The 56,842-nt window shown below is 59.0% G+C and carries 53 protein-coding genes and 4 tRNA genes (1 of these 57 cut by a window edge); 29 read left to right on the forward strand and 28 right to left on the reverse strand.

Annotation, left to right across the window (positions count from 1 at the left end):
• Together BK667_RS27100 and BK667_RS27105 are read right to left on the reverse strand one after the other, a co-directional pair.
• Window positions 1-976, reverse strand: partial view of a patatin-like phospholipase family protein gene (locus BK667_RS27100; protein WP_123599419.1) — the 5' portion only. The gene continues 197 nt to the left of window position 1, outside the view; only the first 976 of its 1,173 coding nucleotides appear in the window; its start codon is at window positions 974-976; its stop codon lies beyond the left edge, outside the window.
• Between the two features lie 35 nt (window positions 977-1,011).
• Window positions 1,012-1,944: a lipid A biosynthesis lauroyl acyltransferase gene (locus BK667_RS27105; RefSeq protein WP_123599420.1), complete on the reverse strand. Its 933-nt coding sequence runs from the start codon at window positions 1,942-1,944 to the stop codon at window positions 1,012-1,014.
• Window positions 1,945-2,062: 118 nt separating this feature from the next.
• Between BK667_RS27105 and minC the strand changes: the two genes are divergently transcribed.
• From minC to BK667_RS27145, 9 genes are all read left to right on the forward strand, one after another.
• On the forward strand, window positions 2,063-2,800 hold the full coding sequence (minC, locus tag BK667_RS27110; RefSeq protein WP_123510760.1) for a septum site-determining protein MinC: 738 nt from the start codon (window positions 2,063-2,065) through the stop codon (window positions 2,798-2,800).
• 201 nt (window positions 2,801-3,001) lie between these two features.
• Complete coding sequence (gene minD / locus BK667_RS27115) at window positions 3,002-3,814, forward strand: septum site-determining protein MinD (RefSeq protein WP_123409029.1); 813 nt, start codon at window positions 3,002-3,004, stop codon at window positions 3,812-3,814.
• Window positions 3,814-4,068: a cell division topological specificity factor MinE gene (gene minE, locus BK667_RS27120; RefSeq protein WP_007898843.1), complete on the forward strand. Its 255-nt coding sequence runs from the start codon at window positions 3,814-3,816 to the stop codon at window positions 4,066-4,068. The genes minD and minE overlap by 1 nt, the downstream gene beginning before the upstream one ends.
• Before the next feature lie 183 nt (window positions 4,069-4,251).
• Entirely contained in the window at window positions 4,252-4,887 is a 636-nt protein-coding gene (locus BK667_RS27125) for an RluA family pseudouridine synthase (protein ID WP_123510702.1), read from the forward strand.
• 47 nt (window positions 4,888-4,934) lie between these two features.
• Complete coding sequence (locus tag BK667_RS27130) at window positions 4,935-6,038, forward strand: hypothetical protein (RefSeq protein ID WP_123510700.1); 1,104 nt, start codon at window positions 4,935-4,937, stop codon at window positions 6,036-6,038.
• A gap of 76 nt (window positions 6,039-6,114) precedes the next feature.
• Window positions 6,115-7,404, forward strand: a complete 1,290-nt coding sequence (locus tag BK667_RS27135) for a M18 family aminopeptidase (protein ID WP_123510698.1) — start codon at window positions 6,115-6,117, stop codon at window positions 7,402-7,404.
• Window positions 7,405-7,551: 147 nt separating this feature from the next.
• On the forward strand, window positions 7,552-7,728 hold the full coding sequence (locus tag BK667_RS33345; RefSeq protein ID WP_185058280.1) for a hypothetical protein: 177 nt from the start codon (window positions 7,552-7,554) through the stop codon (window positions 7,726-7,728).
• A 78-nt stretch (window positions 7,729-7,806) separates the two neighbouring features.
• A complete protein-coding gene (locus tag BK667_RS27140; protein ID WP_123599421.1) occupies window positions 7,807-9,963 on the forward strand; it encodes a mechanosensitive ion channel family protein in 2,157 nt (718 codons plus the stop codon).
• 66 nt (window positions 9,964-10,029) lie between these two features.
• On the forward strand, window positions 10,030-11,358 hold the full coding sequence (locus BK667_RS27145; RefSeq protein WP_123599422.1) for an amidohydrolase: 1,329 nt from the start codon (window positions 10,030-10,032) through the stop codon (window positions 11,356-11,358).
• Between the two features lie 122 nt (window positions 11,359-11,480).
• On the opposite strand, the gene BK667_RS27150 is transcribed toward BK667_RS27145, so the two are convergent.
• Complete coding sequence (locus BK667_RS27150; RefSeq protein WP_123510692.1) at window positions 11,481-12,194, reverse strand: UTRA domain-containing protein; 714 nt, start codon at window positions 12,192-12,194, stop codon at window positions 11,481-11,483.
• A 361-nt stretch (window positions 12,195-12,555) separates the two neighbouring features.
• On the opposite strand from BK667_RS27150, the gene BK667_RS27155 reads away from it, so the two are divergent.
• The 6 genes from BK667_RS27155 (at window position 12,556) to BK667_RS27180 (ending at window position 17,972) form a co-directional block, all read left to right on the forward strand.
• Window positions 12,556-13,623 carry an ABC transporter substrate-binding protein gene (locus BK667_RS27155; RefSeq protein ID WP_123510690.1) on the forward strand — a complete coding sequence of 356 codons (1,068 nt, stop codon included), beginning with the start codon at window positions 12,556-12,558 and terminating at the stop codon, window positions 13,621-13,623.
• Window positions 13,624-13,783: 160 nt separating this feature from the next.
• Window positions 13,784-14,590 carry an alkaline phosphatase family protein gene (locus tag BK667_RS27160; RefSeq protein ID WP_123599423.1) on the forward strand — a complete coding sequence of 269 codons (807 nt, stop codon included), beginning with the start codon at window positions 13,784-13,786 and terminating at the stop codon, window positions 14,588-14,590.
• Entirely contained in the window at window positions 14,587-15,432 is an 846-nt protein-coding gene (locus BK667_RS27165) for an ABC transporter permease (RefSeq protein ID WP_123510684.1), read from the forward strand. The genes BK667_RS27160 and BK667_RS27165 overlap by 4 nt, the downstream gene beginning before the upstream one ends.
• Entirely contained in the window at window positions 15,419-16,219 is an 801-nt protein-coding gene (locus BK667_RS27170) for an ABC transporter permease (protein WP_054049589.1), read from the forward strand. The genes BK667_RS27165 and BK667_RS27170 overlap by 14 nt, the downstream gene beginning before the upstream one ends.
• Window positions 16,216-17,205 (forward strand): ABC transporter ATP-binding protein, encoded by a 990-nt coding sequence (locus BK667_RS27175; protein ID WP_123510680.1) that lies wholly within the window; start codon window positions 16,216-16,218, stop codon window positions 17,203-17,205. Before BK667_RS27170 ends, BK667_RS27175 begins: the two co-directional genes overlap by 4 nt.
• A gap of 113 nt (window positions 17,206-17,318) precedes the next feature.
• The gene (locus tag BK667_RS27180; protein WP_123510678.1) at window positions 17,319-17,972 is read left to right on the forward strand and encodes an HAD family hydrolase; all 654 of its coding nucleotides are present in this window, start codon (window positions 17,319-17,321) and stop codon (window positions 17,970-17,972) included.
• Between the two features lie 133 nt (window positions 17,973-18,105).
• Here BK667_RS27180 and BK667_RS27185 read toward each other — a convergent pair whose 3' ends face one another.
• Window positions 18,106-19,068: a zinc-binding dehydrogenase gene (locus BK667_RS27185; protein WP_123599424.1), complete on the reverse strand. Its 963-nt coding sequence runs from the start codon at window positions 19,066-19,068 to the stop codon at window positions 18,106-18,108.
• A gap of 140 nt (window positions 19,069-19,208) precedes the next feature.
• Here BK667_RS27185 and BK667_RS27190 point away from each other — a divergent pair, with 140 nt between their 5' ends.
• Window positions 19,209-21,290 (forward strand): carboxy terminal-processing peptidase, encoded by a 2,082-nt coding sequence (locus tag BK667_RS27190; RefSeq protein WP_185058281.1) that lies wholly within the window; start codon window positions 19,209-19,211, stop codon window positions 21,288-21,290.
• Window positions 21,291-21,425: 135 nt separating this feature from the next.
• Entirely contained in the window at window positions 21,426-23,216 is a 1,791-nt protein-coding gene (locus BK667_RS27195) for a bifunctional diguanylate cyclase/phosphodiesterase (RefSeq protein WP_123510672.1), read from the forward strand.
• A gap of 253 nt (window positions 23,217-23,469) precedes the next feature.
• Here BK667_RS27195 and BK667_RS27200 read toward each other — a convergent pair whose 3' ends face one another.
• Window positions 23,470-23,793 carry a hypothetical protein gene (locus BK667_RS27200; RefSeq protein ID WP_123599426.1) on the reverse strand — a complete coding sequence of 108 codons (324 nt, stop codon included), beginning with the start codon at window positions 23,791-23,793 and terminating at the stop codon, window positions 23,470-23,472.
• Between the two features lie 668 nt (window positions 23,794-24,461).
• On the opposite strand from BK667_RS27200, the gene BK667_RS27205 reads away from it, so the two are divergent.
• Complete coding sequence (locus tag BK667_RS27205) at window positions 24,462-24,956, forward strand: cupin domain-containing protein (RefSeq protein ID WP_123599427.1); 495 nt, start codon at window positions 24,462-24,464, stop codon at window positions 24,954-24,956.
• Between the two features lie 504 nt (window positions 24,957-25,460).
• On the opposite strand, the gene BK667_RS27210 is transcribed toward BK667_RS27205, so the two are convergent.
• The 9 genes from BK667_RS27210 to bamJ form a co-directional block, all read right to left on the reverse strand.
• Window positions 25,461-25,661 carry a hypothetical protein gene (locus BK667_RS27210; protein WP_123510666.1) on the reverse strand — a complete coding sequence of 67 codons (201 nt, stop codon included), beginning with the start codon at window positions 25,659-25,661 and terminating at the stop codon, window positions 25,461-25,463.
• Between the two features lie 60 nt (window positions 25,662-25,721).
• On the reverse strand, window positions 25,722-26,315 hold the full coding sequence (locus BK667_RS27215) for an Sbal_3080 family lipoprotein (protein ID WP_123599428.1): 594 nt from the start codon (window positions 26,313-26,315) through the stop codon (window positions 25,722-25,724).
• A 35-nt stretch (window positions 26,316-26,350) separates the two neighbouring features.
• Window positions 26,351-27,400 (reverse strand): alpha/beta hydrolase family protein, encoded by a 1,050-nt coding sequence (locus tag BK667_RS27220; RefSeq protein WP_123599429.1) that lies wholly within the window; start codon window positions 27,398-27,400, stop codon window positions 26,351-26,353.
• A 124-nt stretch (window positions 27,401-27,524) separates the two neighbouring features.
• Complete coding sequence (locus BK667_RS27225) at window positions 27,525-28,670, reverse strand: acyltransferase family protein (protein WP_123599430.1); 1,146 nt, start codon at window positions 28,668-28,670, stop codon at window positions 27,525-27,527.
• Window positions 28,671-29,046: 376 nt separating this feature from the next.
• Window positions 29,047-29,454, reverse strand: a complete 408-nt coding sequence (locus BK667_RS27230) for an SEL1-like repeat protein (RefSeq protein ID WP_123510658.1) — start codon at window positions 29,452-29,454, stop codon at window positions 29,047-29,049.
• A complete protein-coding gene (locus BK667_RS27235; RefSeq protein WP_003223109.1) occupies window positions 29,455-29,826 on the reverse strand; it encodes a hypothetical protein in 372 nt (123 codons plus the stop codon).
• Complete coding sequence (locus BK667_RS27240) at window positions 29,823-30,164, reverse strand: helix-turn-helix domain-containing protein (protein WP_123510758.1); 342 nt, start codon at window positions 30,162-30,164, stop codon at window positions 29,823-29,825. The genes BK667_RS27235 and BK667_RS27240 overlap by 4 nt, the downstream gene beginning before the upstream one ends.
• Before the next feature lie 113 nt (window positions 30,165-30,277).
• Window positions 30,278-30,733, reverse strand: a complete 456-nt coding sequence (locus BK667_RS27245; protein WP_123510656.1) for a YkvA family protein — start codon at window positions 30,731-30,733, stop codon at window positions 30,278-30,280.
• 296 nt (window positions 30,734-31,029) lie between these two features.
• Entirely contained in the window at window positions 31,030-31,743 is a 714-nt protein-coding gene (gene bamJ / locus BK667_RS27250) for a BamJ family beta-barrel-assembly machinery protein (protein ID WP_054615693.1), read from the reverse strand.
• A gap of 272 nt (window positions 31,744-32,015) precedes the next feature.
• On the opposite strand from bamJ, the gene BK667_RS27255 reads away from it, so the two are divergent.
• Window positions 32,016-33,824: a di-heme-cytochrome C peroxidase gene (locus BK667_RS27255; RefSeq protein ID WP_123599431.1), complete on the forward strand. Its 1,809-nt coding sequence runs from the start codon at window positions 32,016-32,018 to the stop codon at window positions 33,822-33,824.
• A 28-nt stretch (window positions 33,825-33,852) separates the two neighbouring features.
• On the forward strand, window positions 33,853-34,989 hold the full coding sequence (locus BK667_RS27260; RefSeq protein ID WP_123599432.1) for a catalase family protein: 1,137 nt from the start codon (window positions 33,853-33,855) through the stop codon (window positions 34,987-34,989).
• Window positions 34,990-35,200: 211 nt separating this feature from the next.
• Here the strand turns inward: BK667_RS27260 and BK667_RS27265 are convergent.
• The 4 genes from BK667_RS27265 to BK667_RS27280 all read right to left on the reverse strand — a co-directional run bounded on the left by BK667_RS27265 (window position 35,201) and on the right by BK667_RS27280 (window position 35,742).
• Window positions 35,201-35,277 (reverse strand) — tRNA-Asp (locus tag BK667_RS27265).
• An 18-nt stretch (window positions 35,278-35,295) separates the two neighbouring features.
• A tRNA-Val gene (locus tag BK667_RS27270) sits at window positions 35,296-35,371 on the reverse strand.
• A gap of 199 nt (window positions 35,372-35,570) precedes the next feature.
• Window positions 35,571-35,647, reverse strand: a tRNA-Asp gene (locus BK667_RS27275).
• Between the two features lie 19 nt (window positions 35,648-35,666).
• Window positions 35,667-35,742, reverse strand: a tRNA-Val gene (locus BK667_RS27280).
• 159 nt (window positions 35,743-35,901) lie between these two features.
• Between BK667_RS27280 and rdgC the strand changes: the two genes are divergently transcribed.
• The 3 genes from rdgC to sugE all read left to right on the forward strand — a co-directional run bounded on the left by rdgC (window position 35,902) and on the right by sugE (window position 38,372).
• Complete coding sequence (gene rdgC / locus BK667_RS27285; RefSeq protein ID WP_123510650.1) at window positions 35,902-36,822, forward strand: recombination-associated protein RdgC; 921 nt, start codon at window positions 35,902-35,904, stop codon at window positions 36,820-36,822.
• Between the two features lie 150 nt (window positions 36,823-36,972).
• Window positions 36,973-37,938, forward strand: coding sequence for a bile acid:sodium symporter family protein (locus BK667_RS27295; protein WP_123510646.1), 966 nt, complete (start codon window positions 36,973-36,975; stop codon window positions 37,936-37,938).
• 119 nt (window positions 37,939-38,057) lie between these two features.
• Window positions 38,058-38,372 (forward strand): quaternary ammonium compound efflux SMR transporter SugE, encoded by a 315-nt coding sequence (sugE, locus tag BK667_RS27300; protein ID WP_123599434.1) that lies wholly within the window; start codon window positions 38,058-38,060, stop codon window positions 38,370-38,372.
• A 98-nt stretch (window positions 38,373-38,470) separates the two neighbouring features.
• Here sugE and BK667_RS27305 read toward each other — a convergent pair whose 3' ends face one another.
• From BK667_RS27305 to BK667_RS27320, 4 genes are all read right to left on the reverse strand, one after another.
• On the reverse strand, window positions 38,471-40,345 hold the full coding sequence (locus BK667_RS27305; protein ID WP_123510644.1) for an MFS transporter: 1,875 nt from the start codon (window positions 40,343-40,345) through the stop codon (window positions 38,471-38,473).
• A 112-nt stretch (window positions 40,346-40,457) separates the two neighbouring features.
• Window positions 40,458-41,609, reverse strand: a complete 1,152-nt coding sequence (locus BK667_RS27310) for a TDT family transporter (RefSeq protein WP_123599435.1) — start codon at window positions 41,607-41,609, stop codon at window positions 40,458-40,460.
• Between the two features lie 104 nt (window positions 41,610-41,713).
• On the reverse strand, window positions 41,714-42,025 hold the full coding sequence (locus BK667_RS27315) for a cupin domain-containing protein (protein ID WP_123599436.1): 312 nt from the start codon (window positions 42,023-42,025) through the stop codon (window positions 41,714-41,716).
• Window positions 42,026-42,058: 33 nt separating this feature from the next.
• Window positions 42,059-42,958: a LysR family transcriptional regulator gene (locus BK667_RS27320; protein ID WP_123599437.1), complete on the reverse strand. Its 900-nt coding sequence runs from the start codon at window positions 42,956-42,958 to the stop codon at window positions 42,059-42,061.
• Between the two features lie 161 nt (window positions 42,959-43,119).
• Here BK667_RS27320 and BK667_RS27325 point away from each other — a divergent pair, with 161 nt between their 5' ends.
• Window positions 43,120-43,869, forward strand: coding sequence for an SDR family NAD(P)-dependent oxidoreductase (locus tag BK667_RS27325; protein ID WP_123599438.1), 750 nt, complete (start codon window positions 43,120-43,122; stop codon window positions 43,867-43,869).
• A 45-nt stretch (window positions 43,870-43,914) separates the two neighbouring features.
• On the opposite strand, the gene BK667_RS27330 is transcribed toward BK667_RS27325, so the two are convergent.
• Entirely contained in the window at window positions 43,915-45,099 is a 1,185-nt protein-coding gene (locus tag BK667_RS27330; protein ID WP_123599439.1) for an MFS transporter, read from the reverse strand.
• Window positions 45,100-45,191: 92 nt separating this feature from the next.
• Between BK667_RS27330 and BK667_RS27335 the strand changes: the two genes are divergently transcribed.
• Complete coding sequence (locus BK667_RS27335) at window positions 45,192-45,731, forward strand: TetR/AcrR family transcriptional regulator (protein WP_123599440.1); 540 nt, start codon at window positions 45,192-45,194, stop codon at window positions 45,729-45,731.
• A 249-nt stretch (window positions 45,732-45,980) separates the two neighbouring features.
• Entirely contained in the window at window positions 45,981-49,451 is a 3,471-nt protein-coding gene (locus BK667_RS27340) for a hybrid sensor histidine kinase/response regulator (RefSeq protein WP_123599441.1), read from the forward strand.
• Window positions 49,452-49,570: 119 nt separating this feature from the next.
• On the opposite strand, the gene BK667_RS27350 is transcribed toward BK667_RS27340, so the two are convergent.
• Together BK667_RS27350 and BK667_RS27355 are read right to left on the reverse strand one after the other, a co-directional pair.
• Window positions 49,571-50,935, reverse strand: coding sequence for a DNA recombination protein RmuC (locus BK667_RS27350; protein WP_185058286.1), 1,365 nt, complete (start codon window positions 50,933-50,935; stop codon window positions 49,571-49,573).
• A gap of 175 nt (window positions 50,936-51,110) precedes the next feature.
• Window positions 51,111-51,434 (reverse strand): SEL1-like repeat protein, encoded by a 324-nt coding sequence (locus BK667_RS27355; RefSeq protein ID WP_123599442.1) that lies wholly within the window; start codon window positions 51,432-51,434, stop codon window positions 51,111-51,113.
• Between the two features lie 960 nt (window positions 51,435-52,394).
• On the opposite strand from BK667_RS27355, the gene BK667_RS27365 reads away from it, so the two are divergent.
• The 3 genes from BK667_RS27365 to BK667_RS27375 all read left to right on the forward strand — a co-directional run bounded on the left by BK667_RS27365 (window position 52,395) and on the right by BK667_RS27375 (window position 54,796).
• The gene (locus tag BK667_RS27365; RefSeq protein WP_003214941.1) at window positions 52,395-52,619 is read left to right on the forward strand and encodes a hypothetical protein; all 225 of its coding nucleotides are present in this window, start codon (window positions 52,395-52,397) and stop codon (window positions 52,617-52,619) included.
• Between the two features lie 276 nt (window positions 52,620-52,895).
• Window positions 52,896-53,378 carry a hypothetical protein gene (locus tag BK667_RS27370; RefSeq protein ID WP_054049533.1) on the forward strand — a complete coding sequence of 161 codons (483 nt, stop codon included), beginning with the start codon at window positions 52,896-52,898 and terminating at the stop codon, window positions 53,376-53,378.
• Between the two features lie 146 nt (window positions 53,379-53,524).
• Entirely contained in the window at window positions 53,525-54,796 is a 1,272-nt protein-coding gene (locus BK667_RS27375) for an OmpP1/FadL family transporter (RefSeq protein WP_123599443.1), read from the forward strand.
• Between the two features lie 89 nt (window positions 54,797-54,885).
• Here the strand turns inward: BK667_RS27375 and BK667_RS27380 are convergent, their stop codons facing one another.
• From BK667_RS27380 to BK667_RS27385, 3 genes are read right to left on the reverse strand one after another with little or no spacing between them, the layout of a single operon-like run.
• Window positions 54,886-55,437: a glutathione peroxidase gene (locus BK667_RS27380; protein WP_123599444.1), complete on the reverse strand. Its 552-nt coding sequence runs from the start codon at window positions 55,435-55,437 to the stop codon at window positions 54,886-54,888.
• Window positions 55,438-55,493: 56 nt separating this feature from the next.
• A complete protein-coding gene (locus BK667_RS33740) occupies window positions 55,494-55,616 on the reverse strand; it encodes a hypothetical protein (protein ID WP_259698195.1) in 123 nt (40 codons plus the stop codon).
• A complete protein-coding gene (locus tag BK667_RS27385) occupies window positions 55,613-56,821 on the reverse strand; it encodes an MFS transporter (protein WP_123599445.1) in 1,209 nt (402 codons plus the stop codon). The genes BK667_RS33740 and BK667_RS27385 overlap by 4 nt, the downstream gene beginning before the upstream one ends.
• Between the last annotated feature and the right edge of the window lie 21 nt (window positions 56,822-56,842).

Here is a 56,842-nt window from a genome sequence, read left to right on the forward strand (position 1 = left end):
CCTGGCGATGCCGTGCGGCAATTTCATCGATGGGTTGGCTCGGCGAAATCACCAGCACCTCCACCGGCGCCACGCCCAAGGCACGGGTCGGTGTGCCGTCGGGCATCAAGTGGCTGAACTGGTTCAAGCGCTGCAACAACTCGATATCACTTTCCAGGCTGTCAATGAACGTGCTGTTGAGCATGTGCCCGCCGATCTGCGCCAGGGTCGGCTGCTGGCCGGTGTAGGCCCGTTGCAGCGGCTGTTCCGGGTCAACCCCACGCGGGTTGCCGCTGACGCCCACCACCAGCACCCTGCTCGCGCCCAGGTGCAGGGCCGGGCTGATCGGTGCCGACTGACGCACCGCGCCATCACCGAAAAACTCTTCGCCGATCTTCACCGGCGCGAACAACAGCGGAATCGCCGAACTGGCGAGCAAGTGCTCAACGGTCAATTGGGTCGGCACGCCGATTCGTCGATGGCGCAACCAGGCGTCGATGGTGCCGCCGCCCTGATAGAAGGTGACGGCCTGGCCGGACTCGTAGCCGAACGCGGTGACCGCAACGGCCTGCAACTGCTTTTGCGCGATGGCTTCGGCGATGCCGTTCATCTGCAGTTTGTCGTTGAGCAACCCGCGCAGCGGCGAACTGTTGAGCAACGCCACCGGCACCTGCGCACCGATGCCGAGCAAACTGTGGCTGACGAAACGGCTGGCCTGATGGATCACCCCCGGCCAGTCGCTGCGCAACACCAGATGACTGCGAAAGCCTTGCCAGAACGCAGTCAGACGTTCGATGGCGCCGCGAAAATCCATCGCGCCACTGGCGAGGCTGACTGCGTTGATCGCCCCGGCGGAGGTGCCGACGATCACGGGAAACGGATTGTCTGCGCCGGGCGGCAGCAATTCGGCAATCGCCGCCAGTACGCCCACCTGATACGCCGCCCGAGCCCCGCCGCCGGAAAGAATCAACCCTGTAACCGGTTCAGTTGGGCTCATCGCAACACTCCATGGTGCCTAAAGGGATCGGTGGTTCAACCGCGTTTTGCGTACAACTTGGGCTCGCCCGGTGGACGGCTCTTGAAGCGGCGATGGGCCCAGAGGTATTGCTCCGGGCAGTCGCGCAAGGCGCCTTCAACCCACTGATTGATGCGAATGCAATCCGCCTCGTCGGTCTCGCCGGGGAAATTATCCAGTGGCGCATGAATCACCAGCCGATAGCCGCTGCCGTCCGCCAGACGCTCCTGGGTGAACGGCACCACCAGCGCCTTGCCCAACCGGGCAAATTTGCTGGTAGCGGTCACGGTCGCGGCCTGAATCCCGAACAACGGCACGAAGATGCTTTGCTTGGCGCCGTAGTCCTGATCCGGTGCGTACCAGATCGCCCGGCCGGCGCGCAGCAACTTGAGCATGCCGCGCACGTCGTCGCGCTCCACCGCCAGCGAATCGAGGTTGTGCCGCTCGCGGCCCCGACGCTGGATAAAGTCGAACAACGGGTTTTTATGCTCGCGGTACATGCCGTCAATCGTGTGTTGCTGACCGAGCAGCGCCGCGCCGATTTCCAGGGTGGTGAAATGCAGGGCCATCAGGATCACGCCCTTGCCGTCGCGCTGGGCTTTTTTCAGATGCTCCAGGCCTTCGACATGGGCCAGTTTCGCCAGACGCCTGCGCGACCACCACCAACTCATGGCCATTTCGAAGAAGGCAATGCCGGTGGAGGCGAAGTTTTCCTTGAGCAGGCGTTTGCGCTCGGCGGCGGACTTTTCAGGGAAACACAGCTCAAGATTGCGTTTGGCAATGCGCCGTCGGTCGCCGGCCACTCGGTACATCAAGGCACCTAAGACTCGGCCGACAAACAGCAACGCCGGATACGGCAACTGGACAATCAGCCACAACAGCCCCAGCCCGCACCACAGCGGCCAGAAACGTGGAGAAAGAAAGGCGGTACGAAAACGCGGGCGATCCATTAAAGCTTCCGGAAAGACGATGGCCGCGCATTCTACATCGTTCGACCCGGCTTGCGGCTCGCGGGCGTTCTCGTTATAAGTCTCGGCACTTTTAGTGACAAGCCGTTGTATGCCGACCATGAGCCAAACCGAACCGCTAGACCAAGATCCCGTGTTCCAGTTGAAGGGCAGCATGCTCGCCATTACGGTGCTGGAGCTGGCCCGCAACGACCTCGAGAGCCTCGATCGGCAATTGGCCGCCAAGGTCGCCCAGGCGCCGAATTTCTTCAGCAATGCGCCGCTGGTGCTGGCCCTGGACAAACTCCCGGCCAGTGAAGGCGCCGTCGATTTGCCCGGCCTGATGCGTGTTTGCCGTCAGCACGGCCTACGCACCCTGGCGATCCGTGCCAGCCGCATCGAAGACATCGCCGCCGCCATCGCCGTCGATCTGCCGGTACTGCCGCCGTCCGGTGCCCGTGAGCGTCCACTGGACCCGAACGAAGGCGTCGTGGTGAAAAAACCGGAAAAACCACCGGAGCCGACCATCAAACCGACGAAAATCATCACGTCGCCAGTACGTGGTGGCCAACAGATTTATGCCCAGGGTGGCGATCTGGTGGTGATTTCCTCGGTCAGCCCGGGGGCGGAACTTCTCGCCGATGGGAACATCCATGTATACGGACCGATGCGCGGTCGTGCACTGGCCGGGGTCAAAGGTGACTGGAAAGCCCGGATTTTCTGTCAGCAAATGAGCGCTGAACTGCTCTCCATCGCCGGCCACTACAAGGTTTCCGAGGATCTGCGTCGCGATCCGTTGTGGGGCTCGGGCGTACAAGTCAGCCTGTCGGGCGACGTGTTGAACATCATTCGGCTTTAACGGATACTGCCGCATTTTCCAAGCATCTCTAAAACGTAGCGAAAACGGCTCAAACGAAGTAGGAAAAAGGCCAAAAGCAGTGTTTACCGCAGGTACGCGCCGCCCAGGACCGGATTCCAGCCAAGGCTGTCCGACTGCAGTAGTTTTTCAAGAGATGTTTTTCAGGGGCTAAAAGTCCTTTTTCCTTAGGGGTGAAACACCTTGGCCAAGATTCTCGTGGTTACATCCGGCAAGGGTGGTGTGGGTAAGACCACCACCAGCGCCGCTATCGGTACCGGCCTCGCTCTGCGCGGCCACAAAACAGTCATCGTCGACTTCGACGTCGGTTTGCGTAACCTCGACCTGATCATGGGTTGCGAGCGCCGCGTGGTGTATGACTTCGTCAACGTGGTCAACGGCGAAGCCAACCTGCAACAAGCCCTGATCAAAGACAAGCGCCTGGAAAACCTCTACGTGCTGGCCGCCAGCCAGACTCGCGACAAAGACGCGTTGACCGTCGAAGGCGTGGAAAAAGTCCTGATGGCGTTGAAAGAAGACTTCGAATTCGTGGTCTGCGACTCCCCGGCCGGCATCGAGAAAGGTGCTCACCTGGCCATGTATTTCGCTGATGAAGCGATCATCGTGACCAACCCGGAAGTGTCCTCGGTTCGTGACTCGGACCGCATGCTCGGCCTGCTGGCCAGCAAGTCCCGTCGCGCCGAACGTGGCGAAGATCCGATCAAGGAACATTTGCTGCTGACCCGCTACAACCCGCAACGCGTGAGCGACGGCGAAATGCTTGGCGTCGAAGACGTCAAAGAGATTCTGGCCGTGACCCTGCTGGGCGTCATTCCGGAATCCCAGGCCGTACTGAAAGCCTCCAACTCGGGTGTGCCTGTGATTCTCGACGACCAGAGCGATGCCGGTCAGGCATACGGCGATGCGGTCGACCGCCTCCTTGGCAAAGAAAAGGAACATCGTTTCCTCGATGTGACGAAGAAAGGCTTCTTCGAGCGCCTGTTTGGAGGTAAATAATGAATCTTTTTGACTTCTTTCGTGCCAGTAAAAAGGTTAGTACCGCGTCGGTAGCGAAAGAGCGTCTACAGATCATCGTGGCGCATGAACGCGGCCAGCGCAGTACCCCGGATTACCTGCCAGCCTTGCAGAAGGAACTGGTGGAAGTGATCCGCAAGTACGTCAATATCGGGTCCGATGATGTGCACGTCGCCCTGGAAAACCAGGGTAGCTGCTCGATTCTGGAACTCAATATCACCCTTCCGGATCGCTAGTCGAACCGTTAGGAGCCACGGCGGCTCAGACCTGCGCCCCCGCGTAGGAGCAAAGCTTGCTCGCGATAGCATCACCTCGGTTTGTCAGACGGACCGAGTTGCCTGCATCGCGAGCAAGCTTTGCTCCTACACAGGGGTGCGGGGTTCTGAGCCGCCGTTGGCGTTTGTTACGAGGCTGTTTTAATGCCGTTGTCCAATATCCACATCATCCATCAAGACGACGCCGTCCTGGTGGTGAACAAACCGACCCTGTTGCTCTCGGTCCCTGGCCGGGCTGATGACAACAAGGATTGCCTGATTACCCGCCTGCAAGAAAACGGTTACCCGGAAGCACGAATTGTCCATCGGCTGGACTGGGAAACCTCCGGCATCATCCTGTTGGCCCGTGATCCGGACACCCATCGCGAACTGTCTCGGCAATTTCACGACCGCGAAACCGAAAAGGCCTACACCGCCCTGTGCTGGGGCCAGCCGGAACTGGACAGCGGCAGCATCGACCTGCCTCTGCGCTACGACCCGCCGACCAAGCCTCGGCATGTGGTGGACCACGAATTCGGCAAGAATGCCCTGACCTTCTGGCGCGTGCTGGAACGTTGCGGCGACTGGTGCCGTGTCGAACTGACGCCGATCACCGGGCGCTCCCATCAGTTACGCGTGCACATGTTGTCCATCGGCCACCCGTTGCTGGGTGACGGGCTCTATGCCCACGAGCAAGCCCTCACTGCCTGGCCGCGCCTTTGCCTGCACGCCAGCATGCTCAGCTTCACCCATCCTCAAACCGGCGAACGCTTGCGTTTCGAATGCCCGGCCCCGTTTTAAGCGCTGCCTGACAAGCAGTTGCCCGCTTTAAAAGGACCCCCATCCGGATGAGTTTTACCGATTTCCTGGAAACACCCGTTAAAAAAACCCGCAACCAACTGCTTTACCTGATTTACGGCAACCAGGACGTTTACCGGCGCGAAGCCAAATTCAGCATTTTGACCGCGCTGTCCCATGTAAAAAATGCGAAGTTCCCACGCATCCGAATCCTCACGGATCGCCCTCAGGATTACGATGGCTGGCCGGTTGAAACCGTGTTTCTGAGCCAGGAAATCCTGACCCAGTGGCAGGGCGAAAACGGCTATCACCACCGGCGCAAGGCCTGCGCCATTGCCGCCGGCCTGACACTTGCTGAAAAAACGCTGTTCGTCGATACCGACACGTTGTTCACCAGCGACCCGAACCGGGCCTTCAGCCAGATCGGGGCCGGCCAATTCCTGATGGACCGCTTCGAGTACGACTGGCAGTACGTGTGTGAGCGCCCCGAGTACTTGAAACTCGGTAAGTGTCTGCAAGCCCATGGCGTCAACCCGGACAACGGTTTCAAGTTGTACAACAGCGGACTGTGCGGCGTGACCCACCACGACGGCCCCCTGCTGGGCGAATCCATCCAGTTGATCGACGAATGGACCCGGGACGGTTTCGACATCCACACCATCGAGCAAATTGCGTTGTCGTTCGCGATGCGCGACAAGCCTGTGGGCGAAGCGAAGAAATACATCTATCACTACTTCGCGGAGAAGCGTTTTTTCCACGCGATGTTGGCCTATTTCTTCGCTCGGCATGGCGAACAGTTCAATCTGGAGCTGATTGAGCTTTGCCGTGATGTGCCGCGGGTCAAACCCTTCCCATCGTCCTGGCAACGACTGAAAATCAAATGGAAGTTGCGTAACCAGAGCGGTGCCCTGCGCAAGGTCGGCCGCGACCTGCTGTATGGCAGCGCCGCACCGGAGGGTCCGTACTACTCGGCCTGCCGCCATGAATGGTGGGAATGTGCCTCACGGGAGATTCTGCGCTGGGACAAAAGCCGTCAGAAAAAGCTGCTGAGCACTCGCAGTCTCTGGCCGGAGCAACTGCCCAAACCGGAAAAAACCGAAGATGAGCGGGTCATCATGCAGTACCTGAAAAAACGCGTGGCGGTCGCCGGTTGATACCGGCGGCACATGTCATGCCCAAAGCCCCAGGCCAATACGTTAAACTGCCGCCCATTGCTGTCTGGAGTTTCTTATGCGCGAAGAGTTGAACCAAGGCCTGATCGACTTCCTCAAGGCCTCCCCTACCCCGTTTCATGCCACTGCCAGCCTTGTTCAGCGTCTGGAAGCGGCAGGTTTTTCGCATCTTGACGAGCGCGAGCCGTGGGCCGTCGAAACCAACGGTCGTTACTACGTCACCCGTAACGATTCCTCGATTGTCGCGTTCAAGATGGGCCGTCATTCGCCCCTGCACGGCGGCATCCGCCTGGTCGGCGCCCACACCGACAGCCCGTGCCTGCGGGTCAAGCCGCAGCCGGAGCTGCAACGCCAGGGTTTCTGGCAGTTGGGCGTCGAAGTCTATGGCGGTGCGCTGCTGGCACCGTGGTTCGACCGTGACTTGTCCCTGGCCGGCCGCGTGACCTTCCGCCGCGACGGCAAGGTCGAGAGTCAGTTGATCGACTTCAAGGCACCGATCGCCACCATCCCGAACCTGGCCATCCACCTCAACCGTGAAGCCAACATGGGTTGGGCAATCAATGCCCAGACCGAATTGCCGCCGATTCTCGCGCAATTCGCCGGTGACGAGCGGGTGGACTTCCGCGCCGTGCTCACCGACCAACTCGCTCGCGAACACGGCCTCAACGCCGACGTAGTGCTCGACTACGAGCTGAGCTTCTACGACACCCAAAGTGCGGCGGTCATTGGCCTGCACGGTGATTTCATCGCCGGTGCGCGCCTGGACAACCTGCTGTCGTGCTACGCCGGCCTGCAAGCGTTGCTGACCACCGAAACCGACGAAACCTGCGTGTTTGTGGCCAACGACCACGAAGAAGTCGGTTCCTGCTCGGCCTGCGGCGCCGATGGCCCGATGCTGGAACAGACCTTGCGCCGTCTGCTGCCTGAAGGGGATGAATTCGTACGTACCATTCAGAAATCCCTGCTGGTCTCGGCGGACAACGCCCACGGCGTGCATCCGAACTACGCGGAAAAACACGACGCCAACCACGGCCCGAAACTCAACGCCGGCCCGGTGATCAAGGTCAACAGCAACCAGCGCTACGCCACCAACAGCGAAACCGCCGGGTTCTTCCGCCATCTGTGCATGGCCGAAGAAGTCCCGGTGCAAAGCTTCGTGGTACGCAGCGACATGGGCTGCGGCTCGACCATCGGCCCGATCACCGCCAGCCACCTGGGTGTGCGCACCGTGGACATCGGCCTGCCGACCTTCGCCATGCACTCGATCCGCGAACTGTGCGGCAGCCACGACCTGGCGCACCTGGTCAAAGTGTTGAGCGCGTTCTACGCCTGCCGCGAGCTTCCGTAGACGCTGTATCCCTGTAGGAGCAAGGCTTGCCCGCGATGGCGATCTCGAATACACCATCGCGGGCAAGCCTTGCTCCTACAGGGGTTCACCACCGGTCGCCGAAAAGCCACCTAGACTTAAGTTATCCCTTACGACAAGGCTGTCGCCATGATCTCGATGTCTTCCTTCCACGCCATGCTGATCCCGATCCTCGTCGGGATGATCATGCTGGCCATCGGCTTCAATTTCCGTGACAAGAATGCCGGCGTCTTCGCCATGTGGCTCGGCATGCTGATGATCCTCGCCACGGTTGTTTACAAAATCCTGGCCAAACTCAACGAATAAATCCATGCGCCTGGCTCGCATTGATTTTGACGGGCTCGTACACTCGGTCGATCCGCTCATCCCAAGGTTGACCGCCTAGTGTTCGCTCGTCTTTTCGCCCTGCCGTGTTTTCTCCTTGTCTGCCTCATGACGTTGCTGCCGATGACGGCTGCCCAAGCGGTCAGTTTGCCGGGGCTGCTCAGTAGCTCGGCGAAAACCCAGCCCGAAGCGCAGGAGCCCCTGGAGCAATCCCTCGACGAAGTCATCAAGTCCCTGGAAAACGACCAGCAGCGCAGCAAATTGCTGGCGGACCTGAAGAAGCTGCGCGACGTCACCAAAAAAGCTCAACCGGCCACCGAAGAAGGCGTACTCGGCCTGATCGGCGGCACCCTGGCCAGTTTCGAAAAGCAGTTCACCGGGGCTGACAGCCCGATCACGCGCTGGTCCGAAGAATTCGACCTGGCCAAGGATGAGCTGTCGGCGCTGATGCTGCCGGCGAACGAATGGCTGCCGATCATCTTTGCCTTCGCCATGATCCTGATGGTCTGGAGCCTGCTCGCCGCCGCGCTGATCTGGCTCGGCCACCGGGTGCGCATGCGCTTCGGCCTGACCGAAGAATTGCCGCAACACCCCAAGGCCCTCGACATGCTGCGCTTCGCGCTGCGCAAACTCGGGCCGTGGCTGATTGCCCTGGTGATGACGGTGTATATGACGTATGCGCTGCCCTCGTCATTGGGCAAAAGCCTGGCGATGGTGCTCGCCTATGCGCTGGTGGTCGGTACCTGTTTCTCGGCGATCTGCGTGATCGCCTTTTCCGTGCTCGATGGGCCGCATCGCCATCGCGCCTTGTACATCCTGCGCCATCAGGCCTTCCGGCCGCTGTGGCTGATCGGCAGTTTCGCCGCGTTCGGTGAAGCCTTGAGCGATCCGCGCCTGGTCGCCAGCCTTGGCAGCCATCTCGCGCACACCGCTGCGACCATTGCCAACGTATTGGCGGCGCTGTCCACCGGATTGTTCATCCTGCGCTTCCGCCGGCCGATTGCGCACTTGATCCGCAACCAGCCTTTGTCCCGGCGCCTGACCCGCCGCGCCCTGAGCGACACCATCGATATCCTTGGCACCTTCTGGTACGTGCCGGCACTGGTGCTGGTGTGCATTTCGCTGTTCGCCACGTTCATTTCTGCGGGCGATACCAGCACCGCGTTGCGCCAGTCGCTGATCTGCACCGTGTTGCTGGTGCTGTGCATGGTCATCAACGGGCTGGTCCGCCGGCACTCGCTCAAACCGCAGCGCGGCGCGAAACGCCACGCGTTGTATTCCGAGCGCCTGAAAAGTTTCTGCTACACCCTCGCCCATCTGCTTGTATGGCTGGTGTTCATCGAACTCGGCCTTCGAGTCTGGGGCATGTCGCTGATTGCCTTCACCGAAGGCGAAGGCCATGAAGTCAGCGTCAAGTTGTTCAGCCTCGCCGGTACGCTGATTTTCGCCTGGCTGATCTGGATCCTCAGCGACACCGCCGTGCACCACGCCCTCACCCGCTCGCGCAAAGGCCTGGCGAATGCCCGGGCGCAGACGATGATGCCGCTGATCCGTAACGTGCTGTTCGTGGCGATTTTCATCATTGCGCTGATCGTCGCGCTGGCGAACATGGGCATGAACGTCACGCCACTGCTGGCCGGTGCCGGTGTGATCGGCCTGGCCATCGGTTTCGGTGCGCAGTCACTGGTCGCAGACCTGATCACCGGGCTGTTCATCATCATCGAAGACTCCCTGGCCATCGACGACTACGTGGACGTCGGCGGGCACCTCGGCACGGTCGAAGGCCTGACCATCCGCACCGTGCGCCTGCGGGACATCGACGGTATCGTCCACACCATTCCGTTCAGCGAAATCAAAAGTATCAAGAACTACTCTCGGGAATTCGGCTACGCGATCTTCCGGGTGGCGGTGCCCTCCAATATGGACATCGACGAAGCAATCAAATTGATGCGCGAAGTCGGCCAGAAAATGCGCACCGACCCACTGCAACGCCGCAATATCTGGTCGCCGCTGGAGATCCAAGGGGTCGAGAGTTTTGAGTCCGGCAATGCGATTCTTCGCGCCCGCTTCAAGACCGCGCCGATCAAGCAGTGGGAAGTTTCACGGGCATTCAACCTTTCGCTTAAACGACATCTGGATGAGGCCGGACTGGATCTGGCGACGCCGCGCATGAGCGTGCAAGTGGTCACGGCCGGTGGCGGACCGCAGAAGGAATAGCACTTAGGCGCGAGGTTCGGGTCACAGGCAGGGCTGCCAGAAAAACAATAACCATGGAGAAACCCGATGCAGCTCACACGCATTGCCCAGACGCTTTTGCTCACCCTCGCGGTGGGTCACGCCAGCGCCGCAACGCTGGATAGCGCCCGCGAACAAATCGCCGCGCAGTCCAAAGCGCTTGAGCCGGAACTGCTGGAAACCCGCCGCGATATCCACGCGCACCCGGAGCTGGGCAACACCGAAAAACGCACCGCAGAACTGGTGGCCAAGCAACTGCGGGCCATGGGCCTGGAGGTCAAGACCGGCGTCGCGCGCACTGGCGTGGTCGCCATCCTCAAAGGCGCCCTGCCCGGCCCGACCGTGGCCCTGCGCGCCGACATGGATGCGCTGCCGGTCAAGGAAGTCTCGGACCTGCCCTTCGCCTCGAAAGCCAAAGGCACCTACCTCGATAAAGAAGTCGACGTGATGCACGCCTGCGGCCACGACGCCCACGCCGCCATCCTGCTCAGCACGGCGAAAATCCTCACCGGCATGCGCGACACCTTGCCTGGCACCGTGGTGTTCTATTTCCAGCCCGCCGAAGAAGGCCCGAGCGACTTCATCCCAGACGGCAAAAACACCTGGGGCGCGAAAATGATGATCGAGGAAGGCGTGATGAAATCGCCGAAGCCGGACGCGGTCTTCGGCCTGCACGTGTGGGCTGGTGTCCCCGCCGGCCAGATCGCCTACCGCCCCGGCCCGACCCTGGCCAGCTCCGACGACCTGCGCATCAAGATCCTCGGCAAACAAACCCATGCCGGTCGCCCCTGGGATGGCATCGACCCGATCACCGTCGGCGCGCAAACCATCGTCGGCCTGCAAACTGTGGTCAGCCGCCGCACCGACATCTCTTCTTATCCGTCAGTGGTCAGCATCGGCACCATCAACGGCGGCACCCGTTACAACATCATTCCCGAGTCCGTGGACATGACCGGCACCATCCGCTCCTACGACTACGGCATCCGTCAGAAACTGCATGCCGACGTGCGCCAGACCGTGGAAAAAATCGCCGAGAGCGGTGGCGCGAAGGCTGAAGTGACGATCATCGAGAAATACGACCCGACGATTAATAACCCGGCGCTGACCGAGAAAATGCTGCCGACCCTGCGCTGGGCTGCTAAGGATGACGTGGTGCAAGGGCCGCTGGTGGGTGGCGCGGAGGACTTCTCGTTCTATGCCAAGGAAACGCCGGGGCTGTTCGTGTTTCTCGGGGTCACGCCGCGGGACCAGGACATGAGCAAAGCGGCGCCGAATCATAATCCGGGGTTCTTTGTGGATGAGTCGGCGTTGGTGGTTGGGGTGCGGACGCTGGCTTCGTTGGCGACTGACTATCTGTATGCCAATGCCAAGCCTTGAGATGTTTGTTGTTGGGTGGGGCCCCATCGCGAGCAAGCTCGCTCCCACAGTGGTTTTGTGAACGACACAGACCCAATGTGGGAGCGAGCTTGCTCGCGATGGGCATGACGCGGTCTTCCCTGCTAAACCACATCAACCCCCACGTGAATCGCATCATGCCGCCAAAACTCCAGGTCACAATCGATCAACCGCTCATGCTGATCGTAATTGACCCGGGCAATCCGTAATCCCGGGCTACCCACTGACACCCGAAGTGCCGCCGCAGCATCCACCGACAACGACGTCGGCACGATCTCGAACCTCACCCGCCCATAGTGCAAATCGTAGTGCCGCGCATACAGCTCGGTGATCGACTGATTCAGATCGAAGTCGAGAATCCCCGGGAAATACTGCGGATTCAAATAGTGCTCCACATACAACACCAGCCGCCCATCAATGCGCCGGGCACGGCAAATCTGGATCACGCTGGACAACGCCGGCAACTGCAACCAGGCACACACCGCCGCCGACGCCGGTTGCAAGCGCGCTGAAATCACCTCGGTGGACGGCACCCGCCCCTGGGCGCTGACCATCGCGTGAAAGTGGCTGCGCTGCATCAGGTTGTAGGCCAGGCGCGGCGGCGAGACGAACCAGCCCCGGCGCTCTTCGCGATAAATCTGACCCTGCGCTTCCAACTGCAACAACGCCTCGCGCACTGTAATCCGTGTGGTACCGAACAACTCACTGAGCTTGCGCTCGGCCGGCAACTTGCTGCCCGCCGCCAACAGACCGTGGTCGAGTTGTTCTTGCAGCACCTGGCCAATGGCTGTCACCGCTTTCGTTGCCTCATCGCGCATCAACGTTACCTATCTGGACTAGACCAGCACTGTTTCGGGGCAGAACCCTACGGCAAAACCGGTTCATTTCAACATTCTGCAAGCCTAGGCAGTGCAGATGACTGAGAGATGACAGCTGCCCAACGGTCATGCCGAACGGCGGTGAAAACCTTGCAATACATCGGCCAAGTGCCTTGCCCTGCGGGGCTCTGACCATGGTCTACGCTTACCGGGCACCCACCAATTGCGGGCAAATAAATGTCCTGCCGGGCGACCACCGACATGAAAGTGTCATCCAGTCCCCTTAAATTGGCTCAGGTATTGCTGACCTAGACCAACACAACCGCAATCGCAGCGTTGAAAACGCCCAAAGGAGCTTCGGATGAAACAGCTTTTCCTGGCATCACTGTTAGGCTCGACCATTGCCATGTGCACCGCCGCCATGGCTGCTGATACGGATTTGAAAACTTTGGAAGCCGCTGCGAAAGCGGAAGGCGCCGTCAACAGCGTCGGCATGCCCGATGACTGGGCCAACTGGAAAGGCACCTGGGATGACCTGGCCAAGAATTACGGCCTGAAACACATCGACACCGACATGAGTTCAGCCCAGGAAATCGCCAAGTTCGCTGCGGAAAAAGACAACGCCAGCGCCGACATCGGCGACGTCGGTGCCGCCTTCGGCCCGATCGCGGTCAAGCAAGGCGTGGTGCAACCGTACAAGCCAAGCACCTGGGCACAAGTCCCGGACTGGGCCAAGGATAAGGACGGCAACTGGGCCCTGGCCTACACCGGCACCATCGCGTTCATCGTCAACAAAAAGCTGCTGCACGGTTCCGAAGCCCCAACCAAATGGGCTGACCTCAAGACCGGCAAATACAAAGTCTCCATCGGTGACGTAAGCACCGCCGCCCAGGCCGCGAACGGTGTTCTGGCTGCTGCTTACGCGAATGGCGGCGACGAGAAAAACCTGCAACCTGCCCTGCTGTTGTTCGCGGACATCGCCAAGCAAGGTCGTCTGTCGATGGCCAACCCGACCATCGCCACCATGGAAAAAGGCGAGATCGAAGTCGGCGTGGTCTGGGACTTCAACGGCCTGAGCTACAAAGCCAAGATGGCCAACCCGGATGACTACGTCGTGCTGATTCCGTCCGACGGTTCGGTAATTTCCGGCTACACCACCATCATCAACAAATACGCGAAGAACCCGAACGCCGCCAAGCTGACCCGCGAATACATCTTCAGCGACGCCGGCCAGATCAACCTGGCGCGCGGCAACGCCCGTCCGATCCGCGCCGAGCATCTGCAACTGCCGGCCGAAGTCAAAGCCAAGCTGCTGCCGAACGAGCAGTACAAAGGCGTGACCCCGATCAAGGACGCGGATGCATGGGAGAAAACCTCCAAGGCCCTGCCGCAGAAGTGGAACGAAGAAGTCATCGTAGAAATGAAGTAATGCTTCATCTGTAGGAGCAAAGCTTGCTCGCGATGCAGGCAACTCGGTCTTCCAGATGGAGCCAACTCGGTCTTCCAAATGACCGAGTTGATACCATCGCGGGCAAGCCTTGCTCCTACAGATTTCGCTGATATTTAATGTTTTGCGGAGTTTTGCCCCTATGAAGCACAACGTCATCCTTGTCGTGCTCGACGGCCTCAATTATGAAGTCGCGCGCCACGCCATGGGGCACCTGCAGGCTTACGTCGGCGCAGGACGCGCAGCGCTCTACAAACTGGAATGCGAACTGCCGGCCCTGTCCCGACCGCTGTATGAATGCATCCTGACCGGCGTTACGCCGATCGACAGCGGCATCGTCCACAACAACGTCTCGCGCCTGTCCAACCAGCGCAGCATCTATCACTACGCCCGCGACGCCGGCCTGACCACCGCTGCGGCGGCCTATCACTGGGTCAGCGAGTTGTACAACCGCTCACCGTTCGTGGAGGCTCGGGATCGTCACACTGACGACCCGACGCTGCCGATCCAGCACGGGCATTTCTACTGGAGCGATCATTACCCCGACTCGCACCTGTTCGCCGACGCGGAAAACCTGCGCCTGCGCCACGCGCCGAACTTTTTGTTGATACACCCCATGAACATCGACGACGCCGGGCACAAGCACGGCCTCGACACCCCGCAATACCGCAACAGCGCGCGCTTTGCCGATATCTTCCTCGCGGATTACCTGCAACGCTGGCTCGATGCCGGTTACCAGGTGCTGGTGACCGCCGATCACGGCATGAACAACGACCGCTCCCACAACGGCCTGTTGCCGGAAGAACGCGAAGTGCCGCTGTTCGTCCTCGGCGATGCCTTCAGCTTCGACGCCGGCGCCGCACCGAAACAGACGGAGATCTGCGGCACCGTCTGCGAACTGCTGGGTGTGGCCCACGACAAACCTGTGTGCCGGGAGCTGCTCAAGTGAATTCCATCATCCGCGGCAAATGGCTGGCAGCGTTATGCCTGGTGCCCTTCGCGCTGTTCTTTATCGTGTTCGAAATCGCCCCGCTAGTCTGGGTGATGATCAACAGCCTGCAATCGGAAGAGTTCGGCTGGGGCATCGAAAACTTCACCAAGATCTTCAGTTCGAAGTTCTATTTGCAGGCGATCCAGTACAGCCTTGAGATCAGTTTCTGGTCCAGCGTATTCGGGATCATCATCGCGGTGCTCGGCGCCTATTCCCTGCGCCGGGTCGACTCGAAACTGCGCAACTTCGTCAACGCCTTCGCCAACATGACCAGCAACTTTGCCGGCGTGCCTTTGGCCTTCGCCTTCATCATTCTGCTGGGCTTCAACGGCAGCTTCACGATCATGCTGAAGCAGGCCGGGATCATTCAGGATTTCAACCTGTACTCGAAAACCGGCCTGATCATTCTCTACACCTACTTCCAGATTCCCCTCGGCGTGCTGCTGCTCTACCCGGCCTTCGATGCGTTGCGCGAAGACTGGCGCGAGTCCGCCGAACTGCTCGGTGCCAGCGGCTGGCAATTCTGGCGACACATCGGTTTGCCGGTGCTGACCCCGGCGCTGCTCGGCACCTTCGTGATCCTGCTGGCTAACGCCCTCGGCGCCTACGCCACGGTGTATGCCCTGACCACCGGTAACTTCAACGTGCTGCCGATCCGCATCGCGGCGATGGTCTCCGGCGACATTTCCCTCGATCCGAACCTGGCCAGTGCCTTGGCCGTGGTGCTGGTGGCGTTGATGACCCTGGTGACCATCGTGCATCAGTTGCTGTTGAAGAGGAGCTACCATGTCTCGCGCTGAATTAGGGCCAGTCGGTGTCTACCACCGGGTCGTGGTGTATCTGCTGTTTGCCATTCTGTTGCTGCCGCTCGCCGGCACGCTGATCTACTCGATTGCCAGCAGTTGGTCGGCGACCATCCTGCCCAGCGGCTTTACCTTCAAATGGTATGTGCAACTGTGGAGCGATCCGCGCTTTCTGCATGCTTTCGGGCAGTCGCTGCTGGTGTGCGTCGGCGCGCTGATTCTGTCGGTGGTGCTGATTCTGCCGCTGCTGTTCGTGGTGCATTACCACTTCCCGAAACTCGACGCCTTGATGAACATCCTGATCCTGCTGCCCTTCGCGGTGCCGCCGGTGGTGTCGTCGGTGGGGTTGCTGCAACTCTACGGTTCCGGGCCGTTTGCGATGGTGGGGACGCCGTGGATCCTGATCGGTTGCTACTTCACCGTGGCGCTGCCGTTCATGTACCGGGCGATCACCAACAACCTGCAAGCGATCAACCTGCGCGACCTGATGGACGCCGCCCAACTGCTCGGTGCCAGCACCTTTCAAGCGGCGTTCCTGGTGGTGCTGCCGAACCTGCGCAAAGGCTTGATGGTGGCGTTGCTGCTGTCGTTCTCGTTCCTGTTCGGCGAGTTCGTGTTCGCCAACATCCTCGTCGGCACCCGCTACGAAACCCTGCAGGTCTACCTCAACAACATGCGTAACAGCAGCGGCCATTTCACCAGTGCGCTGGTGATTTCCTACTTCTTCTTTGTGCTGGTTCTGACCTGGGCGGCCAATATCTTGAACAAGGACAAAAGCGAATGAGCTATGTCAGCGTCCAACACCTTCAGAAAAACTACGCAGGCACCACGGTGTTCAGCGACATCAACTGCGAGATCCAGAAGGGCGAATTCGTCACCCTCCTCGGCCCGTCCGGTTGCGGCAAGTCCACCCTGCTGCGTTGCATCGCGGGGCTGACCTCAGTGGATGGCGGCAAAATCCTGCTCGATGGCGTCGATATCGTGCCGCTGAGCCCGCAGAAACGCGGAATCGGCATGGTATTCCAGAGCTACGCGCTGTTCCCGAACATGACCGTGGAGCAGAACGTCGCCTTCGGTTTGCGCATGCAAAAGGTCAATGCCGACGACAGCCACAAGCGCGTCGCCGAAGTGCTGAAACTGGTGGAGCTGAACGACTTCGCCGCGCGTTATCCGCATCAACTTTCCGGCGGCCAATGCCAGCGGGTGGCCCTGGCCCGTTCGCTGGTTACCCGTCCACGGCTGTTGTTGCTGGATGAACCGTTGTCGGCCCTGGATGCGCGGATTCGCAAACACCTGCGCGAACAGATCCGTGCGATCCAGCGCGAACTGGGCCTGACCACAATCTTCGTCACACACGATCAGGAAGAAGCCCTGACCATGTCTGACCGGATTTTCCTGATGAATCAGGGAAAGATCGTACAAAGCGGCGATGCCGAGACCCTTTACACCGCGCCGGTGGATGTGTTCGCCGCCGGTTTCATCGGCAACTACAATCTGCTGGACGCCGACGCCGCCTCGAAGCTGCTGCAACGACCTGTTACCCATCGCATCGCGATTCGCCCGGAAGCCATCGAACTGAGCCTCAACGGCGAACTCGATGCGCAGATCCGCAGCCACAGCCTGTTGGGTAACGTGATTCGCTACCGGGTCGAAGCCCGGGGCGTGGAACTGGTGGTGGATGTGCTCAACCGCTCGGCGGCCGATCTGCACCCCGATGGTCAGCGCCTGGCACTTTCCATCGATCCGACGGCCCTGTGTGAGGTGGCTTGAGCAGCGGCAAGCTTCAAGCTGCCAGCTTCAAGTTGTAGACTGCTGACCACCTAAATTCACGCTTGCAGCTTCAAGCTTGTCGCTTGAAGCTGTTCTCGAAGAGAACCGCCCTAATGGCTTTGGCAATTTTTGATCTGGACGAAACCCTGATCCACGGCGACTGCGCCACCCTCTGGAGCGAGCAGATGGGCCGCTTGGGCTGGGTCGATCCTGAATCGTTCATGCGGCAGAACAACGAACTGATGGACGCCTACAGTCACGGCAAACTGCGGATGGAGGACTACATGACCTTCAGCCTGGAACCGATGATCGGCCGCACCCCGGAGGAGGTCGACCACTTGGTAGGCCCATGGGTCGAAGATTTCATCGAACCGATTATCTTCAGCGACGCCACCAAAACCATCGCCGCCCACCGCAAGGCTGGCGACCGGATCCTAGTGATCTCGGCGTCGGGCACGCACCTGGTCCGACCGATTGCCGATCGCCTCGGCATCGACGAAATTCTCGGCATCGAACTGGAAGTGGCCCATGGTGTTTACAGCGGTCACACCGTCGGCACGTTGACCTACCGCGAAGGCAAGATCACCCGGTTGCTGGAGTGGCTGGATGCCGAAGAGGAAAACCTCGAAGGCGCGAGTTTCTACTCGGACTCACGCAATGACTTGCCGTTGTTGCTGAAGGTGGACTTCCCGCACGTGGTGAACCCGGATCCGGTGTTGCTGGAACATGCCGAAAAGGCAGGCTGGCCGATCCACCTCTGGAAATAAACTCCACCTGATCGTTCCCACGCTCTGCGTGGGAATGCATCAATGGACGCTCTGCGTCCGATTTGGGACGCAGAGCGTCCCGGGCTGCATTCCCACGCGGAGCGTGGGAACGATCATTGTGTGGCCCAGTGAATCAGGTCAGGCTTTCGTCGATCACCAACACCAACTTCCCCGCCACCGTGTTACTCGCCAATTGCGCAAACGCCGCTTCGGCATCCTTGATCGGGAATGCCTTGGCCAACTGCGGCTTCAACCGCCCTTCCGCAAACAACGGCCACACATGCTGGCTCAGATCGCTGAACACATCCGCCTTGAACTGATCATCCCGGCTGCGCAACGTCGATCCCAGGAACTGCACGCGTTTACCCAACACCTGCGCCAGATCCAGTTTCGCCTCACGCCCGCCCATCAAACCGATCAATACCCAGCGACCATCCAGGGCCATCAGCTTGAGATTCAGCGCCGCGTAATTGCCGCCCACCGGATCCAGGATCACATTGAACGGCCCCAGGTCATTCAAGCTTTCCAGATCCCCGGTGCGCACCACCCCACCTTGGGCCCCGAGGGCTTCGCAGTACGCCAAACGCTCGGCGGACCCGACGCTGACCCAGCACGGGCTGCCGAACGCCTTGCACAACTGAATGGCGGCTGAACCGATTCCACTGGCGCCGGCATGCAGCAGAACTTTCTCACCGGGTTTGAGGCCGGCCAGATGAAATAAATTTAACCAAACAGTCGCATACACCTCAGGCAATGCCGCCGCCTCGGCCAACGACAAACCTTCGGGCACCGGCAGCACATGCCGTCCGTCGACAACCACCTCTTCGGCCATCCCGCCCCCGGCCAGCAAGGCGCAAACCCGGTCTCCCACCTGCCAGGACGAGCCCGGACCGACCTCGCTGATCACCCCCGAACACTCAAGACCCAGTACCTGACTGGCTCCCGGCGGGGGCGGATAAAGGCCTGCCTTCTGTAACAAATCAGCGCGATTGAGGCCCGCTGCCGCCACTCGAATGCGAACTTGTCCTACATCGCACGTAGGACTCGGCTCTTCAACCCACTCCACTTGACCGTCAACGCCTTGCAATGCTTTCACAGTGCCTCCATAGTGAGTCTGGACTGAGCCCGTAGCTGTAGCGCCGGGCTTTCTTGCATTATGTGACCGGCCCTTTGTGGAACCGGCGACTTCAAAGACGGCCTAATATGCGTGATCAATTGTCCCCGCGTCGAATCAGCATGAAGCAACTGTTTCCCAGCACCGCCCTAGCCCTATTTATCGGTATCGGCTTATTGCCGATGTCGAGCAATTCGTTTGCAGCCAATAGCTGGGACAACCTTCAGCCTGATCGTGACGAAGTGATCGCCAGCCTGAACGTGGTCGAGCTGCTCAAGCGCCACCACTACAGCAAGCCGCCGCTCGATGATGCGCGCTCCGTGATCATCTATGACAGCTACCTCAAGCTGCTGGATCCATCGCGCAGCTATTTCATGGCCAGCGACATTGCCGAATTCGACAAGTGGAAAACCCAGTTTGACGACTTCCTCAAAAGCGGCGACCTGAACGCCGGGTTCACCATCTACAAGCGCTACCTGGACCGCGTCAAAGCGCGTCTGGACTTCGCCCTTGCAGAGCTGAACAAAGGCGTCGACAAGATCGACTTCACCACCAAGGAAACCTTGCTGATCGATCGCAAGGACGCTCCGTGGCTCAAGTCCACCGCAGAACTGGACGACCTGTGGCGCAAACGCGTCAAGGACGAAGTGCTGCGCCAGAAGATCGCCGGCAAGGATTCCAAGCAGATCCAGGAAACCCTGACCAAGCGCTACAAGAACCAGTTGGCGCGCCTGGACCAGACCCGTCCGGAAGACATCTTCCAGGCGTACATCAACACCTTCGCCATGTCCTACGACCCGCACACCAACTATCTGTCGCCGGATAACGCGGAAAACTTCGACATCAACATGAGCCTGTCCCTCGAGGGCATCGGTGCCGTGTTGCAGAGCGATAACGATCAGGTCAAAGTCGTGCGCCTGGTGCCGGCAGGCCCGGCCGACAAGACCAAAATGGTTGCCCCGGCCGACAAGATCATCGGCGTGGCCCAGGCCAACAAAGAGATGGTCGATGTGGTCGGCTGGCGCCTGGACGAAGTAGTCAAGCTGATCCGCGGCCCGAAAGGCACCGTGGTGCGCCTGGAAGTGATTCCGGCCAGCAATGCGCCGAACGACCAGACCAGCAAAATCGTGCCGATCACCCGTGAAGCGGTGAAGCTTGAAGATCAGGCCGTTAAAAAGTCGATCCTCAGCCTCAAACAGGACGGCAAGGACTACAAGCTCGGCGTCATCGAGATCCCGGCCTTCTACCTGGACTTCAAGGCGTTCCGCGCTGGCGATCCGGACTACAAGAGCACCACTCGCGACGTCAAGAAACTGCTGACCGAGTTGCAGAAAGACAAAGTTGACGGCGTGGTCATCGACCTGCGCAACAACGGTGGCGGCTCCTTGCAGGAAGCCACCGAGCTGACCAGTCTGTTCATCGACAAAGGTCCGACTGTGCTCGTGCGTAATGCCGATGGCCGGGTCGATGTGCTGGAAGATGAAAACCCGGGCGCCTTCTACAAAGGCCCGATGGCGTTGCTGGTCAACCGCTTGTCAGCCTCGGCTTCGGAGATCTTCGCCGGCGCCATGCAGGACTACCACCGCGCGTTGATCGTCGGTGGCCAGACCTTCGGCAAAGGCACCGTGCAGACCATTCAGCCGCTGAACCATGGCGAACTGAAACTGACCCTGGCCAAGTTCTACCGGGTATCCGGCCAGAGCACCCAGCATCAGGGCGTACTGCCGGACGTGGATTTCCCGTCGATCATCGACACCAAGGAAATCGGCGAAAGCGCGCTGCCGGAAGCCATGCCGTGGGACACCATCAAGGCCTCGATCAAACCGGCGACCGACCCGTTCAAGCCTTACATCGCCGAGCTCAAGTCCGAGCACGACGTGCGTTCGGCCAAAGACGCGGAGTTCGTGTTTATCCGCGACAAGTTGGCCCTGGCCCAGAAGCTGATGGAAGAAAAAACCGTCAGCCTCAACGAAGCCGATCGTCGCAAGCAACACACCGACATCGAAGCCAAGCAACTGGTCATGGAAAACATCCGTCGCAAGGCCAAGGGCGAAGAACCGCTCAAAGAGCTGAAGAAAGAAGACGAAGATGCTATCGCGGCCGAACCGGACAAAATCAAACCGGAAGACGATGCCTACCTGAGCGAAACCGGGCGGGTGCTGCTGGATTACCTGAAACTGAGCAACCAGGTGGCCAAGCATTAAGATGATGGCAATTTAATGCTGACGCTCCCCGGAGCGTCATCAAACAGTCATCATTCTGTCGTGAAATACAGGACTGGGAGCGCCTCTTGAATCAAGAGTCCGCTCCCAGTCCTTTTTTTATCGCCAGAGATCGCCATGACCACGACCGAACAGCTGAGTGCCTTGAGTTCAATTCTGGCTCAAAGCGGTTTGCACAGTCTGTTCCAGCCGATCATTTCCCTCTCTGAACGACGAATCATTGGCTACGAAGCCCTGAGCCGTGGCCCCTCCAACAGCCCGCTGCACTCCCCCATCGCCCTGTTCGCCGTGGCCCGCCAGGCCGGACGCCTCAGCGAACTGGAAATCGCCTGCCGCCAGAGCGCTTGCCGCCGGTTCAACGAACAGCAGCTACCCGGCAAGTTGTTCCTCAACGTGTCGCCGGAATCCCTGCTCGAAACCTCGCACCAACCGGGTCGCACCCTGCAACTGCTGCAAGACTTCGGTATCCCGCCGAGTCAGGTGGTGATCGAACTTACCGAACAAACCCCGACCGATGATTTTCAGTTGCTGCAAAACGCGTTGCATCACTATCGGGCGATGGGGTTTTCCATTGCGCTGGACGATCTCGGCGCTGGCTATTCGAGTTTGCGACTGTGGTCCGAGCTGCGGCCGGATTACGTGAAGATTGATCGACACTTTATCGACGGCATCCACCAGGACGCGCTCAAGCGTGAATTCGTCGGTTCAATCCTGCAAATCGCCAAGGCCTCCCGCGCTTTAGTGATCGCCGAAGGTATCGAGTTGCCGGAAGAGCTCGCCGTATTGACCGAGATGGGCGTCGATCTGGTGCAAGGCTATCTGCTCTGCCGCCCCCAGGAACATCCGCCACGGGACGCGCGCGCGCTGATGCCCAAACACGACAACACCACAGTGGCGCTGAACGACGAAGCCAGCGACCTCAGCGCCCTGCTCAACGACCAACCCGCCGTGGCCCGCGACACCCCGACGGCGACCGTCCTGGAAGCCTTCCGCCGCCAGGCCAACCTCAACTCCCTGGCGGTGCTCGACGAACAAGGCCAACCTTGCGGCATCGTCCACCGCCATTCGCTCTCCGACGCGCTGCTCAAGCCCTTCGCCACCGACCTCTTCGCGCGCAAACCCATCAGCCGCCTGATGAACGACGACTTCCTGGCCGTCGAAATGAGCCAGTCCCTGCAACAAGTCAGCCGCCTCATCACCAGCCGCGCCCGACAACGCATCGAAGAAGACTTCATCATCACCCTCAACGGCGGTTACCTGGGCCTCGGCCGGGTCATCGACGTGCTCAAACTGATCACCGAACTGAAAATCCAACAAGCCCGCTACGCCAACCCGCTGACCCTGCTGCCCGGCAACGTCCCGATCCAGCAATGCCTGACCCGTCTGCTGCAACAAGCGCGGGAATCAGTGATCTGCTACGTGGATATCGACAGCTTCAAACCCTTCAACGACATTTACGGCTACGGGCGTGGGGATGAAGTCCTACTGTGCTTGGCGCAATGCCTGAACGACCGCGTCGATCCTTCCCGGGACTTTGTAGGACATATCGGCGGTGATGACTTTTTGCTGGTGCTTGGGCCGGAAGACTGGCGCAAACGTTTGAACCAGCTACTCGACGACTTCCACAGCCAATGCCGACGCTTCTACCGCGCCGAGCACCTGGAAGCCGGCTGCTTCATCGCACCCAACCGCCAGGGCGTGCGGCAGGAATTTCCGTTGCTTTCACTGTCCATCGGCGTGGTGCATCTGCATCCCGAGGCCTGTGCAGGGTTGGATGCGAGCCAATTGGCAGAAATGGCATCCCAAGCCAAACACCACGCGAAGAACGTGCCGGGGTATAGCGTGCACGTAATTGACACCCTCGCAGTGCCAGCCACCGAAGAAACCTTAGTGGCCGGCCACCGCTGATCTTTTGATCTGGCTTTTGCAGCGCCTGGACGATCCAGCCCCTCACCCTAACCCTCTCCCCAAAGGGGCGAGGGGACTGACCGCTTTGTTAGGGGAAAATACTGCGACCTGCGACTACGCGGTGCTCTTGGCTTGGCCAAACCAAGGTCACCTTGATCGTTCAGGTCGACGGCGGCCGGAAGAATACCGAGATCAGTCCCCTCGCCCCTCTGGGGAGAGGGTTAGGGAGAGGGGTGGATCTGAAGCCCTACCCCTACTCCGAAGACATCCCCCGCAACCGCCGCCCCAATACATCCAACACATCACACCCATCCCGCAACGGAATCGCGCAGAGCAAAGCAAAGTCACTAAGGATGAAGGACTCACAATCAATCGACCCACGCATGGACATGTTCTCCAGCACTTGGGTTACTGCGCGAATTCGGTAGTTGGCGGCGTCATACAAAACATCAAGCGGCGCGTGGGTGTCGACGAACAAGGTCGGCACGTCGTCGCAGTTGCTGGTGAGCGCCATGAAGCGGCTTTTGGGGTGGGGAGTTGGTTTTTCGTAGGGTGGATCGGGATGTAATGTTGTCATTTGAAAGCTCTTAAGGAAGGAATGAGAGCTGCCATCAGCCTTCCTACAGGCGTGGGTGGCAGCTATGCGCGGGGTAGGAATATCGAGTCCTTTAGAGCAATTCTCGACCACGCCGAAGCGTGCCCGCGCACAGCCGCCGAAACGGATCTTACGGACGCGTGTTAACGGCCGCAATCAAGTATCGACGCCAATGTAGCTCTAAAGATATTGAAGGGTTCCTACACCCTGTCACTGAATACACAGCGACCACCAAAGCCTACCGATTGGACGCATTGCGCACCAGTTCACCAAAACCGCCGCAACATGAAGGAAATTTCCGAAGACCTTGCCCGGAAATTTCGCTCAGTAAAAAGGCGAACGTGGCACAAGGTTTCACTGAAGCCTGGCTCGCAAATAAATCTGTCCCCCTTGATACGCTTGATATTAAAGATCACTTGCCTAAGACGAACAGTCAGTGTTGATCGCTGCAGAACAGTCGTCCTTTCAGCGTATTAATTACATTATGTATCAACTGAAATGCCTACTAATGCCATTATCAAAGACGCTGCACCCAACTATAGTGCGCCATATATCTGTTGCCAGCGGCAACTCGCCACATTTCGCCGCCAGATTTATCAGTAATGCGGGTGGCGATACCGGTCTGTTATTGCGTATCCAAGGTGACTTACATGATTCAAAGCATTATCAAAGCTGCTTGCTTGACCACGTTTTTTGTCGCAAGCGCCGCTGCGCCAATAGTCCAGGCACAACCCCTACCATTGGGAAATACCGGGGCCCTACACAATGAAGATGTGGAGTGGCGTAGCTTTCCAGCTTTCCCCAAAGAAGTGAAATTGTCTGTTCTGGTCGGAGATCCAAGTAAACCAGCACCCTACGTTGTGCGAGTTAAAGTCCCGAGCGGCACCAAACTAATGCCTCATACACACCCTGAAGATCGTATATACACCGTAATGTCGGGTGTGTTCTATATTGGCTTTGGTACTGTTTTTGATGCGACCAAGCTAGTTGCCTATGGCCCAGGTAGCGTAGTAGTACTTCCGGCCAATACTCCACATTTCCATTGGGCCAAATCGGGGGAGTATATCTCTCAAGTTTACGGAATAGGCCCGCTGGGCCTCGAATATATTGATAGCCATGACGATCCCCGTAATTCGTCGAAGTAAGTGAAGGGGACAGATTATTTATCCCGCAACCCTTTGATACTAAAGATCACTTGCCCAACGCTTCACTGGGCATACTGAGTGAATCCTTAATAGCAAATGGGACAGCAAATGGGACAGATTTATTTTCCTGCTAACGGTGCTATCAGGGTTGCTGCAGGTGCAAGTAATTTTGGCGACATAACAGAGCCGGCCGTATTTCGGTTCTCTAGTCATGTCGCGAGAATGGAAAAAGGATTGATCGCTGTAGTCCAACCCACTGATTCCTCCTTTTGTATTCTAGTAAAGCTCCACGAAATCTTCGACGAAGATATACTATTTCAATGGGAAGTACGCAATTGCAACTAGTGCGTATAGTTTCACGACACTGTAATCCAATCAGCTTTTTAGACATCCCTTTTTTGTCTGGACAACGATTTCAATACACTCAGTTCGCATTACCATAATGCTTGCCACCCGCGGAAAGAGAGGCAAGTCATATTGAACGGGTAGCCGGTTTTCTCCTGCTTAATCTTGAACCCCTTTAATTTTATCCAACCGCATGGCATTGCCCTGTCCGACTTGTGTAACGCTTTCAGTTTCGATGGTCTGAACAACGCGACCAGTCTCATCCTTGGTGACCTGAACGGACTTGGTGTAAGTCCCTTGCACGCAGCCGCTCATTGGCAGCACTAATGCGCACAAGATCAGTCCGAAAATACGATTCATAAAAACTCCTTATTTCATTTTAAAATAGCTTGTCGTGCGAAAAACTAATACCGTCCAGCGCTAGTCAGCCATGATCCGCTTATAACGCTTCTGGTATTCGTCATAGGAAAGGCCCTGATGTTCAAGCTGTTCAATCTGTTGCTGTCTGTAAGCTTCTTTTGTCATGAGTCCGGCACCGGCCCCGGAGTTTGGCTCTTTAACTCCCTTTAAGCCTGCAGCACCTTTTGGAAACAGCTGATCAGTCAGCTCTGTAATTTTTTTCTCAGCATTAATGAATTTATCTATTACCCGACCGCCACCCCAACGCGAGTCGTATTCAGCTTGGCCAACCTGCTGACCGTATTGATAGACGCGGATATCTGCATAGCTCATGTAAATAGCCAAGTCCCACGACCAAGTACCGATGTAAGTCGTCGAAAGAGGACAACTGGAGGGCGCGCTACCTGACGGGATTTGACGCGTATGGAATCCTTTACTTTTGAGTAGGTTTTCATAGGTAGTGTTGAATCCCTCTCGCAGTCCTTCCACAGGGATCAGACAAATCTCTGGCGCTATCTCGGAAGACAGCTCAGCAGGTGTCACGGTTTGCTTGATGCTGCAACCCGATGCCAAAAAAGTTGCCGCCAGGATAAAAGGGATATAAAGACTGCGCATGCAACCTCCTTGGCATGAATGAGGCATGGAAGGTATCACGGCTTTACATGGCTAAGCTGCATTGCCAGAAACTCATCAACAAACGAAGTTACCTGCCGCTGAATTACCTCCCTAGGCCTAGCACCCTCCCCATCCCCACAAATAATCCCATCCCCCGGCGCCGCCTCTTCAAGCATCGCCACCGCCCCAGGCTTGCACACCGCCATAAAACTAAAGTGACTGGCATCACTAATCTCAACATACCGCGTCGACGCCTGGGGCAAGCGTTTAACCAAATCGGCAGACTCCAACTGCGCAGGAAGTTCTTCCGATGGCACACCCGCCGCAATCACCAGCGTCGGCACCGGCAACTTCGCAAGGCTTTCATCGGTCATCCCACGCGACAGGCCCAGGTCCAACGAAACAACAGCTGTAATGCGTTTATCGCTCAAATCCGCAGCCAGCCGCGCCTTCGATGCCGGGGTGTTTGCGGGGTTGATCTGTTGGTAAACGATGCAACTGGCCAACTTCGGGTGGGCGATGCAGTCCTTGGCAAACCGGTCAGGATCAAACCGTGCGCCGGCGATTTCCAGGACGGTCCAGCCGCCGAGTGAATGGCCAACGGCTGCAATCCGCTGTTTCGCGACTACACCAAAGTGTTCTGGCTGTGCCGTGACTGCGTCGATGGCCCGGCTGAGGTCGGCAGGTCGTTGCCATAGTTGTGCGGCGGCTTGGGGGCTGCGGTCCCGGCTGGTGGTGCCGGGGTGGTTGACCGCCGCGACGATGTATCCCTTGTGGGCCAGTGCGCTGGCGAGCCATGTCTGGTTGATCCAACTCCCGCCGTTGCCGTGGGAAAGCACCACTAATGGATGCTCGCCAGCCGCCGGTGGCGCGTTGGGCACGGCGAGGGCGCCGACGAACACTGGGTTGTCGCCGAACAATTGCGGGGTGGCGGTGGTTGCGCTGGGGTACCAGACGACCATGTCCAGTGGGCGGTCGTTTTGCGGGTCTGGCAGCGTGGAGGACTGGAAGCCGATAGGGCTATCGTTAGCGAGTGCACTTGTGGTCAAGCAGATTAGAAACAGGGCGCCGAGAGCTGTTTTCAATGTTTTTATCTTCCTTGATTAGATCACCTGAATCCGCTGTCAGGCGCGGGCCATCTTATCGCTCCCGCGCTCAGCGTGGGAAGGCCGTCTGTGACGCTCCGCGGCCAGTGTCCTACCCAACCTATTAGTCAGTATCAGGTCTCAACACGGGACTACTGTGGCTGGTTTTCTTGCTGAGTGTTCGACCAAGCGCTTGCCCGGTCATTTCGACATAGCGGTAGGTGAACATCGACACCAGGACGACCAATCCCATCACCAGCAAAGCGATGACGTTGTTGAACAACACATTACCGGTGTCCAGGTAGCGAGTCCCGTCGATCATCGGTGCGATATCAACGCCGAGGAGCTTTGCCGCCACCATAAACGCCGACACGACGCAAAATAGAATGGCCGCGTGGGTCAAGTAGATGGAATAAGACAACTTGCCGAGAAAACTGAAGACCCGTCCTGCCAACAACCGCGATACCGCCCCGCCATCGAAAGCGAATATCAAAACAATGACAGCGAACAACGGGCTGGCCACCAACGCCTTGGCTGCAAAATCGTTGACCACGAATACCAGCGCCGCTGCCACTGCCAACACTTCAAGCGCTGTCAGCAACCAGGCCTTGGCCCGGCCGGGATGGGGTGACTTCAAATACACGGCGTAAGTCAGGCAGCCAGTGAAAAAATACGCGAGGCCCCGCAGCGACTCGATGGTGAAGAAGGTATTACCTGCATAGATCAGCGCCAGGGCCACGACGACCATCGTCGCCCACACCCATGTCCTGACGCCGAAGGCAACGCTCAGGATCAGGGCGAAGATCATATAGGTGTAGTACTCAATACTGATGCTCCAGGACGGATAGTTGAACGACAGTGGATTAGTTAAATACGTCCAGGATTGCAACAGCAGCGCATTCGGCAGTATTTCAGCCGGGGCAAACTTCCCGGTAAACGGCACGTTGTTGAACTCCATACCTTTTTGCACAGCCATATATCTGCCGCACTCTAACAATATAAAGACGACCAACATAAAGAGGTGCAGCGGCAATAAGCGGAAGGTCCGCGTTATAAAGAATTTGCGAAAATTGAATTGCACCGAGCTGCCATAGGCATGCGTCAAGACAAAGCCACTCAGTACAAAAAAGAACGATACAAATACGTCGGCATGGCGAAAGAACAACCATTCGGTAAAGCTGTCGCTAACGCGCAGGTGATAGAGCATGACTGAACCAGCCATCAGGCCCCTGAAACTGTCCAGCGAATCAAACCGCTTCTCTGCGCGCATATCCAGGCTCCTTTACTCGCATGGGCGGCACGTCTTGGATTCACCTACGATGACCGCCATGAGTCGGCGATGGTCTCGTTCGGCTTCATCCAGGTAACGTGCCACCCGCTCCCGGAATGATTGCAAGCCCTTCACCGTTGCAGTGAAGGGCCTGGCGCAAGATCTGAACGTTTGGGTGACGCGCAACAAACCGCTGATCTGATGTGACGTTAGCATCGCGCTTTAAAAGAGCAAGGCGGCTTTATCAGGCAATAAGGAATGCATTATTGACGCCATTACGGCGTCAAAAAAACTGCTAATACGCAGGACATCAATAGTCTTTTCACAGCAGCACTAATTCCCTGCCGCTACATCGACTTATCGAATAATCAGGGGATTATTGCGGAGTATCATCACTCACCAAGCCTTTCAACTTGATCTCAGCCAATGGATGCCCCGCCTTCAAGGCAATCCGCCAAAACCGCGCCGCCTCAACCGCATCCGGCGCCTTGCCCGGCGTCCCCGCCAAACTGATCACGCCAACCTGATACGCCGCTTTGCCATCCCCCGCCAAAGCTGCCAGGCGCAGCAATCGCACGCCTTCCTCGCGTGCGCCAAGACCGACGCCGCGAAAGGTCAGGATGTGGCCGTAGAAGCTCTGGGCACCGACGTCGCCGAGGTTGGCCATGCGCGCAAATTGGCCTTCAAGCCATTTCCAGCCTCGGGGCTGGCGCACAAACCATGACCAGTGAAACAGCCTACGGGCCAACCAGTAGGAGGCCCGCGCCTTGAGTCGTAAAAACACTCAGGCCTCCGCTGATTCGGGATACTCGTATTCGAACACTCGCACCACTTCCGAAGCATGCCAGGAAGCGGCGGCGACGCCGTCGGACGGGCCGGAGAAGCGACCCAGGCGCTCGACGCATTCGAAGAAGCCGGTGCGTGGCAGGCGGCTGGCGCCTTGGCTGATCACTAGCGAGCTGCGCAGGGGCTGCTCGGCTTTGGCGTCCAGCGCAGCGAGGTGTTCAAGGGCGGCGGTCAGGGTTTGCATGGCCGGGGTGGGCAATTGCAAACGCTCGAGCAGTGCTCGATAAGTCAGAAGGTGGCGCTGACGACGCGCCTGGTCCAGTTCGCCGAGTAACCCGTCCCAATGTTGACGGCTGATGCGTACGCTCACGATTCATCCCTCCATCCTGGCACCGTCAGTTCCCAGGCCAGGCTGCGGCGAATCGCAGCGTCAGGAAGACGCTCGCCACTTTCGATCAAGGCCAGATAAGACGGGCTGATGCCTACCGTGCGGGCCAGCGCCTCGATGGCGATGCCCTTCCCTTCGCGCAAATTGCGGAGTTGATCCAGACCCGGAAGGACCTGGTCTGCAACGACCGTCGGACGCTCTACGGCGGCCCTTGGCGGTTGTTGCTCGATGCCTGCTGCTTTCAGTAAAGCCTGGTACTGAGCCCACGGTAGAACCGCATATTCGGGCTCGCCTTCGCGTGTGATTATCTGAATATCCATGACTTCCCCGTAGGACAACGACACTTAGCGAGTCGGCACTTTTCCCTTGAAGTGTAATCCTAACAGCGGCCAAGGTCGCGGGGGCATCAATCTATGGATGAAACTGAAACAACTCAGTCATCTTTCGGGCCCTGAAGCTGAAGTTGCTCCGGGGTATCGGGCAGTCGTTCAACCACAGCGAGCTTCTCCGGCAGCTGCCGATTGCGCCAGGCGCGGAAGGCGTTGAGTTCGTCGTCGAGGGTTTTCATCACCCAGGCCAGCACGGCGATGTCGTCGAGCATGCCGAATACAGGGATAAAGTCCGGGATGGCGTCGAGCGGACTGAGGAAGTACATCAGGCCAGCCACGACGGTCAGGATCGATTTTCGGCTGATGGCGCGATACTCGCCACGCCAGTAGGCCAGGCACAGGGCCTGCAACAGGCGCAGGTCGTCCTTGAGTTTGCCCAGTCGACCACCTTCGCTGGTGCTTTTGCTGGCCACCGCGAACAGCAGGGTCGGCAAACGACCTTTCGCCAGCAGGCGCCCGGCCAGGGGCAGGAAGCGAGCGAAATTCCAGGGTGCTTTCATCTTTTCCTCCCACTGAAATGTTATCCACACAAATTGTGGATAACCTTGTGAACAGAGCTGCATTTCACCGCTGAGAGCCCCGTTTTATAAGGGCTCAACTCAGATCGGGCGTTTTTTACTCACATAAAAAAACCCAAGATTTCATTGACTTGGCGGTTCGGTGCGGCTAGTCCAGCGCTCTCAATGCCTATGACTCCAGCCTACAGCATCCGTTCGCTTTCTTTGCACATTGCCAAACCCCAGATACAACAACGCCCCGCTGAGTGCGAGGCGTTGTTTTTTGCAGCAGACGACGGTTACTTGGCGGCGTCTTGTTTCGCTGGATCTTTGATTGCCAGCAGCTCCAGATCGAATACCAGCACCGAGTTGGCCGGGATTGCCGGGCTTGGGCTTTGCGCGCCGTAAGCCAGGTCGCTAGGAATGTACAGCTTGTACTTCTCGCCGACGTGCATCAGTTGCAGGCCTTCGACCCAACCAGGGATTACACCGCTGACTGGCAGATCAATCGGGCTACCGCGATCAACCGAGCTGTCAAAGGTGGTGCCGTTGGTCAGCTTACCGGTGTAGTGAACAGTCACTACGTCGGTCGGCTTAGGCTGAGGACCATCCGCTTTTTTCACGACTTCATATTGCAGACCGGATGCAGTGGTCACTACACCGGCTTTCTTGGCGTTGTCTTCGAGGAATTTCTTGCCGGCGGCTGCCGACTCTTCGCTCATTTTCGCCATGCGTTCTTCTGCACGCTTTTGCAGTGCTGCGAAGGCCTCGACCAGTTCGTCGTCCTTCAGCTTTTGTTCTTTCTTGCCGACGGCATCTTCGATGCCTTGGGCTACGGCCTTGGAATCCAGATCATCCATGCCTTCCTGAGCCAGGCTCTTGCCCATGTTCAGGCCAATCCCGTAGGAAGCTTTTTGCGCCGGGGTTTTCAGCTCTACGCTGGTCTGCGAATCACAACCCGCAAGTACCAGGCTTACCAGGGCCACCGCCGCCGCCAACCGATGCTGTTTCATGCTATTTCCTTGTTCATGCGCCTAAAGGGCAATCGAATAAAGCCGCGAGCTTATCAGGCGGCCACGACCAATGGCTACCGGCATGAGAGCAGGATACTGCTGATAAGTTCAGGTCTTTTAAAGCATTTCGGGAATGAGCTGGATGAAGTTTCTGTCATCTTGCTCCCACAGACGCAGATGCCGGTTCCTACAACACTTGGCGTAATGGCCACTTGCCGCCCCCTAAGCAGCTGAGGCATAAGAGAGCTATAAAAACGACAAGGACGTTTATCTTGCGCCTCTTACTCCGCTTGCTGATTCTGATCGTTGCGCTGCTGGGGCTTGGCCTGGCCGTGGTTCTTTACTACGTCGCCAACCCGAAGCTGCCCGCTTACTCCCCCGCCCAACAGGTGCATTACCTGGAGCAGTGGAGCGCCGCCGACCGCCAGACTTACTACTTCACCCCCCAGGGCACGCAAGTCAAAGGCTTGCATTACGACTGGTTCGAGGCGCTGGAATTGCCGTTCTCGCAACAGCGTTTTGCCGCCCCGGAGTATCTCGCGCGCTTCGGTTTTCTGATCGATCCCGCCCAGAAAGCCACGCCAATTAACCCTGGCAACCTGCCCGTGGGTTTCGCCCGGCACCAGAATCCCGGCAGCCAGGACCGGTTTCTCGACATCACCTGCGCCGCCTGTCACACCGGCGAATTACGCTTCAATGGCCAGGCTGTGCGCATCGATGGCGGCTCGGCCCAGCATGTGTTGCCGTCCAGCGTGCCGACCCTGCGCGGTGGCAGTTTTGGCCAGGCATTGGTGGCCAGTCTTGTATCGACTTATTACAACCCGTGGAAATTCGAACGTTTCGCACGCAACGTGTTGGGCGCGGACTACGACGCCCGGCATCAAGTCCTACGGGAAGACTTCAAAAAATCCCTCGATACCTTCCTGAAAGTCGCCTGGAACGATACCCATCGCGGCCTCTATCCCACCGAAGAAGGGCCCGGCCGTACCGACGCGTTCGGGCGCATTGCCAATGCCAGTTTCGGTGATGCTATTTCGCCGGCTAACTACCGCGTGGCCAACGCCCCGGTGGATTATCCACAGCTGTGGGATATCTGGACCTTCGATTGGGTGCAGTGGAATGGCTCGGCGCAGCAGCCGATGGCGCGCAATATCGGCGAGGCGCTGGGTGTGGGCGCGACGTTGAATTTCTTTGATGCTGATGGGCAGCCGCTTACCGGCGATGCGCGCTATCCCTCCAGCGTCCGGGTTCGTGATCTGAATTTGATCGAAGAAACCCTGCAACGCCTCAAGCCGCCGGCCTGGCCGGAAGACGTGCTAGGCAGCGTCGATAAGCCCCTGGCGGCCCAAGGTCGCGCGTTGTTCGCCGAGAATTGCGCCAGTTGTCACGTGCCACGGGTGAATCAGGTTGGCAGCCGTGCAGTGCAACAACTCAAATTACTGCCAGTCGCGGCCATCGGCACCGATCCCACCGCCGCCAACAACATCGCAGACCATCGTTTCGACCTGACGGCCCTGCAATGGGACCCGGCGGAGCTGGGGCAACTGGATGTTCAACTGCATCCCAAACCGACCGAGCCACTGGACTTGAGCAAGCTCTCGGTGGCCAAAGGGTTGGCGTACGTCACGGCGTTCGTCGAAAACCGGGCTTACCGCGAGGCCAAGGTCACCCCGGCGGAGCGCCCGGACCTGGATGGGTTCGGATTGCCCATCGGAGTACAAGAACTGCGCGCCTATAAAGCCAGGCCATTAGCGGGCGTCTGGGCCACTGCGCCGTTTCTGCACAACGGTTCGGTGCCAAGCATTTATGAGTTGCTGTCGCCCCAGGACGAACGCGCGACCACTTTCTATAAAGGCACCTTCGAGTTCGATCCCAAACATTTGGGCTATCGCACTGAGGCCTTTGCCAATGGCTTTGTGTTCGACACACGCATCACCGGCAATCACAACAGTGGTCACGAGTTCCGGGCCGGTGAACGCGGCAACGGCGTTATCGGACGCCTGCTGCAACCCCAGGAACGCTGGGCGCTGCTGGAGTACCTGAAAGTCTTGGGTGGTCCGCTGGAGACGCAGTTGCCATGAATCCTGAATTCGTCAAAAGGACTTGCTCATGCTGATCACGCTTTGGCTGCGCCTCGGCGCTTTTCTCGGAAAACTCCTGCTTTGCCTGCTGTGCCTGGGGTTATTGGGCTGGGCGCTCGCCACCGCATGGTTTGCCTGGCAGCGCAGTGGCGCGGTCTCGGCGGATGAACAGATCCCGGACGGCGAAGCGGCGATGACCCAGGACATCATCCAGACCGCCGTGCGCATCGTCGACCAGCACCGCGAAAGCACTCGATACCTGCGCGACGCCCATGCCAAGGCCCATGGCTGTGTGAAGGCCGAGGTTCAGGTGTTGCCGGATCTGGCGGCGGAATTGCGTCAAGGTGTGTTCAGCGAGCCGGGCAAATCCTGGCAAGCGACCGTGCGCCTGTCCAACGGCAACGCCTATCCGCAATTCGACAGCATCCGCGATGCCCGGGGCATGGCCATCAAGTTGCTCGATGTACCCGGCAAACAATTGCTGGCTGATCAGGCGGGTCGCCACGAGCAGGATTTCGTGATGTTCAGCCACCCGAATTTCTTTGTCAGCGATGTCGCCGAGTACCGCCAGAATGTGGCCGCTCAGGCGGATGGCAAAACTGCGATGGCGTTCTTTCCGGGCTGGGATCCACGCACCTGGCAGGTTCGCCATCTATTTATCGCCCTGGCGACGCTCTCCCCCGCCCCCGACAGTCCGACCCAGACCACCTACTTTTCGGTTTCGCCCTACAAGTTCGGCGCAGCCAATGCCAAGTTCCGCGTCATGCCCGATCCGGGAAGCTGTCCGACCTATGTCCTGCCCAAACAAAATCAGGATCTGCCGAACTTCCTGCGCAGTGCGCTGAACCAGCAGTTGTCGACCGACCGGGTGCCAGCGTGTTTCGTCCTGCAGATCCAGCGCCAGGATGCGAATAAGTACATGCCGATTGAGGACACAAGCATTGAATGGCACGAAAGTGATGCGCCGTTCGAGACCGTGGCGAAGATCAATGTGCCGGCGCAGGATTTCGATACCCCGGCGCTGAATCTGCAATGCGATAACCAGTCGTTCAACCCGTGGTTCGGGCTGGAGGCGCATCGGCCGATTGGCGGGATCAATCGTCTGCGTAAAGCAGTGTATGAAGCGGTCAGCGACTACCGCCACAGCCGCAACGCCGAGCAATAAACGCCAAACACAGTCACCCTGTGGGAGCGGGCTTGCTCGCGAAGGCGGTGTATCAGTCGCCGAAGATGTTGGCTGACACACCGCCTTCGCGAGCAAGCCCGCTCCCACAAGGGAATCACGGTAGTGAGTCAAATCCCAGACGACAAAAAGCCCGCATTAAGCGGGCTTTCTGTGTGGTGACCTGGCGTTCAGCGTTCCAGGTTACCGAATATGGCGCAGCGGACGGGACTCGAACCCGCGACCCCCGGCGTGACAGGCCGGTATTCTAACCGACTGAACTACCGCTGCGCGTAGCGTTGAAAGTAATGGTGGGTGATGACGGGATCGAACCGCCGACATTCTGCTTGTAAGGCAGACGCTCTCCCAGCTGAGCTAATCACCCTTTACCTTCGTTGCGGGGCGCATTATGCCACAGGTTTTCGTAAAGTGTTGATTTAATTGAATATTTTTTCAAATAAATCCGAAAACCCATAAAACAACGCGACCTGCAGGAACAACATACAAACGTGGGGCAGAAAAAAACCCGCGTTAGCGGGCTTTTCCGTGGTGACCTGGCGTTCAGCGTTCCAGGTTACCGAATATGGCGCAGCGGACGGGACTCGAACCCGCGACCCCCGGCGTGACAGGCCGGTATTCTAACCGACTGAACTACCGCTGCGCGTAACACTAAAAACGAATGGTGGGTGATGACGGGATCGAACCGCCGACATTCTGCTTGTAAGGCAGACGCTCTCCCAGCTGAGCTAATCACCCTTCGCTTCGGTGTGGCGCGCATTCTACGGAGCACCCCCACCTCTGGCAAGCACTTTTTTAAATAATTTTCTCAGGCCTTCCAAAGGCTTAGAGAAGGGTTGGCCTATGGCGCCGCGAAGAGAATAATGCCCCCCTTTGTATAAAGGAGAGACTCGCCTCATGTGGTTCAAAAACCTGCTTATCTATCGCCTGACCCAAGATCTGCCTTTTGATGCCGAGGCGTTGGAAACTGCACTGGCGACCAAACTGGCGCGTCCATGTGCAAGCCAGGAGTTGACCACTTACGGTTTCGTCGCGCCGTTCGGCAAGGGCGAAGATGCTCCGCTGGCGCACGTCAGCGGTGACTTCCTGCTGATCGCCGCCCGTAAAGAAGAACGCATTCTGCCGGGCAGCGTCGTGCGCGACGCGGTCAAGGAAAAGGTCGAAGAGATCGAAGCCACGCAAATGCGCAAGGTCTATAAGAAGGAACGCGATCAGATCAAGGATGAAATCATCCTCGCGTTCCTGCCGCGCGCCTTTATCCGTCGCTCGTCGACCTTCGCCGCCATCGCGCCGAAACAAGGCCTGATCCTGGTGAACTCGGCCAGCCCGAAACGCGCCGAAGACCTGCTGTCGACCCTGCGTGAAGTGATCGGCTCGCTGCCAGTACGTCCGCTGACCGTCAAAATGGCCCCGACTGCCACCATGACCGACTGGGTCAAAACCCAGAAAGCCGCCGACGACTTCTTTGTTCTGGACGAGTGCGAACTGCGCGACACCCACGAAGACGGCGGCATCGTGCGTTGCAAGCGTCAGGACCTGACCAGCGACGAAATCCAGTTGCACCTGAGCACCGGCAAAGTGGTGACTCAGTTGTCCCTGGCGTGGCAGGACAAGTTGTCGTTCATGCTCGACGACAAAATGACCGTCAAGCGCCTGAAGTTCGAAGATTTACTGCAGGATCAGGCAGAACAGGACGGCGGCGACGAAGCCCTGGGCCAACTGGACGCCAGCTTCACCCTGATGATGCTGACCTTCGGCGACTTCCTGCCGGCGCTGGTTGAAGCGTTGGGCGGCGAAGAGACCCCACAAGGCATTTAATTAAAGCCTTGTGATATCCCCTGTGGGAGCGAGCCTGCTCGCGAAAGCGGAGTGTCAGACGACATAAATGTTGAATGATCAGCCGCCTTCGCGAGCAGGCTCGCTCCCACATTTGGTTTTGTGCTGTTACTTAATAACAAGGATCAGGCCATGCGCGCCCTCGCCGCTTTAAGCCGCTTCGTCGGCAACACCTTCGCTTACTGGGTGCTGATTTTCGCCGTCGTGGCGTTCCTGCAACCGGCATGGTTCATCGGTCTGAAAGGCGCCATCGTGCCGCTGCTGGGACTGGTGATGTTCGGCATGGGCCTGACCCTCAAGCTCGAAGACTTCGCCGAGGTCGCTCGCCATCCGTGGCGCGTGGCACTGGGCGTAGTCGCTCATTTCGTGATCATGCCGGGTATGGCGTGGTTGCTTTGCCAGGCGTTTCACCTGCCGCCGGAAATTGCCGTCGGCGTGATCCTGGTCGGCTGCTGCCCGAGCGGCACATCGTCCAACGTCATGACTTGGCTGGCTCGCGGGGATCTGGCGCTGTCGGTAGCCATCGCCGCCGTCACCACCCTCCTCGCCCCGCTGCTGACACCGGCGCTGATCTGGCTGCTGGCCTCGGCCTGGTTGCCGGTGTCGTTCATGGAATTGTTCTGGTCGATCCTGCAAGTGGTGCTGTTGCCGATCGTGCTCGGCGTCGTCGCCCAACGTGTGCTCGGCGATCGAGTGCGCCACGCGGTAGAAGTGTTGCCGCTGGTGTCGGTGGTGAGCATCGTGATCATCGTTGCCGCCGTGGTCGCGGCCAGTCAGGCGAAGATCGCCGAGTCCGGCTTGTTGATCATGGCGGTGGTGATGCTGCACAACAGCTTCGGCTATTTGCTGGGTTACTTCACCGGGCGCCTGTTCAAGCTGCCGCTGGCCCAGCGCAAGTCGTTGGCACTGGAAGTCGGGATGCAGAACTCCGGCCTGGGCGCCGCGCTGGCCAGTGCGCACTTCTCACCACTGGCGGCGGTACCAAGCGCGTTGTTCAGTGTGTGGCACAACATTTCCGGGGCGCTGCTTTCGACGTATTTCCGCCGCATGAGCGAGAAAGAAGATCGGGAAACGGCGGCTCGGCAAGCGACTGAATAAGCGCCAAACTTGATCCCCGGATTAATGATGGGCACTCTATTGCGCAACGCGGGGACGACCTCGCGGCTCGATCGAGTCATTAATCTGGGGACGACCCCGTCAATCGATGGAGGTCTTTCATGTCCTGGATCATTCTGTTTTTCGCCGGCCTGTTCGAGGTCGGCTGGGCCGTTGGCCTGAAATACACCGACGGCTTCAGTCGCCCACTCCCCACCGCACTCACCGTCGCCGCCATGGCCATCAGCCTGGGTTTGCTGGGCCTTGCCATGAAGGAACTGCCGCTGGGCACGGCCTATGCGATCTGGACGGGTGTGGGTGCGGTGGGCACGGTGATCGCCGGGATCATTCTGTTTGGGGAATCGATGGCACTGTTTCGACTGGCCAGTGTGGCGTTGATTATTGCCGGGTTGGTGGGGCTCAAAATTAGCGCTTAGGCCACAGACGCCATCGCGGGCAAGCCTTGCTCCTACAGAGACACATCAAAACCCGTAGGAGCAAGGCTTGCCCGCGATGAGGCCCGCCCAATCACCGCTTACCTGACTGTCCCGCGCAACTCCCCCACCAACGCCTGCAACGCAGCCGGCTCAGCCACTTCAACCGCCACCGCCGGCCCCGCCACCAAGGTCACCCGCGACCACAACCGACGAAACAGGCCCTTGGCCGGATCGCGGCTGAAGAAACTCCCCCACAACCCCTGCAGCGCCAGCGGAATCACCGGCACCGGCGTCTCTTCAAGAATCCGCGTCAACCCTCCCCGGAATTCATTGATCTCACCGTCGGCGGTTAGTTTTCCTTCAGGGAAGATGCACACCAACTCACCGTCCTTCAGATATTGGGCAATCCGCTTGAAGGCCTTTTCGTATATCTGAATGTCTTCCTGACGCCCCGCTATCGGAATGGTCCCGGCGGTGCGGAAGATAAAGTTCAGCACCGGCAGGTTGTAGATTTTGTAATACATCACAAAGCGAATCGGCCGACGCACCGCACCGCCAATCAGCAAGGCATCGACGAATGACACGTGGTTGCACACCAGCAGCGCCGCGCCTTCGTCGGGAATCAGGTCGAGGTTGCGATGCTCCACGCGGTACATGGAATGGCTGAGCAGCCAGATCATGAAACGCATGCTGAACTCGGGAACGATGCTGAAGATGTAGGCGTTGACGCCGATGTTCAGCAGCGACACCACCAGGAACAACTGCGGGATCGACAGCTTCACCACGCTCAGCAGCACGATCGAGACAATCGCCGACACCACCATAAACAGTGCGTTGAGGATGTTGTTGGCGGCAATCACCCGCGCCCGCTCGTTCTCAGCGGTGCGCGACTGGATCAGGGCGTACAACGGCACGATGTAGAAACCACCAAAAATGCCCAGCCCGAGGATGTCGATCAGCACCAGCCAGGTGTGGCCGAAACCCAGGACTTCGATCCAGCCATAGCCATTCTCACTCTCCGGAATACCGCCGGAATGCCACCACAGCAGCAAGCCAAACACCGTCAGACCAAACGAGCCGAACGGCACCAGACCGATCTCGACTTTGCGCCCGGAGAGCTTCTCGCAGAGCATCGAACCAAGGGCGATACCGACTGAAAACACCGTGAGGATCAGCGTCACCACGGTCTCGTCGCCTTGCATCCATTCCTTGGCGTAGGCCGGGATCTGCGTCAGGTAAATCGCTCCGACAAACCAGAACCATGAGTTGCCGACAATTGAACGCGACACCGCCGGCGTTTGCCCCAAGCCCAGCTTCAAGGTCGCCCAAGACTGGGTGAAAATATTCCAGTTCAGGCGCATTTCCGGTGACGCAGCCGCCGCGCGGGGAATGCTGCGGCTGGCCAGGTAACCGAGCACCGCCACACCAATAATCGCGGTGGAGACGATGGGGGCGTAATGACCGGAGGACATCATGATTCCGGCGCCAATGGTCCCGGCGAGAATCGCCAGGAACGTGCCCATTTCCACCAGGCCGTTGCCACCCACCAGTTCATCTTCGCGCAAGGCCTGGGGCAGGATCGAGTACTTCACCGGCCCGAACAACGCCGAGTGAGTCCCCATGGCGAACAGCGCCACCAGCATCAGCGACAGGTGATCGAACAGAAAACCGACCGCGCCCACCGCCATGATCGCGATTTCCCCAAGCTTGATCAGACGAATCAGCGCGTCCTTGGCGAATTTTTCCCCGAACTGGCCGGCCAGGGCCGAGAACAGAAAAAACGGCAGGATGAACAACAGCGCGCACAGGTTGACCCAGATCGAACGGTCACCGTCGATAGTCAGTTTGTACAGAATGGCGAGGATCAGCGACTGCTTGAAGATGTTGTCGTTGAACGCCCCGAGGGACTGTGTCACGAAAAACGGCAGGAAACGCCGGGTGCGAAGCAAGGTGAACTGTGAGGGGTGACTCATCTTCCGTGTTTCCCTGATGTTGGGTAGCTGATGTTAGGTCGTGAGCGGCGTGGATTTTGTTATTGGAATATCGAACGCCGATCCAGGCCACACATTACCTAATCTTTGCAGGTTATTTCTTTAATCCTGCAATGCATGGCGAGACAAACAGCTCGCCACGCCAGGCGCCCTGCACGGTGCGCTTGCCGACGATCAGCCACATCACCGCCAGCAACGCCACCAGCACGCTGCCGAAGACATTGAAAAACGTCAGGCTCAGCGTGCTCGCCAACTTCAGCGTGGCCAGAGAATAGACGCCCAGCGGGAACGTAAACCCCCACCAGCCAAGGTTGAACGGGATGCCGGCGCGCAGGTAGCGCACGGTGATCAGCACCGCGATCAGCATCCACCACAGCCCGAAGCCCCACAGCGTGATCCCGGCCACCAGCCCCAGCCCGGCGGCGATTTCGCCAATGCCCGGCAAGCCATTGGCGGCGAAGATCGCGGGAGCATCAGCGCCCAGCAACAACATGCCCAACGCCCCGGTGCCGATCGGGCCAAGCGCCAGCCAACTCGAGGCGGCCATGTTTTCGTGGGGCAATTTGTGCAGCGCCATGCGCAGCAACAGAATCGTCAGAATGCTGAACGCCACCGGTAGGGAAAATGCCCACAGCACGTAGCTGGTCACCAGCATCACCAGTTGCGAATGGGCTTCGGCCAGGTGCGGCGCCAACAGACCACCACTGGCGGCCGCGACTTCCGCAGCGACGACGGGCAACAGCCAGACTGCGGTCATTTGATCGATGCTGTGTTCCTGGCGGGTAAACATCATGTACGGGATCAACACTCCGCAGGCCAGGGACATCGCCACATCCAGCCACCACAGCACTTCGGCCACATGGATCACGCCATCGCCCCAACGCGGCAATCCGAACACCAGGAAGCCGTTGATGATGGTCGCGAGACCCATGGGAATGGTGCCGAAAAACATCGAAACCGTGGAGTGGCCGAAAATCCGCCGCGCTTCATCGAAGAACAGCACCCAGCGTGCCGCGTACAACCCGGTGAACAACACAAACAGAAAGATGTTGAACAGCCACAGGCCTTCGGCAATGGCGTGCAGACCGGGAATCGCGACGGGAACTTGCGCCAGCGCCAAGGCCAGCACGCCAGTGCCCATGGTGGCGGCGAACCAGTTCGGGGTGAATTGGCGAATCGCTTCCAGCGGACGTGGCAGAAGGCTTAAAGGTTTGTAAGCGGGCTTGGCAGTATGGGGGCAGATCATGGCGAACTCCTGTCCTCTGATGAGGTAGAGCCCATGGTAGATCTGAATCGAATATCTATATAACGGGTAATATCTCTAACTGTTATCTGTTTTGCAGATATACGTCAGACACTGCCTTCCGACTCGATCACCAGAATTCGCGCCGCACCGATCGGATGCGCAACATGCGCGGTGCCCACCGACGCATAAAAAATATCGCCGACCTCCAGCAAGGTCTGCTGTTCGACGCCGTCTTCGCGGTAATGCATTTGCACTTGCCCATCGAGCACCACAAACACTTCCTGCCCGTCGTTGATGTGCCATTTGTACGGCTGGTCAGTCCAGTGCAAACGGGTGGTGATGCCGTTCATATTGGCGATGTCCAGCGCACCCCAGGCACGCTCGGCGGTGAAGGATTTGCTGCGGATGATTTTCATGGGGCGGACCGGTGAATGAGTGCGAGGCCAAGGCTAACTCAAACCGGCGAACAACTGCGCCAGCCAATCGATAAATACCCGCACCCGGTTGCTCAGGTGGCGGTTGGGCGGGTACAGCACATGAAACGGATAGCGCGGCGGACGCCAGTCTTCAAGGATCGGCACCAGCTCGCCGCGCTCGATGTGCGCCTGCACGGTGTAGGTGAAGGTGTGGATGACGCCCAGTCCGGCCAGCCCTGCGGCCAGATGGGCATTGCTTTCGTTGACCGTGAATATGCCCTGCCCGCGAATCTCGTACTTTTCCCCGTTGCGCTCGAACCGCGCCGGCATCACCCGGCCATTGCGGGCCGAGTGGTAGCTGACCGTGCGATGGTGTTTCTCCAGGTCGCGCGGATCGGCCGGAATGCCAAATCGTTCGAGATAGCCCGGCGTCGCACAGGTGGTCCATGACGACGTCCCCAACGGTCGCGCCGCCATGGACAGTTCGGTCAGTGGCCCGCCGCGAATCACGCAGTCGACGTTTTCGCTGATCAGGTCGACTTGTCGATCACTCACACCCATCTCGATCTGGATATTCGGGTAGCGCGCATAAAAATCCGGCAGCGCGGGGATGATCAGCAGCGTCGCCACCGAACCGCCGACATCCACGCGAACCTTGCCCCGGGATTGGCCCTGGGCGCAGGCGAAGCTGTTGTCCAGGTCGTCCAGTTCCACCATCAACTGCATGGCGCGCTCGTAATAGGCCATGCCATCGGCCGTAACGGTAAGCCGACGGGTGGTGCGTTGCAGCAGCCGCACCCCGAGATGTTCCTCCAGCTCGGCGACCAATTTGCTGACCGAGGTTTTCGGCAAGCTCAGGGAGTCGGCGGCCTTGGTAAACGAGCCGGTTTGCACGACGCGGGCGAAAACGCGCATGGCCAACAATTGGTTCATGACAGGCACCTCAGGGCGACAGGCCCTGAGTATTGTCCACAACCATGTACAAACAAACCCGATTCTGGTGATTTTTCTGCTGAATCATGAGGCATAGAGTGGGTTCAACGGCGCACAAACACGCCGACAAATTCCTACATGACTCAGCGGAGATTCACAGCATGAGCAGTACCCTTAAAGGCAAAGTTGCACTAATCACTGGCGGCACCACCGGCATCGGCCTGGCTTCGGCCCAAGCCTTCGTCGACCAGGGCGCCACCGTTTTTATCACCGGACGCCGTCAAGCGGAACTGGATGCAGCGGTGGCCTCCATCGGTAACAACATCACCGGGATCCAGGGTGACGTGTCGAACCTGGCCGATCTGGACCGGATCTTTGCGGTGATCAAAGACAAGGCTGGCGCTCTGGATATCGTCTTCGCCAATGCCGGTGGGGGCGACATGCTGCCACTCGGTGCGATCACCGAAGAACACTTCGACCGGATCTTCGGCATCAACGTCAAAGGCCTGCTGTTTACTGTGCAGAAGTCCCTGCCCCTGTTGAAGGATGGCGGTTCGGTAATTCTCACGGCGTCTACCACTGCCACCAAAGGCACGGAAAATTTCAGCGTCTACAGCGCCAGTAAAGCCGCGGTGCGCAACTTCGCCCGCTCGTGGTTGCTGGATTTGAAAGCACGCAAGATTCGCGTCAACGTCATCAGCCCTGGCCCGATTCACACGCCGGGTCTGACGGGGATTGCGCCGCCGGATCAGCAGCAAGGCTTGCTGGATTTCCTGACCAGCCAAGTGCCGATCGGTCGTCTCGGCGAGCCATCCGAAGTGGGCAAAGCAGCGGTATTTTTAGCGTCGGATGACAGCAGCTTCATTAATGGGATCGAGCTGTTTGTGGATGGCGGGTTCGCGCAGATTTGATCGGCGCAATAAAAAACGCGGCGCCTTGATGGGCGCCGCGTTTTTTTATGGGTGGCAGACTTTCAATGAGCGTTGGCGCATCAAGGCCAGCAACGCACCGACGGCCAGGATGATCAGCACCGCGCCATAGCCATCGGTGGTCGCGATCAGCCCAAACGTGCGGGTCAGATTCCCCGCCAACAACGACGGCAGGCAGAACGCCAAGTAACTGAGCGCATAAAACGACGACATCAATCCCGCCCGCTCATGGGGCAACGCCAACGGCACGAGGCTGCGCACGGCCCCAAGGAAACCGGCGCCGAAACCGCAACCGGCCACCAGTGTGCCGATGAAAAACAGCGACAGGCTCGCGCTGTGGACGGCGGTCAGGATCAGCACAACGCCGATTGGCAGCAAACTGGCGCCCAGGCGCAGCACCTTGTCCGCCGGCCGATTGCGCGAGGTGTAGATCATCAACGCACCGGTCACCGTCAATGCCGCGACCGTCGCGCCGCCAATCAGGTTCGAGGTCGAGCCCGTGGCTGTGCGCACCAGCGACGGGGCCAAAGAGGCAAAGAAACCACCCAGCGCCCATACAGCCGTGTTGATCGGCAGCACCGACCACAACGTGCGCCGCGCCTGGATCGGTACATGCAAGGTCGGACGCAGCGAAGCCAGCGCACCCGGTTGCCGACTGACGCTTTCCGGCAGGCGCCAGACGTACAGCGCCTGCATCACGAATAGCGCCAGCAATACCCAAAAGGTCAGTTGCAACGGCAGCGGCGCAAACTCGGCCAACAAACCGCAACCCATCGCACCGACGGCCATGCCCAGCAACGGAGCCACGCTATTGATCAGCGGACCTTGCTGGCGATCGGTGTCCAGCAGCGCGGCGCTTAATACGGCGGTGGCCATCCCGGTGGCAAAACCCTGAAGCACCCGGGCACTGATCAGCCACGTGACGCTGTCGGCGTTGATAAACAGCAACATCGCCAGCATGTTGAGCAGGATTGCGGTGAAGATCACCGGTTTGCGCCCGAGGAAATCCGAGAGCGAACCGACGGTCAGCAGCGCCACCAATAAGCTGAGGGCGTACACCCCGAAGATCAGGGTCAGGGTCGCCGCCGAGAACTGCAACTGCTCCTGATACAAGTGATACAACGGCGTCGGCGCCGTGGAAGCGGCGAGAAAACTGAGTAAAGTGATCGCCAGAAACCACAGGCTTGCACGGTTTGAGGTAGAACGAGACATGGGCACACTCCGCAAAAGCTAAGTTTTTGCTTTTGCGGAGTGTGCTACTGACTAGCGCTTAAAGCAAATTCTTTGTGTTAAGGTCCGCCACTATGGCTACTAAAGAAGGTTTACGCCCGGGCGGCAGAAGTGCCCGGGTGCAAGAGTCGATTCATTCGGCGGTCCGTGCGCTCCTCGAAGAGCAGGAGCGCTCGACCGTGACCGTGCCGCAAATCGCCGCGCGTGCGGGGGTTACGCCGTCGACGATTTATCGGCGTTGGGGCGATTTGTCGGTGTTGCTGGCCGACGTCGCCCTCGCCCGCATGCGCCCCGACAGCGAACCGACCAACACCGGCAGCCTGCGTGGCGATCTGCGCGCGTGGGGCGAGCAGTATCTGGACGAGATGAGTTCGGAACTGGGTCGTAACCTGTTACGCGACGTGCAATGCAGCTCTACGCCGGGCTTTTGCGTGGCGATCATTGGCGCGCAGTTGCAGACCATTCTGGATCGCTACCCCGACCAGCCACTGCCGAGCGTTGATCGCCTGATCAACCTGATCTCCGCTCCGACGGTGTTTCGCGTGCTGTTTTCAGCGGCGCCGCTGGAGGTTGAGGAGTTGCATCGGTTGATTGAGATTGCGTTGACTCATTAAGTCCTCATCGCGAGCAAGCTCGCTCCCACAGGGGATCTCCAGTGAACACCTGTTTTGTGTACACCCAAGATCCCATGTGGGAGCGAGCTTGCTCGCGATGAGGTCAGCACAACCGACCGAGAATCAGCTGACACACACCCTGCGACACCCCACCACGCCACGACCTTGGTCGACACTGACGAACCCGTGCCATCGTGCGAGACTGTCTGTCCGGGCCTGAACCCCGGGTGTCATTTGCCGGGAGTTTCCATGTCGCTGTCCAGCGGGCTGATCGCCGCCGTTGCCCTGGCCTATATGGCCATCATGTTCGCCATCGCCTTTTACGGTGACCGTCGCAGCGCGCCGTTGCCGCCGCGGGTGCGTGCCTGGGTCTACAGCCTGTCGCTGGCCGTCTATTGCACCAGTTGGACGTTCTTTGGCGCCGTGGGCCAGGCCGCCGAACAACTCTGGTCATTCCTGCCGATCTATCTCGGACCGATCCTGCTGTTGGTGTGCGCGCCGTGGGTCCTGCAAAAAATGGTGATGATCAGCAAACAGGAGAACATCACCTCCATCGCCGACTTCATCGCCGCGCGCTACGGCAAGTCGCAGTCGCTGGCGGTGGTGGTGGCGCTGATCTGCCTGGTCGGCGTGTTGCCCTACATCGCGCTGCAACTCAAAGGCATCGTCCTCGGGGTAAACCTGCTGATCGGCGCCGGAGCCGATGCCATGGGCACCCGCGCCCAGGACACGGCGCTGATTGTTTCGCTGGTCTTGGCGCTATTCACCATCGTGTTCGGCACGCGCAACCTCGACGCCACCGAACACCACCGTGGCATGGTGCTGGCGATTGCGTTCGAATCGCTGGTCAAGCTGTTCGCGTTTCTCGCGGTCGGCGCGTTCGTGACTTACGGCCTGTACGACGGTTTCGACGACCTGTTCGACCAGGCCATGCTCGCCCCGCGCCTGGAAGAATATTGGAAGGAAACCATTAACTGGCCGTCCATGGTGGTGCAAACCGGCGTGGCGATGATGGCGATTATCTGCCTGCCCCGGCAGTTCCACGTCACGGTGGTGGAGAACATCGAGCCGCAGGATTTGCGCCTGGCCAAATGGGTGTTCCCGGCTTACCTCGCATTGGCGGCGTTGTTTGTAGTCCCTATCGCCCTGGCCGGTCAGATGTTGCTGCCCAGCTCGGTGCTGCCAGACTCATTCGTCATCAGCCTGCCGCTGGCCCAGGCTCACCCGGCGCTGGCGTTGCTGGCGTTTATCGGTGGCGCGTCGGCGGCTACCGGCATGGTGATCGTAGCCAGCGTGGCGCTGTCGACCATGGTTTCAAACGACATGTTGCTGCCATGGTTGCTGCGCCGGAACAACGCCGAGCGGCCATTCGAAGTGTTCCGTCAGTGGATGCTGTCGGTGCGCCGGGTCAGCATCGTGGTGATTTTGCTGCTGGCCTACGTCAGTTATCGCCTGCTCGGCTCCACCGCGAGCCTGGCGACCATCGGCCAGATCGCCTTTGCCGCCGTGACGCAACTGGCCCCGGCGATGCTCGGCGCGCTGTACTGGAAGCAGGCCAACCGTCGCGGCGTATTTGCCGGCCTCGCTGCCGGGACGTTCCTGTGGTTCTACACCTTGATTCTGCCCATTGCTGCCCACAGCCTCGGCTTGTCCCTGAGCAGTTTCCCGGGGCTGGCGTGGTTGCACAGCAACCCGCTGAAGTTGCCGCTGACCCCGCTGACCCAAGGCGTGGTGCTGTCGCTGGCGGCCAACTTCACGCTGTTCGCCTGGGTGTCGGTGCTGTCGCGCACACGGGTTTCCGAGCACTGGCAGGCCGGTCGTTTCATTGGCCAGGAAATCAGCGCCCGGCCCAGCGCTCGCTCAATGCTGTCGGTGCAAATCGACGATCTGCTGCAATTGGCCGCACGGTTTGTCGGTGAAGAACGCGCGCGCCAGAGCTTTATCCGTTTCGCCTATCGCCAGGGCAAAGGCTTCAACCCGAACCAGAACGCCGACGGCGAATGGATCGCCCATACCGAACGTTTGCTGGCCGGTGTGCTCGGCGCTTCTTCGACGCGCGCAGTGGTAAAAGCCGCCATCGAAGGTCGGGAAATGCAGTTGGAGGATGTCGTGCGCATCGCCGACGAAGCGTCGGAAGTTTTGCAGTTCAACCGCGCCTTGCTGCAAGGGGCAATCGAGAACATCACCCAGGGCATCAGCGTGGTCGACCAGTCGTTGAAACTGGTGGCCTGGAACCGGCGTTATCTGGAGCTGTTCAATTACCCGGACGGCTTGATCAGCGTCGGCCGACCGATTGCCGACATCATTCGCTACAACGCCGAGCGCGGGTTGTGTGGCCCGGGCGAAGCGGAAGTCCATGTTGCACGACGTCTGCACTGGATGCGTCAGGGGCGTGCTCACACCTCTGAACGACTTTTCCCCAATGGGCGTGTGATTGAGCTGATTGGCAACCCGATGCCCGGCGGCGGTTTCGTCATGAGCTTCACCGACATCACCGCGTTCCGCGAGGCCGAGCAGGCACTGACCGAGGCCAACGAAGGCCTGGAGCAGCGGGTCACCGCGCGAACCCACGAACTCTCGCAGCTCAACGTCGCCCTGACCGAAGCCAAGGGCACCGCCGAGTCGGCCAACCAGTCGAAGACGCGTTTTCTGGCGGCGGTCAGCCATGACTTGATGCAACCGCTGAACGCCGCGCGGCTGTTCTCCGCCGCCCTGACGCATCAGGATGACGGCTTGTCCGGCGAGGCACAGAAACTGATCCATCACCTGGACAGTTCGTTGCGCTCGGCCGAAGACTTGATCAGCGATTTGCTGGACATATCCCGTCTGGAAAACGGCAAGATCAACCCCGATCCCAAGCCGTTCGTGCTCAATGAGTTGTTCGATATCCTCGGCGCCGAATTCAAGGCACAAGCGCAGGAACAGGGGCTGAAATTCCGCCTGCGCGGCAGCACATTGCGGGTCAACAGCGACATCAAGTTGCTGCGACGGATCCTGCAAAACTTCCTCACCAACGCCTTCCGTTATGCCAAAGGCCCTGTGTTGTTGGGGGTTCGGCGGCGCCAGGGCGAATTGTGCCTGGAGGTCTGGGACCGCGGGCCGGGGATTCCGGAAGACAAGCAGCAAGTGATATTCGAAGAATTCAAACGCCTCGACAGCCACCAGACCCGCGCCGAGAAAGGCCTGGGGCTGGGCCTGGCGATTGCCGACGGGTTATGCCGGGTGCTCGGCCACACCTTGCGCGTGCGCTCCTGGCCGGGACACGGCAGCGTATTCAGCGTCAGCGTGCCACTGGCCCGGACGCAGACCGTGGCGCCGAATAACGTGGTTGAACTCAACGGCAAATTGCCAACGGGCGCGCAGGTGCTGTGCATCGATAATGAAGACAGCATTTTAATTGGCATGAACAGCCTGTTGACCCGTTGGGGCTGCCAGGTCTGGACCGCGCGTAATCGTGAGGAGTGTGCCGCGTTGCTCAGCGACGGGATGCATCCGCAATTGGCGTTGGTGGACTACCACCTGGACGACGGCGAAACTGGCACCGAGTTGATGGCGTGGCTGCGCACGCGATTGGGTGAGCCGGTGCCGGGGGTGGTGATCAGTGCGGATGGGCGACCGGAAACGGTGGCGCAGGTGCATGCGGCGGGGTTGGATTATCTGGCGAAACCGGTGAAGCCGGCGGCGTTGCGGGCGTTGTTGAGTCGGCATTTGCCGCTATAGCACCGATCGTTCCCACGCTCCGCGTGGGAATGCCGCCATGGACGCTCCGCGTCCGCTTCTGCAGCTGTGACGCAGAGCGTCACGGGATGCATTCCCACGCGGAGCGTGGGAACGATCAGTTACTCCGGCAACTCAGCCAACCCATCCACATCGGTCATCGCCCGCTCCAGCAAATCCGCCGGCAGGCTCTTGCTCGCCCGGGCACCGAGCAACTTCAGTTGCTCGCTGCGGCTGACGAGGTTACCGCGCCCTTCTGTCAGCTTGTTGCGCGCCGAGCTGTAGGCTTTGTCCAGTTGCTGCAAGCGATTGCCGACTTCGTCAAGGTCCTGGATAAACAACACGAACTTGTCGTACAGCCACCCGGCGCGCTCGGCGATTTCCCGAGCGTTCTGGGTCTGGCGTTCCTGTTTCCACAGGCTGTCGATAACCCGCAACGTGGCGAGCAACGTGGTCGGGCTGACGATCACGATATTGCGATCAAACGCCTCCTGGAACAGCGTCGGCTCGGCCTGCAACGCCGCAGAAAATGCCGCTTCGATCGGCACGAATAACAAAACGAAATCCAGGCTGTGCAAGCCATCGAGTCGCTTGTAATCCTTGCCGGACAAGCCTTTGACGTGATTGCGCAGGGACAGCACGTGTTGCTTGATCGCAATCTGGCCGATGGCATCGTCCTCGGCTGCAACGTATTGCTGATAGGCCGTGAGGCTGACCTTGGAGTCGACCACCACTTGCTTGTCGCCCGGCAGATAAATGATCACGTCCGGCTGGAAACGCTCGCCGTCCGGGCCTTTGAGGGTGACCTGGGTCTGGTACTCGCGGCCCTTTTCCAGGCCCGCGTGTTCAAGCACGCGCTCGAGAATCAACTCGCCCCAGTTGCCTTGGGTTTTCTGCCCTTTCAAGGCACGGGTCAGGTTGGTAGCTTCGTCGCTCAGGCGCAGGTTCAGCTGTTGCAGGCGCTCCAGCTCCTTGGCCAGGGAAAAGCGCTCGCGGGCCTCGGCCTGATAACTTTCTTCGACGCGTTTTTCGAAGGACTGGATGCGCTCCTTCAACGGATCGAGCAATTGCCCGAGGCGCTGCTGACTGGTTTCGGCGAAACGCTGCTCGCGCTCGTCGAAGATTTTCCCCGCCAGTTCGGCGAACTGCGCCCGCAGTTCATCCCGTGAGCCTTGGAGGTCGTTGAGACGTTGCTGGTGGCTTTCCTGCTGTTCGCGCAGCTCGGCGTTGAGGGACGCGGTCTGCGCGTCCAGGCGACGCAACTCAGCCTCTTTGCCGGCGCGCTCGATATTCCAGGCGTGGGACGCGTCGCGGGCGTCGTCGCGCTCGATTTGCAGCAGCTCGACTTCACGGCGTAGCGCGGCAAGATCAGCCTGCTTGGTGGAGTTGGCCTGGCTCAGATCGCCAATTTCATCGCGGCACGCATCGAGCTGGGCGTTCAAGCCGTCCTGGGCCAATTGCGCCATGGCCAGCCGCTCTTCCAGCAACGCCACGTCAGCCTGCCCGGCGCTCGCCCGGCGCTGGATTTGCCAGGCCAATGCCAGCAATGGCAATGCCGCGCCTGCCAGACCGAGCAATATGCTGGTCAAGTCGATAGCCATAGCCACTCCTGCCGATGAGATAAAGCTTGAAGGTTAACCAAGGCGTCAGGTCTTGGACAGCTCAGTCTTCGATCAGCCCCAGTTCCTGCTGGGCGCGTCGGTCACCGGCGCGGGCGGCTTGACGCAGCAAGTCGTGGCCAATGCGTCGATCCCGGGCGTTGCCGCACTCGCGGCACATCAACTGCCCCAGTCGGCTTTGCGCCGCCACCACGCCTTCGCGGGCCGGTTGCTTGAGCAAACGTCCGGCAAAATGTTTGACGTTGGGGTTATCGCCCAGGCGCGGGCTGTCCAGTAGCCACTCGGCCACACGCATGGAAAAGCGCTTGGGTGGGGTAACAGTCGGGGGCGTTGCGGTAACAGCGGTTGATACTGAGCGAAACTTCATAAAGCACTGTAGGGCAGATCGGAAGGCGCGCCACTCTACTCTTTTTTTCTTACAGGTAAAGTTGAAAAAAACCCGGCACGGCCGTCCTAGAGCAAGCGCTTGGGACAATCCACAGAAGCTGTGGATAACTCAGTGGACAACCGCCCTTGAACTCTCGCAAAGGCCTGTGGAATGGGGCTCGCAGTCAAACTGACGATTTTTTCACCAGTAAAAAAAAGCGATGTTTTTCATTGACTTAAATTTTCATTACAGGCACCCACTGGGTTTGAAGCCAAGGTGACAGTGAGGTGACAGCCTGCGCAACTAATGTGCACAAGTACCTTCACGGCGGTTATATCAATGCGCTTTTTCGGCGCGTTTTGCAGCCAAGGCCTGGGGATAAGCCTTGCCAGCGAGGCGACCAACGGCAAAGTCCCGGGCCATTTCAGGGCAACCTCCCTGTTTACGGCCTATAATCACGTCCCCGGAAAGGCCTGAATGGCTCAGCCGAAGATCTTTTTTGCTAACACACTTCCTTTCTCAAATTCAATCCGTTAGTATCCGCGGCGTTAGTACCAAGCTGAAAGTCAATTCTGGTCGAACAAATCCCCCCGGTCAGCCTTCCCTTGAGAAGCCTCCACCGACAAAGCGGGATCGACCACCTCGATGGTTTCCAGGTAAACCTTGCGTCAACACTGCCTTTGAAATGAATGCAAAGGGTGTTGCGAAGCTCACTTACTCTGACCGAACCAGCCTGCAAATTGATCAGGATCTTCACCCCGGGCCCAGAACCTTTGCCCTTGATGTGTTGCCTGCCCTCCTAAGTACCTACCTGCCAGCCCAAGCGCGCCAATTATCAGCGCTTCAAACTGGCTGCTTTGTTCCAGTCGGGTTCTTCGTTCGACCAATGGTGGTCGTCGTCACTGGAACGTTTTAATTTTGCACGGTTCTTAATCCGTGTCGCTTGTAGGAACACCAATAATGTCTACTCAAATCCACACTCAGGATGCCATTCGCACCCTAACCAACGCTTTTGCACCAATGAACTGCCTGATCATGGCCGCTCGCAAAGGCTGCTTCAGCTTCACTCTGGTCAACGAACACGGCATCGCTCGTCACAGCGAACGCCTGTACCCCGATCAATACTCCAGCGCTGAACCGCTGCAGGCCGTGATCGATCGTACTCGCCAGGCACTGGTTGCCTGAGACGCCAGAAAGACTGAAAACCTCAAAAGCCCTGCTCAAAAAGCAGGGCTTTTTATTGCCTGATATTTCACTTTCCCCACCCGACGCTTAAGCACTAACCGATATAACGGTTATAACTGGCTGCTGGAAATATTTTAAAAACAGTCCTTTACAGCGCGAATATGACACTACACTTCAACTCAAGCGGCTTGATCCGCTTTCGGCGAGCCTGAGTCGATTCACTGCTGCCAAGCCCCCCTTCAGGTATCGCCGCCCCTTTCATGTTTCGAGGGCTTTATGGGTATCGCTGCCAGCGAACTGTGCCGTTATGTAATCCGCCCGACTTTGATTTACCTCGGGCGCCATAGCGCAACTGCCGAATCCCTGTTGCTGGGCATTGCCGCCAGCCAGTCAGCCCTGGGCTCCGCCCTGCATGACCGCCGTGGCCATGGCCTGTACCGAATTGCCGAGCCCCGCCATCGGGCGCTGTGGGATCACTACCTGGCCCTCGACCCGGAACGGGCGAGCCTGGTTCGTGGCCTGGCCAGCCAGCATGCCTTTTTAAGCAGTCCGCACCTGGAATTGACCGTCAACCTGCGTTACGCCACCGCCATCGCCTGGCTGTTGGTAGAAGAGCAAAACACTCCCCTCCCCGATCCCGATGATTTGCTGGGCATGGCCCGAATCTGGCGCCAGACCTTCCAGCCCCAGGGACGTTTGCGCGACTTTACGTGCGCCTGGCAAACCTGTGTTTCATCCATGAATCAAGTCGCTTGCTGACCGCCCCGTTTCGAAAGATCCCGCAACAGGTCGCGAATCTGGTCGGATTGTCCTACAAAACCGCTCTAACTCAACCCATACAGGCTATAGCGCTGGGACGAAAATGTTGGTAATTTTCGCCCCGGTGATCACCAGGAGTTCTAATAATGAAAAAAGTCATGCTCAAAACCACCCTTAGCCTCGCCGTTACCTTGGCATCCACCCAGCTCTTCGCAAGTGGCTTCGCCATCAACGAACAAAGCATCAGCGGGATGGGTACAGGTTTTGCTGGGCGATCTTCTTCTGCCGACGACGCAAGCACAATTTATGGCAACCCTGCCGGCATGGCGCGCATCAAGCGCGAACAAGTCACCGGCGGCGCTGCAATGCTCGACGCACACACCAACATCAGCAAGGCCCGTTCCAGCCCTAACAGCGGCAGCAACGACGGCGACATGGTGCCGTTCATCGCCGTGCCGATGGGCTACTACGTCAAGCCAATCGATGACAAATGGGCAGTCGGTGTAGGCGTGTACGCACCGTTCGGTCTGGTGACCGACTACGAGCACGGCTTTGCCGGCCGTTACTTCGGCAGCACCAGCGACGTAAAAGTCGTGACCCTGCAACCGACCGTGAGCTACGCCTTCAACGACAAGGTGTCGATCGGTTTCGGTCCGACCATCAACCGTATTGACGGCAAACTGGAATCGAACCTGTCGATTACCCAGGCGGCTCCCGATGGCCAGGTCAAAATCAAAGGCGACGACACCGCACTGGGCTACAACATCGGGATTCTGGCTCAGCTGACCGACAGCACCCGCGTCGGCCTGACCTATCACTCGAAAGTGAAGTACAAGCTCGAAGGCAATACCAAGGTCAACTACGGCGTACTGGGCCTGATCGGCCAGAACCCAAGCCAGAAGTACGACGCTTCGCTGGACCTGACCACCCCTGAATCGGTGGACTTCTCGCTGACTCATCAGATCGACGACAAGTGGACCGTGTACGCGGGCAGCACCTGGACTCGCTGGAGCCGCCTGAAAGAAATCACCGTCGAAAACAAAGGTGTTCCTGCTGTCCTGAACGGTCAGTTCGGTTCCATCACCGAAGAACAGAACTGGCACGACACCTGGGCTCACGCCATCGGCGCGTCCTACCAGTTGAACAAGGAATGGGTCCTGCGTACCGGTCTGTCCTTTGACCAGGCGCCGACCAACAACGTCGACCGCTCCCCACGTATCCCGACGGGCGATCGCAAGATCTTCAGCCTGGGCGCCGGCTGGAGCCCGACCGACGACCTGACCATCGACGTGGCGTACTCGTACCTGCGTGAAGAATCGGTCAAAGTCGCCAACAGCAACGACCGTGGCCAAACCTACGACGCCAAGTATCAAAACTGGGCGAACGGTTTCGGTGTCGGCGCGACCTACCGCTTCTAATGATTCACGGCGAGGCTGAACTGCTCGCCACCTGAATCAAAAAAGCCCCGCCCTCTTGTACAGAGGCGGGGCTTTTTTATGGGCGTCGATCAGGGTTTCGAGGCCAGGGCTTTCTCTACAGCCTCGATGAATTCCGGGTTGTCGGGCTTGGTCAGGCTGGAGAAATTGGCGATCACCTTGCCTTGGCGATCGACCACGTATTTATAGAAATTCCACTTCGGCGCGCTACTTTGCTCGGCGAGGACTTTGAACAGATGGGTTGCATCGTCGCCGCGAACTTTCTGCGGTTCGGTCATGGTGAAGGTCACGCCGTAGTTGACGTAGCAGACCTTGGCGGTTTCTGCGCCGTCCTTGGACTCCTGCTTGAAGTCATTGGACGGAACGCCGATCACCTCCAGCCCTTGATCCTTGTAACGCTGATACAACGCCTCAAGGCCTTTGAACTGCGGGGCGAAACCACAGAAGCTGGCGGTGTTGACCACCACCAGCGGCTTGCCGGCGAAGCGCTGGCACAAATCGATGGATTCCTTGGCGCGCAACTTGGGCAACGAGCCCTGCAACAGCTCCGGACAGTCGGCCGCCTGGGCCAATCCGGTAAACGCCATCAGCAACGCGGGAACTGCAAGCCAGCGCATCTGCATGTCGGTGGATCCTTGAGAAGTCGTCAGAAAACGAAGTTACTCGCCCTCGCAACGCTCTAGCAAGCACCCATGCCCAACTGCATCAACGCCAGGCCGCCCTGATGCCAGCCCCACCACACCAGGGCCAGCAGCAAAGTACCGGCAGCCAAGGCAATGATTCGCGGCCAATAACTGTTCATATCGCACTCATTTGGGTTTGCAGCCGCGCCACCGGCCGTTCGCGCACCGGCCAGTTCAGGGCGGCGGCCAACAGGCTCAAAAGAATCGCCACTTGCCAGATCAAGTCGTAGCTCCCGGTCCGGTCGTATACCACCCCGCCCAACCAGCCGCCAAGGAACGATCCGAGCTGGTGAAACAGGAAAACAATCCCACCGAGCATGGACAGGTTTCGTACACCGAACAAGGTCGCCACCGTGCCGTTGGTCAATGGCACCGTGGATAACCACAGAAAACCCATCGCCATGCCGAACAGATACGCCGTGGTCGTGGTGACCGGCGCCCACAGGAACAGCCCGATCACCACCGCTCGCAACAGATACAGACCGGTGAGCAAACGCGGCTTGGACATGCGCCCGCCGAGCCAGCCCGCCGTGTAGGTGCCGAAGATATTGAACAGCCCGATCAGCGCCAGCACCGTGGTGCCGACCGTGGCCGGCAAGTGCTGATCCACCAGATACGCCGGCAGGTGCACGCCAATGAACACCACTTGGAAACCGCAGACAAAAAAGCCGAACGCCAACAGCCAGAAACCGGAATGGGAACAGGCTTCGCGCAACGCTTCGGACAAGGTCTGCTCATGGCCGAGCGACGGCAGCGGCTTGTCCTTGAGCATGCTCACCAGCGGCACGATCAGCGCCACCAACAATCCCAGTACCAGCAATGCGGCGGACCAACCGAGCCAGCCGATCAGCCCCAGCGTGCCAGGCAGCATGGCGAACTGGCCGAAGGAACCGGCGGCGCTGGCAATGCCCATGCCCATGCTGCGTTTTTCCGGCGGCACCGCGCGGCCGACCACGCCGAGGATCACCGAGAACGAGGTGCCGGACAGGCCGAGGCCGATCAACAGGCCGGCGCTCAGGGACAAGGTCACGGCCGAGTCGGACATTCCCATGCAGATCAGGCCCGCCGCATACAACACGCCGCCGACCAGCACCACTTTCGCCGCGCCAAACCGATCAGCCAGCGCGCCGGTGAAGGGTTGCGCCAGGCCCCAGATCAGGTTTTGCAAGGCGATAGCAAATGCAAACGTCTCACGCCCCCAACCGAACTCGGCACTCATCGGCGCCAGGAACAGACCGAAGCCATGTCGCACGCCCAGCGACAACGCCAGAATCAGCGCACTCCCCACCAACACCCAACCGCAAGTACGCCACATTGATGTCATTCTTATTCTCCGGTAGCGGGT

The organism is Pseudomonas frederiksbergensis (genome assembly GCF_003732705.1).
GTDB classification, from domain to species: Bacteria; Pseudomonadota; Gammaproteobacteria; order Pseudomonadales; family Pseudomonadaceae; genus Aquipseudomonas; species Aquipseudomonas frederiksbergensis_F.

Bases quoted from the DNA above. Each gene is read 5' to 3' on its own strand.
- BK667_RS27105 (WP_123599420.1), bottom strand. From the start codon at position 1,944: ATGGATCGCCCGCGTTTTCGTACCGCCTTTCTTTCTCCACGTTTCTGG.
- minC (WP_123510760.1), top strand. From the start codon at position 2,063: ATGAGCCAAACCGAACCGCTAGACCAAGATCCCGTGTTCCAGTTGAAG.
- minE (WP_007898843.1), top strand. From the start codon at position 3,814: ATGAATCTTTTTGACTTCTTTCGTGCCAGTAAAAAGGTTAGTACCGCG.
- BK667_RS27125 (WP_123510702.1), top strand. From the start codon at position 4,252: ATGCCGTTGTCCAATATCCACATCATCCATCAAGACGACGCCGTCCTG.
- BK667_RS27130 (WP_123510700.1), top strand. From the start codon at position 4,935: ATGAGTTTTACCGATTTCCTGGAAACACCCGTTAAAAAAACCCGCAAC.
- BK667_RS27135 (WP_123510698.1), top strand. From the start codon at position 6,115: ATGCGCGAAGAGTTGAACCAAGGCCTGATCGACTTCCTCAAGGCCTCC.
- BK667_RS33345 (WP_185058280.1), top strand. From the start codon at position 7,552: ATGATCTCGATGTCTTCCTTCCACGCCATGCTGATCCCGATCCTCGTC.
- BK667_RS27145 (WP_123599422.1), top strand. From the start codon at position 10,030: ATGCAGCTCACACGCATTGCCCAGACGCTTTTGCTCACCCTCGCGGTG.
- BK667_RS27150 (WP_123510692.1), bottom strand. From the start codon at position 12,194: ATGCGCGATGAGGCAACGAAAGCGGTGACAGCCATTGGCCAGGTGCTG.
- BK667_RS27155 (WP_123510690.1), top strand. From the start codon at position 12,556: ATGAAACAGCTTTTCCTGGCATCACTGTTAGGCTCGACCATTGCCATG.
- BK667_RS27160 (WP_123599423.1), top strand. From the start codon at position 13,784: ATGAAGCACAACGTCATCCTTGTCGTGCTCGACGGCCTCAATTATGAA.
- BK667_RS27170 (WP_054049589.1), top strand. From the start codon at position 15,419: ATGTCTCGCGCTGAATTAGGGCCAGTCGGTGTCTACCACCGGGTCGTG.
- BK667_RS27175 (WP_123510680.1), top strand. From the start codon at position 16,216: ATGAGCTATGTCAGCGTCCAACACCTTCAGAAAAACTACGCAGGCACC.
- BK667_RS27180 (WP_123510678.1), top strand. From the start codon at position 17,319: ATGGCTTTGGCAATTTTTGATCTGGACGAAACCCTGATCCACGGCGAC.
- BK667_RS27190 (WP_185058281.1), top strand. From the start codon at position 19,209: ATGAAGCAACTGTTTCCCAGCACCGCCCTAGCCCTATTTATCGGTATC.
- BK667_RS27195 (WP_123510672.1), top strand. From the start codon at position 21,426: ATGACCACGACCGAACAGCTGAGTGCCTTGAGTTCAATTCTGGCTCAA.
- BK667_RS27200 (WP_123599426.1), bottom strand. From the start codon at position 23,793: ATGACAACATTACATCCCGATCCACCCTACGAAAAACCAACTCCCCAC.
- BK667_RS27205 (WP_123599427.1), top strand. From the start codon at position 24,462: ATGATTCAAAGCATTATCAAAGCTGCTTGCTTGACCACGTTTTTTGTC.
- BK667_RS27210 (WP_123510666.1), bottom strand. From the start codon at position 25,661: ATGAATCGTATTTTCGGACTGATCTTGTGCGCATTAGTGCTGCCAATG.
- BK667_RS27215 (WP_123599428.1), bottom strand. From the start codon at position 26,315: ATGCGCAGTCTTTATATCCCTTTTATCCTGGCGGCAACTTTTTTGGCA.
- BK667_RS27225 (WP_123599430.1), bottom strand. From the start codon at position 28,670: ATGCGCGCAGAGAAGCGGTTTGATTCGCTGGACAGTTTCAGGGGCCTG.
- BK667_RS27240 (WP_123510758.1), bottom strand. From the start codon at position 30,164: ATGGATATTCAGATAATCACACGCGAAGGCGAGCCCGAATATGCGGTT.
- BK667_RS27245 (WP_123510656.1), bottom strand. From the start codon at position 30,733: ATGAAAGCACCCTGGAATTTCGCTCGCTTCCTGCCCCTGGCCGGGCGC.
- bamJ (WP_054615693.1), bottom strand. From the start codon at position 31,743: ATGAAACAGCATCGGTTGGCGGCGGCGGTGGCCCTGGTAAGCCTGGTA.
- BK667_RS27260 (WP_123599432.1), top strand. From the start codon at position 33,853: ATGCTGATCACGCTTTGGCTGCGCCTCGGCGCTTTTCTCGGAAAACTC.
- rdgC (WP_123510650.1), top strand. From the start codon at position 35,902: ATGTGGTTCAAAAACCTGCTTATCTATCGCCTGACCCAAGATCTGCCT.
- BK667_RS27295 (WP_123510646.1), top strand. From the start codon at position 36,973: ATGCGCGCCCTCGCCGCTTTAAGCCGCTTCGTCGGCAACACCTTCGCT.
- sugE (WP_123599434.1), top strand. From the start codon at position 38,058: ATGTCCTGGATCATTCTGTTTTTCGCCGGCCTGTTCGAGGTCGGCTGG.
- BK667_RS27305 (WP_123510644.1), bottom strand. From the start codon at position 40,345: ATGAGTCACCCCTCACAGTTCACCTTGCTTCGCACCCGGCGTTTCCTG.
- BK667_RS27310 (WP_123599435.1), bottom strand. From the start codon at position 41,609: ATGATCTGCCCCCATACTGCCAAGCCCGCTTACAAACCTTTAAGCCTT.
- BK667_RS27315 (WP_123599436.1), bottom strand. From the start codon at position 42,025: ATGAAAATCATCCGCAGCAAATCCTTCACCGCCGAGCGTGCCTGGGGT.
- BK667_RS27320 (WP_123599437.1), bottom strand. From the start codon at position 42,958: ATGAACCAATTGTTGGCCATGCGCGTTTTCGCCCGCGTCGTGCAAACC.
- BK667_RS27325 (WP_123599438.1), top strand. From the start codon at position 43,120: ATGAGCAGTACCCTTAAAGGCAAAGTTGCACTAATCACTGGCGGCACC.
- BK667_RS27330 (WP_123599439.1), bottom strand. From the start codon at position 45,099: ATGTCTCGTTCTACCTCAAACCGTGCAAGCCTGTGGTTTCTGGCGATC.
- BK667_RS27335 (WP_123599440.1), top strand. From the start codon at position 45,192: ATGGCTACTAAAGAAGGTTTACGCCCGGGCGGCAGAAGTGCCCGGGTG.
- BK667_RS27340 (WP_123599441.1), top strand. From the start codon at position 45,981: ATGTCGCTGTCCAGCGGGCTGATCGCCGCCGTTGCCCTGGCCTATATG.
- BK667_RS27355 (WP_123599442.1), bottom strand. From the start codon at position 51,434: ATGAAGTTTCGCTCAGTATCAACCGCTGTTACCGCAACGCCCCCGACT.
- BK667_RS27365 (WP_003214941.1), top strand. From the start codon at position 52,395: ATGTCTACTCAAATCCACACTCAGGATGCCATTCGCACCCTAACCAAC.
- BK667_RS27370 (WP_054049533.1), top strand. From the start codon at position 52,896: ATGGGTATCGCTGCCAGCGAACTGTGCCGTTATGTAATCCGCCCGACT.
- BK667_RS27375 (WP_123599443.1), top strand. From the start codon at position 53,525: ATGAAAAAAGTCATGCTCAAAACCACCCTTAGCCTCGCCGTTACCTTG.
- BK667_RS27380 (WP_123599444.1), bottom strand. From the start codon at position 55,437: ATGCAGATGCGCTGGCTTGCAGTTCCCGCGTTGCTGATGGCGTTTACC.
- BK667_RS33740 (WP_259698195.1), bottom strand. From the start codon at position 55,616: ATGAACAGTTATTGGCCGCGAATCATTGCCTTGGCTGCCGGTACTTTG.
- BK667_RS27385 (WP_123599445.1), bottom strand. From the start codon at position 56,821: ATGACATCAATGTGGCGTACTTGCGGTTGGGTGTTGGTGGGGAGTGCG.